This is a genomic window from Deltaproteobacteria bacterium, assembly GCA_016875395.1.
Taxonomy (GTDB): domain Bacteria; phylum Myxococcota_A; class UBA9160; order UBA9160; family UBA6930; genus VGRF01.
This window is the reverse complement of record VGRF01000031.1, coordinates 1-51,254: the sequence shown is the minus strand read 5'-3', so window position 1 is coordinate 51,254 and position 51,254 is coordinate 1. Positions and strand designations below refer to the sequence as shown.

The window sequence follows — 51,254 nt, the reverse complement described above, 5'->3', positions numbered from 1 at the left end:
CACCGTCCGTTCGCACGCGCTGAAGGTGCTCGTAGTACGCCGCGCGGTGTTTCTTCAGGTAGAGGCTGACGTAGAGAAGCGGCTCGCTGAGCACGCCGTCGTGGTGCAGGAGCAGCGTGATCAGGAGTCGCCCGACTCTGCCGTTGCCGTCGAGAAACGGGTGGATCGTCTCGAACTGCGCGTGAGCGAGCGCTGCCTTCAGCAGCACCGGCACGCGCACCGGGTCGTCGTACAGGAAGCGCTCGAGCTCCGCCATGCACGCCTCGAAACGATCGGGCGGCGGCGGCACGTAGGTCGCGTTGCCGGGCAGCGTTCCGCCGATCCAGTTCTGCGAGCGGCGGAACTCACCCGGCTGCTTGTCCGCACCTCGGCCCTTGGCGAGGAGCACGCCGTGGATTTCTCGCAGCAATCGGTTCGAGAGCGGGAAGCCCTCGCGCAGCCGCTTGATCCCGTGCTCGAGCGCGGCGACATAGCTCGAAACCTCGACCACGTCGTCGAGCGGCACGCCAGGCGCTTCATCGATCTCGAACAGAAGGAGGTCCGACAGCGACGACTGCGTGCCCTCGATCTGCGAGGAGAGCACGGCCTCCTTGCGGACGTACGCGTAGAGAAAGAGCGCGGGGTCCGGCAGCAGCGCGCTCACGCTGTCGAGGCGACCGAGCGCGACGAGTGCGCTGTCGAGGACAGCCTGGAGACTCGCGTCGACTTCGAGCGGCGGAACCGGAGGGAGCGCCCTGGGAACGAATGCGCGGACGACCTCGTCGCCAGTCCGGGTCACGGCCCATTCTCCGGTGGCGCCGCGGAGCATCCCGGCCTCCTTGTGAAGAGATCTTTCGATCGGCCCGGCGCTATTTAAGCAGGAGGTCGATCTCTTAAATAGAGCGATGCCTAATTTAACCCTGCGGGGAACGGCTTCCGCGGGAAGCCCTCACGGTGCATCCGGTCCGCCGCAGTTCGCTGAAACGCACCACTTCGGCGGATCGGGTGCACCAGCGCCGGCTTCAGCTCCTGCTTAGAACCACCCGCAGCGCCGGCCTCGCCTTCAGCGCGTCCGCGAGCCGCGCGCTCATGAGGTCCGCGGCCTCGCGCTTCGCGTCGTCGAACAGGAACGCATAGCGCTTCGTCGTCGCGGCCTGCGTGTGGCCGAGAATCTGGCCGACGGTTTCGAGGCTGAGCCCGACCGAAGCGCCCGCGCTCGCCGCCGTGCGCCTCAGATCGTGCAGGCGAACATCCTCGATCTCGGCGTGCTTGCGAATCCGCCGCCACGCCTTGTTGAGGTTCACGAGCGCCGCGCGCGGATCGCGGCCCGGAATCACCCAAGGCGAAGTCGTGCGCTCGATGTTCTTCAGCACGACCTGCGCGGCGCGACCGACCGGAATCTCCTTCGCGCCGGCCTTCGAGTCGGGCAGGCTCAGCACCCAGCGCTCACGGTCGACGTGCTCCCAACGCAGGTTGAGAATCTCGCCGCAGCGCGCGCCGGTGAGGAGCAGCAGGCGAATCGCGTCGAGCGCGGGCTTATCCGCGAGACCGAGCGCCTCGCCGTGCTCTAGCGCATGGCCGAGACGCGCGAGCTCGTCGCCCGAGAGGAAGCGGCGCCGGCGCGACTCCGGGTAGTGGCGGATGTGACGGCACGGGTTCGTGTGATCCGGCCGGATTCCCCACAGCTCGGCGAGATTCATCATCTTCGAGAGCAGCGCGACGACCCGGTTCCCGGTTGTCGGCTTGTCGCGCAGTTCGTGATGGAGGCGCGCGACATCGGGGCGCGCGATAGCCGCGAGCGGCAGCGCGCCGAGCCTCGGGAGGATGTAGAGGCGCAGCGTGAGCTCATCCGAGCGCGCGGACGACGCCTTCTTCTTCACGAGCGCGTGCTCGCTCATGTAGCGCTCAGCGAACTGCAAGAGCGTGAGGACTTCTCCTGCGCCTTCCTCTCCGCCGCGGGGTCGGCACCGCCGGCGATCTGCCCAAGCACCTGGCGCGCCAGCTTCCGTGCCGCGTCGGGCGTGAGCGCGCCGTGCCGGCCGAGCGCGTGACGCCGCGTGCGCCCGTGCGCGTTTCGGTACTGCACGATGTACGTGCACACGCCCGAGGGCTTCACGCGCACTCCGAAGCCCGCGAGCGCGTCGTCTTAGATGAACTGCTCACGCTCACTCGGCTGGATCGCATCGATCACGCGCTTCGTGAGAGTCGCCACGCGGTTCCTCGCGTTCCGGCTTCAGCAGCCGCGTTCTCCATAACAACTCTCGCGACCGCGAGCGCCGGGGAAGCACGGGGGAAGCAGTTGGAAGCGAAATCGAGGCTATCACCGCGCATGCCGTCGGAGCGGGAGATTCACGGCTTCAGCAGAGAATTCGCGCACTTGGAGCAACGGGCCGCAGTCCGTCGCAGCACATCGCAACCCGCCTAACAACTTTCGTAATCAGCAGGTCGCCGGTTCGAATCCGGCCATCGGCTCCAGGCGCACGTGAGTGGACTGGCTCTCGCTGCGCTGCTGAGCGACGGCGTCGACTTCGTGCTGCTGGGCCGCGCCGCGGGTGACCGTGCAGTGCGGCGTCCGCAACGCGCTACACAGCCCCGCGCCTGCGCGCAGGAGCAACGCAATGCCGCACGCCTTCGCCATCTCGCCCGCGCACGGCCCCCTCGCAGTCACGGGCGCGAGCGGGTACATCGGCTCGTGGATCGTGCGCGACCTCGTGGAGCAAGGCTACGCGGTGCGCGCGTGCGTGCGGGACCCGTCGAGCGCCCCGAAGACGGCGCATCTGCTCGCGCTGAACGAGATGAACCTGCGCGGCAGCGTTTCGCTCCACGCGGGCGATCTCTTCTCGCGCGGCAGCTACGACGCGGCGTTCGCCGGCTGCGGCGCCGTGATCCACGCAGGCGCCGCCGTCGGCTTCAACCGCGAGACGCCGCAACAAGTCTACGACGGCTGCTTCACCGAGAACGCGCACGTGCTCGAGTCGGTCGCGCGCGCCGGCACGGTGCGGCGCTTCGTGTTCACGAGCTCGTTCGCCGCGGTCGGGCACCCGCGACCCGAGGGCTACGTGTTCACCGAGAAGGATTGGTGCGGAGACAACCCCGACGGATATCGCGGCGCGTGGACGGCGGAGAGCATCCCGAAGAGCCGCGACATCGCGTACGCGATGGCGAAAGCAAACACCGAGCGGATGATCTACGACGCCGCGCGCGCGAGCGGGCGCTTCGAAGCGATGGCGATCCTGCCGCTGCACGTGCTCGGTCCCCTGATGAGCGCGAACCACGACCAGCCGTGGAGCTGGCAGAACTGCGTGCGCTTCATGCTGCAAGGCAGCCCGTTCAAGGCGAAGAAGGGCGGGCGCATGCTGTGGAACGTGGTGGACGTGCGCGACGTCGCACGCGCGCATCGCCTCGCCGCGGAGAGCACCGTCTCCCGCAACGGCTCGCGATACATCCTCTCCGCCGCGGATCGCTCGGGCGAGCTGTTCACGTGGCAGCTGCAAGCGAAGCTGCGCGCACTCTTCCCCGCGCTCAAGGAGATTGGCGGCGAGGAGATGACGGACGACGAGCCCACGCAAAAGACGTACGACTCGCCCCGCGCCTATTGCGTCCTCGCGAAGCAAGAGCTCGGCCTCGCGCCGCGCGGCGTCGACGAGACGCTGCGGGCGACGGGCGACTCGTACGCCGCGCTCGGGTTGCTGTGATTCCCTGCGCATCAGCGCGCGCCTCGAACCCGCGGCGCTGCGGTCGCCCGTCGAACGCAGGCTGCGCCCGCGCCGGCGCCTCGCCTTGAGCGGCGCTCGCAGGCGCCGCGCCGTCGTGGCGAAGCGCGAGACGGTTTGGGTGTTCGGCGACCAACTGAATCGCGCGATCGGCGCGCTGGCGACGGCGGCGCCCGCAACGCATCGCGTGTTGCTGGTGACCGCGGCCAGCAAGATCGCTTCTCGTCCGTGGCACCCGGCGCGCGTCGCGCTGATCACGCGCGCCATCGCGGATTTCGTCGCCGATCTGCGCGCCGATGGCTTCGAGGTCGACCACCAGTTGGCGCCCAGCTTTCGGGCCGGCGTCGAGGCGCACCGCGCCGCGCACTCCCCGAGCCGGATCGTGGTGACCGAACCGAACTCGTTGAGCGCGCGGCGGCTCGTCGCCGACCTCGGTTGCGACTCGGTGCGGAGCAACCAGTTCCTCTGCCACCCCGACGACTTCCAGAGCTGGGCGAGCACGCGCAAGTCCTTCCGGATGGAGGACTTCTATCGCTGGCAGCGACGGCGACTCGGCTACCTCATGGACGGCGACGAGCCTGCCGGCGGCGAGTGGAACTACGACGAACAGAACCGCGAGCGACCCCCCAAGGACGGTCACGGCCGCTGGCCCACGCCCGCCAATGCGTGGGCGACCACGCGCAAGGCGGCGCTGGAGCGGCTCGAGTTCTTCGTCACTCGCGCATTGCCGATGTTCGGGCCGCACGAAGACGCGATGCTCGCGAAGAACTGGCATCTCGCGCACTCGGTGCTGTCGCCGTATCTCAATCTGGGGTTGTTATTGCCCGGCGAAGTCTGCGACCGCGTGGAGAAGGAGTTCCGCGCCGGTCGCGTGCCGATCAACTCCGCAGAGGGCTTCATCCGCCAAGTGATCGGCTGGCGCGAGTACGTGTGGAATCTCTACTGGCGCTGGATGCCCGATTACGCGTCGCTCAACGCGCTCGATGCCGACCTCGACTTGCCTCCGCTCTTCACAGGCGCAGCTCAAACGTCGATGCGCTGCGTCGGCGGCGTGCTGCGCGACCTGCAGACCCGCGGCTGGGTTCATCACATTCCGCGGCTCATGGTGCTCGGCAACCTGGCGCTGATCGCGGGCGTCGACCCGCAGCAGTTCACGCGCTGGATGTGGGACTCGTTCGTCGACTCCGCGGAGTGGGTGATGGTGCCGAACGTGATCGGCATGTCCCTGCACGCCGACGGCGGCAAGATGGCCTCGAAGCCGTACGCCGCTGGCGGCGCGTACATCGATCGCATGAGCGACTACTGCGCGGGCTGCGCGTTCGATCGCAGCAAGCGAGTCGGCGAGGACGCGTGCCCGTTCACCACGCTGTACTGGGACTTCCTGCTCCGCCACGCCGATCGCTTCGTGAAGAATCCGCGCATGTCCACGCAGGTGCGCTCGGCGCAGAAGCTGCGGGATGCGAAGGCGGTGCGGGAGCGTGCCCGTGAAGTGGTCGCGAGGCTGCGGCTGGGTCAGTTGTAGGCCGCAGCCCGCGAAGCCGACGCGCGCCTGCGGAGTGAGTTTCGGGCAGACGGCTTCGGCGCGCGGGCGGGCGGCTGCGTCGCTTCAGATCGAAGGAGTCGGTACATGAGCGCTGCAGACGCACGCATCGCGATGGTTCAGGGCGCGAGCCGCGGCATCGGCCTCGCGCTCGTCGAGACGCTGCTCGAGGCGAGCGACGTCCAGCGCGTGTTCGCGACCAGCCGCAATCCGGTGCACAGCGAGGGCCTCGCTGCACTTCGCGCGCGGCACGGCGACCGCTTGGTCTGCGAGCCGCTCGACGTCACCGCCGAGGACTCGATCCGCGCGGCGGCTCGCCAGATCGGCGAGCGGACTCCGCGCCTGCATTGGCTCTTCAACTGCGCGGGCGTCCTTCACGACGCCCCCGTGCGGCCCGAGAAGCGCCTCGAGGACGTCGACCCAGCGCACCTCGCGCGCGCGTTCGCCGTGAACGCGTTCGGTCCGCTGCTGGTCGCGAAGCACTTTCTCGCGCTGCTCGCGCACGGCGAGCGGTCGGTGCTCGCCAATCTCTCTGCGCGGGTCGGAAGCATCGAGGACAATCGGCTCGGCGGCTGGTACGCGTACCGCGCTTCGAAGGCGGCGCAGAACATGTTCACGCGCACGCTCGCCATCGAGACGCGGCGCCGCGCACCTCGGCTGATCTGTGTCGCGCTGCACCCCGGAACCGTCGCGACGAATCTCTCGGCGCCGTACCGCGCCGGCATCGATCCCGATCGCGTGTTCCCGCCGCGCAAGGCGGCGTCGCAGCTCTGGAGCGTGGTGCAATCGCTCGAGCCGGAAGACAGCGGAAGATTCCTCGATTGGGCCGGCAAGCCGATCGCGTGGTGATCCTGCTGCCGGTCGAACGAGAGAGAACGGAGAGCAGCTCTTCCAGTCGCCCCGCCTACTCCAGCTTCGCCTCGAAGTCCTTCGCGTCGTGCCTCTCCGGGAGCGCGTCATTCCCCCACGAGCGATTCACGCGCTGCCCGCGCAGCACCGCGGGGCGCTTCGCGATCGCCGCGGTCCAGCGCTGCACGTGCTTGTACGACTCGACGTCGAGGAACTCGCCCGCGTTGTACAGCAAGCCCTTCGCGAGCGCGCCGTACCACGGCCAGATCGCGATGTCGGCGATCGTGTACTCGGGGCCCGCGATGTACTCGCTCTCGGCGAGGCGCCGGTCGAGCACGTCGAGCTGCCGCTTGGTCTCCATCGTGAAGCGGTCGATCGCGTACTCGATCTTCATCGGCGCGTAGGCATAGAAGTGGCCGAAGCCGCCGCCGAGATACGGCGCTGAGCCCATTTGCCAGAACAGCCACGAGTAACACTCGGCGCGCTTCGAGAGCTCGCGCGGCACGAGCGCGCCGAACTTCTCGGCGAGGTAGAGCACGATCGCGGCGGACTCGAACACGCGCACCGGCTGCGCGCCGCTGCGATCGAGCAGCGCGGGAATCTTCGAGTTCGGGTTCACCGCGACGAATCCGCTGCCGAACTGGTTGCCCTCGCCGATGTTGATCAGCCACGCGTCGTACTCGGCGCCCGCGTGCCCGAGCGCGAGCAACTCCTCGAGCATCACGGTGACCTTCACGCCGTTCGGCGTCCCCAATGAGTAGAGCTGCAGCGGGTGCTTCCCGACCGGCAACACTTTCTCGTGTGTCGCACCGGCGATCGGGCGGTTGATCTTCGCGAAGCGCCCGCCGTCCTTGTCGGTGTTCCAGGTCCAGACGCGCGGCGGGGTGTACTCGGTCATCGCCATCTCCTCGGAGTTCGCGAGACGATGCGACAGCCGCGGCGCGTTGTCCTCAGAGCTCGAGGTGCATGAAGACGTTGAACGCGCTCGCCTCGTAGTCGCCGAACTTCTCGCCGAATGCGAAGCCGCGGCGGCGGTAGAGCGCGAGCGCGGGCTCGAACGCGGGGCCGGTGCCGGTCTCGAGGCTCACGCGCCGGTAGCCGCGCTCGCGTGCGAGCGCGATCAGGTGCTCGAGGATGCGCGCGGCCACGCCGCGGCGCAGATGCGCGGGATGCGTGCGCATCGACTTCAGCTCGCCGTGCGCCGACGCCAGCTCCTTGAGCGCACCCATCCCGACCAGCGCGGCGTCTTCCCATGCCGCGAAGAAGCTCACGTCCGGCGACTTCAGCCCCGACAAGTCGAGCGCGTAGACGCTCCCGGGCGGCGAGCTCTCGTGCATGCCCGCGAGATGCAGCCGTAACAACTCGAGCACGCGCGGATCGTCGAAGTCGCCCGGTGTGATGCGCATGGGCGCGAGTCTCGCACCCGACTGCGCAGAGCGTGAGCGCGGGGTTCGGCGTGAGCGCGCCTGCGAGCGCACAGCCGGGCCTCGCACTGCGCAGTTGCCCGCGTGCGGCGTACTTCTGCATGCTCGCGCTTCCCCCGCCGAACCGAGGCCGCGCATGTGCGTCTCCCACGACGTCAGCGATCGCACGCAAACCGCAGATCCGCGGGCGGGATACCGCCTGGTGGAGGGCTGGCCGCACTACCCGCCCGGCATGCACTTCGAGATGGGCTCGGGCGTGGCCGTCGACGCGGCGGGCGTGATCTACCTCTTCACGCGCGACATCGAGCACTGGGCCGCACATCCCCTCGCGATGAAGGAAAAAATGGGGAAGAGCAGCGTCTCGATGTTCGACCGCGCGGGGAACTACCTCGGCAAGTGGGGCAAGTCCGACGAGCGCGGCTTCGCCCTCGGCGCGCACACGATCTACATCGAGCGCGACGGCAACTTCTGGACCACCGACCGCGACGGCCACTGCGTGCGCAAGTACACCCCCGCCGGCGATGTGTTGTTGGAGCTCGGCACGTTCGGGAAGTGGGGCGAGGACGACAAGCACTTCAACGGCCCCACCGCCGTGCTCGTGCAGGCGAACGGGAACATCGTCGTCGCCGATGGCTATTGGAACTCGCGGCTCGTGTGGTTCACGCCGAAGGGCGAGTTCATCAAGCAGGTGGGCGGCTGGGGTCGCGGACCGGCGCAGTTCCACACGCCCCACGCCATCACACAGGACTCGCGCGGGAACATCCTCGTCGCGGATCTCTGCGGCGGGAACTTCCACGACTACATGACGGTGAAGGGCCAGCTCGCCGAGCACCGCAGCGTGGTGCCGCCCGGCAGCAAGCACCGCATCCAGCGCCTCGATCCCGAGGGCAAGTACCTCGGCGAGTGGACGCACATCACGCCGCTCAGCCTCGCGACGTACGGGAAGCGCATCTACGCGAGCGACAAGGCGAGCCACCTCGCGATCCTCGACGAAGAGACGGGCGAGGTCGTGCAGCGCGTCGAGAATCTCGCGATCTACATCCACCAGCTCGCGATGGATGCGCATGGCGATCTCTACACCGCCACCGTCTACCCCGAGCACGCCGGCGCGAAGCGCGGACCCGAGGGCCCGTGCCATCGCCGCTGGACCCGATCCCCGTAACAACTAGGAGCACTCGTGATCATCGTCGTCGCCGCACTTCGTTTCGCCACCCAGGCCGATCGCGACCGCGCCGTCGCGCTGACCGCGCCCGTGCAGCTCGCCACGCGCCAAGAGGAGAAGGGCTGTCGCGACTACTGCTTCGCTGCCGATCCGTCGGTGCCGACGCGCATCCAGGTCTACGAGCTGTGGGACGACGGCGACAGCCTCGCCGCGCACTTCAAGCACCCGAACTACGCGAAGATGGTCGAGGTGCTCGGCAGCGCAGGCATTCTCGAGAGCATCAACCAGGCGTATCTCGTCGAGCGTGGCGAGCCGGTGTACGGCCCGAATGGCGAGAAGAAGACGAAGTTCTTCGCAGACTGAGCAGGCGAGGCGACGCGACGCCTGACAACGGAGCCTCGGCATGAGCGCACGCGACATCGTCCTCTCACACGCCAAGCTGTTCACCGCGCTGGACGAGCGCGCGATCCCGGACGGCGCGGTGTGGATCTCGGGCAACACGATCCGCTACGCGGGCGCGCAGAGCGGGCTCCCGGCCGTGCCGCCGAATGCGGAGCAGGTCGACGTGCGCGGGCAGTTCGTGATGCCCGGCATGACCGAGACGCACGCGCACCTCTCCTTCGCCGATGCGAGCCCGTTCGCGCTCGGACAGACGCCCGTGGAGGAGTCGACGATCACCGCCGTGCGCAACGCGGGCCTGATGCTCGGCGCGGGCTTCACCTCCGCGGTGAGCTTCGGCTCGACCTACGCCATCGACGTCGCTCTGCGCGACGCGATCAACGCGGGCCGCATCGAGGGCCCGCGCCTGCTCGCCGCGGGCCGCGATCTGGGCGCGACCGCGAGCAACGTCGATAACAAGGGCGGTCTCAGCCAAATCGCCGACGGCCCGTGGGCGCTGCGCCAAGCCGTCCGCGAGCAGCGCCGCGCGCGCGTCGACATCGTGAAGATCTTCATCGACGGCGAGGCGATCAATCCCACCTGCCCGCCCGGCGAGCTCTCGTTCTGCGACGAGGAAGTCGCTGCGATCGTCGACGAGGCGCACCGGCGCCGCATGCGCGTCGCGTGCCACGCGCGCTCGGCCGCGGCGGTGAAGCAAGCCGTGCGCGCTGGCGTCGACCTGATCGGCCACGCGAACTATCTCGACGACGAAGCGGTGGAGCTGCTCGCGGCGAATCGCGAGCGCGTGTTCGTGGGCCCCGCGATCGCATGGGAGGTGCAGTACCTCGCGCAGCACGAGAGCCTCGGCGTCTCGAAGGAGACGATTCGCGCGCAGGGCTACGCGGCTGAAGTCGAGGCGACGATCGCGACCGTGGCGAAGCTGCGTCGCGCCGAAGTGCGGCTCGTGGTCGGCGGTGATTATGGAATCAGCATCGCGCCGCACGGCACCTACGCCCGCGACCTCGAGTACTTCGTCGAGCTGTTCTCGATGAGACCCTCCGAGGCGCTGCTGTGCGCGACGCGCAACGGCGGCCTCGCCTTCGATCCGCGCGGCCGCGTCGGCACGCTCGCGCCCGGCTCATTCGCGGATCTCGTCGTCGTCGACGGCGATCCGCTCGCAGACGTGCGCGTCCTGCAAGAGCGCTCGCGGCTGCGCGTGATGAAGGACGGACGCTGGGCGGGAGCGCGGAACTAGCGCGCGGGCCTACGGCGCCTCACCCGGCGCGCACAGCTCGAGCGCGTGGCCGTCGGGGTCCGCGAAGTACACCGATTGCGCAGGCATCCAGGCGTGGAAGTGCGGCCCGCTCGCTGCGACGCCGCGGGTCTTCAGCTCTTGCGCGAGCGCCCCAATCACGTCGCGCGCGACCGTGAACGCGAAGTGCAGCGGCGCGAACTCCGCCGGGGTCTCCTGCAACACGATCATTCCCCCGCTGCCGCCGATGCGCAGAAACACCCAGGGCCGCCGCTCGTCGCGCAGGCCCACCTCGAAGCCGAGCACCTCGCGGTAGAACTTCTCCGCGCGCGGCAGGTCTCGCACCGGAATCGCGATCTCGTACACCCTGTCGATCTGCATGGGATTCTCCTTCGCGAGGAAGGATGTCGAGGCAGGACGAGTCGTCACCCCGAAGGTTGGTTTACCGACCAGCGGCTGTCAGAGCGTCACGCGATGCGCGTCAGTAGATCCCCGGAATCACGCGCCACGTCGCGATCTGCCCGTACTCCGTCCACAGCGCCCCGTACTTCTCGCGGCAGCGCTTGTCGTCGCGGTGCGCGCGGTGCGTGAGCAGCGCCAGCAGCGCGAGCGGCAGCAAGAACGGCCCCGGCGAGGAGAGGCCCGCGCACAGCGCGAACGAGACATACACGAGGATCTCGCCCGTGTAGTTGATCTTGCGCCCGATTCCCCAATAACCACTCGCGAGCAGCTTCCCGCCCACGACGCGCGGCGGCCTCCCCCAAATCGGCGCGCTCGGGTTCTGCTTGAAGCGCTCCTTCTGCCAGTTCGACTGGCGGAACACCATGAGCGCCGCGAAGTGGAACGCGACGAGAGCGACGAGCGCGCCGGTTCCGAACGGCGCGGTCGCGTCGACCATCCACCACGCGGGCAGCGAGTACAGGAACGGCACGTACGTGAGGTCACCCCACACGAGCATGAAGCCGAAGTTCTCGGCCATCACGTCCCAGGTGGAGAGCATGAACTCTTCTTTCACGTAGTGGCTGAACACGTAGGTGAACCAGAAGAAGCACAGGCACAGCATCTGCGGCGTGACGACGCCGTGACGCTCCCACTGCGCGAACGCGAACGACACGCTCATCGCGTACGCGCCGATCAGCGAGGGGTGATAGAAGAACATCTTCAGGTCGACGCCGAACCACTCGGGGTTGCACTCGTTGCCGAACCAGAACGTCTTCACGCTCTCGGGCAGCGGGAGCGTGGTGCTCTCGGGGCTGCGGCAGACGGGCCCCGCGCGGCGCCCCCACGCGAGCAGCGCGAGCGTGATGAGCGTCGACGACGCGAGCGCGACCACGAGCAGCGGCCAGAAGTGGCGCGCGATCGGCGCCAGCGACACGTCGAACCCGAGCACCGCGACCGCGGCGACGATGTGGCTCAGGAAGAACAGCGTCATGCCCGTCAGCGTGTAGGGCTTCCGCGTGCCGTCGGGCTGCGGGTAGCCCATGCGCTCGATGCCGGGCAAAAAGCGCGCGCCGAGGAACATCGCGAGCACGAAGCCCCAGAACATCAGTGCTGCGGTCGCGAGCGTCTCGGTTGTTATGGGGAGCGCGAGCGGTTCCATCACACCAGCCGCACGCGCATCCCGCAGATGCCGATCACGTCGCCGTCGCCGAGCACGCCGCGGTCGCGCGCCGCGACGAGCACGCGCGCGCGATCCGCGGCGATCAGGTCGATGCCGCCGAGACCCTCGCCGCGGCCATCGGCGTCGCGCACGAAGCGGATCGTGCCGTTCGCGAGCGTGAGTGTGGGCACGCCGGCCTCGCTTGTTACGGGCAGCTCGAGGATCTCGCTCCAGCGCGCCGCGAGCTTCGCGGGCTCGGGGCCCTGCACTTCCGCCCCGGCGATGCCGAACACGCGCTCGGTGCGCACCGCGTCTCGCCAGCGCTTGCCCGCCGGAGACCACGGCCCGTACGGCGGCGTGCTGCCGCGATGGCAGTCGACTTCGAGGAACGAGCCCCCGGTATCGCGCGGATGAAACTGCATGCACGAGTAGGCGTGCTCGTCGAACTCGAGCACCTTGCGAAGCGCGAGATCGGCGGCGCGCTTCTTCACGGGCGCGTGATCGCTGCACTGCAGGATCACCATGTAGCCGCCGTCGCCGCGCCGCCGCTCGAGGTAGCGGCCCGCCGTGGTGCCGTCCTTCACCGGCGCCACGATCTCGATGAACTGCCCGCCGACGGGAAGCAGCGCGTTGTGCAAGCCGAACTGGCCGACGCCGGGATCGACGAAGCCGACCTCGAGTCCGAGCACCGCGCGGAAGTCTTCCACCACCTTGTCGCGGTCGTGTGCGACGAGCGCGATCTGCCGAACCCAGAGCGTCATGACTTGCCTCCTCGCGTGAAGTCGGGCTTACGCTTCTCGAGGAACGCGCGGAACGCCTCCTTCGAGTCGGGGCCCGACATGATCTGTTGGTGCCGCCGCGATTCGAGCCGCAGATAGTCCGCGAGCCCGAGCTTCTCCGCATCGACGAAGTTCGCCTTCATGCCGCGCAGCGCCGCCGGCGACGCGCTCGCGAGCTCGCCTGCGATCGCCGCGACCTCGCTGCGGAAGCTCGCGTCGGGGAACACGCGCGCCACGAGCCCGATGCGGAGCGCTTCCGCCGCAGGGAACTTGTTGGGTAGGAAGTACAGCTCGCGCGCCTTCGCGGCGCCGACGATGCGCGGCAGCGACCACGGCCCCGCCATGTCGCCCGCGGAGGCAACCCGCAGGAACGCGCTGTTCAGCGTCGCCGACTCCGCCGCCACGCGCAGATCGCACGCGCACGCCCAGCCGAAGCCTGCCCCTGCGCAGGCGCCGTTGATCGCGGCGAGGGTCACCTGCGGCATCTCGTGCATCAGCAGCGCCGCCTCGAAGTCGGTTTCGCCGATCGCTTCGTCGTGGGCTGCCTCCCCCGACGTGAAGTGATTCAGGTCCGCGCCGGGGCAGAAGCCGCGGCCTGCGCCCGTCAGCACGAGCACGCGCACGCTCGCGTCGCGCGCGATCTCGCGCAGCGCCGCGGTCGTCTCGCGCACCATGCGATTCGTCATCGCGTTGAGGCGCTCGGGGCGATTCAGCGTGAGCGTGCCGACGCCGTCCTTCGCTTCGAAAAGAATCGTCTCGTACGCGCCCATCACTTCTTCTCCGGAATCCGCGCAAACTTTGGCGGCCGCTTCTCGAGATACGACTGCGCGCCTTCGAGCGCGTCGGGGCGATCGAGCGCACGCCACTGCGCGGCGTCCGCATCGTGCAGCGCGGGCTCGACGCCCATCCCGAGATGGTCGTACACCAGCCGCTTCGTCTCGCGCAGCGAGCCGGGCGACACGTTCGCGGCGAGCTCGCGCACGAACGCCTGCGCGCGCTCGACCAGCTCCGCGGGCGGCGTCACGAACTCGACGAGCCCGATGCGCAGCGCCTCCTCCGCACTCACCTTGCGCGAGCTCCACAGCAGCTCGAGCGCGCGGCCCGCCCCTAACAAGCGCGGCAGAATCCAACTCGTCCCGTGCTCCGAGATCAGGCCACGCTTCGAAAAAACCGTGGTGAACGACGCCTCGGTCGAGGCGAAGCGCACGTCGCTCATGCACGCGAGCACGAAGCCGCCGCCCGCGGCGGGGCCGTTCACCGCCGCGATCACCGGCTTCGGCACGCGCAGCAGGTAGCTCACGAGCCCCGGCAGCTCGCCCTCGGCGACGCTCGTGCGCGCGGCGCTGCCCTGCGACGACGTCGCCGCGAGCACGCTCGCATCGAGCCCCGCGCAGAAGCCGCGGCCGTTGCCCGTGATCACGATGCCGACCACGCGCGGGTCGGCCGCCGCGTCGTCCACCGCGGCGCGCAGCGCGCGCAGCATCGGGTAGGTGAGCGCGTTCAGCTTGTCGGGGCGATTCAGGCGAATCGTCGCGACGGGATCGGCGACTTCGTAGAGGATCTCGTCGCTCATCCGCGCCTCCTATGGTCTCGCTGCACTCGCACGCATCCGCGCGAGCGAATCGAGCGCATCCTTGGCGCGGTCGCGCTTCACGAACGGCGTGACGAGAAAGCGCTCGACGACGGCGTTGAACGTCGCGGGATCGTCGTAGGGTACGAAGTGCGTCGCGTTCGGAAGAATCGCGAGCTGCGCGTTCGGGAGATGCTGAAAAATCTCGACCGTGTGCTCGTCGCGGATCAGATCGTGGTCGCCCGCGATCACGAGCGTCGGAGCCGCGATCGCGGCGAGTGCCGCCGGCGCGATGTTCGGCTCGCGGAAGACGAGCTCGAACGTCTTGCGCTCGCGGCGCTGCGCGGGCGTCGCATCGTCGCCTTCAGGAATGCTCGCGAGCGCCGGCTCGAAAGCGGCAATCGTCTCGGGATGGACCGCTTGCGTGGTCGGGTTCAGGTTCGCAGCCATCGCGACGAGCTTCCGCACCTTCGCCGGGTGGCGAATGCCGAGCAGCAGCGCCTCGATTCCACCATCGCTCCAGCCGACGACGTCTACCGGACCTGTGCCGAGGTGATCGATCAGTGCCGCGAGGTCGTCGGCCATCCTCTCGTACGTGATCGGATCCGCGCTGTCGCTCGAGCGGCCGTGATCGCGGCTGTCCATCGCGATCACTCGGCGCGAGCGCTGGAAGTGGGCGATCTGCGCCGCGACGTCGGCGATGCTGCCGCCATTGCCGTGCACGATCAGCAGCGGCTCGCCGGATCCGTAAGTCTCGAAGTAGAGCGTCACGCCCTCGTGCACGAAGGTGGCGGCGGCAGCGGGGTTCGATCCGTACTGGGCGGGCGGCTCCGCAATGGCAGTGCTCGTAACCAGGAGTCCGCACACCAGCGCAACGAGCCCTCGCATCACCACTCCTTCGCCCTCAGTCGATCGCGACCTCGAGACTCTCCGGTCCGTACTCGAGGAACATTGGCACGAGCGCGCGCGTGAAGCCCTTTGCCATCCGCAGCGCCCTCGGCGCGAACTTCTCGATCACGAGCTCCAGCACCACGCGCGCTTCAATGCGCGCGATCTGGTTGCCGAGGCACAAATGCGGGCCGGGGCCGAACGTGAGGATCTCCGGGGCGCGCTTCCAGTCGCGCTCGAGCCAGAACTCGTCCGCGCGCTCCCACACCGTCTCGTCGCGATTGCCCGACGCGATGCCCATGATGATGCGTTCGCCCGCGCGCACCGGCACGCGGGCGATCTCGTGATCGATGCGCGCCGTGCGGAAGAGAAAGAGCACCGGCGCGTCGAAGCGCAGCGACTCTTCGACCGCGGAAGTGATTAGGCTCGGCTGCGCGCGCAAGCGGCGCTCGAGCTCGACGTCGCTCGCGAAGCGGTAGAGCAAGTTGCCCACGAGGTTCGCGGTGCTCTGGCTCGCGAGCAGGCAGTTCGCGCACAGCGTGCGGATCTGCAGCGAGGAGAGCTTGCGTCCGTCGACTTCGGCGCGCGTCATGCGGGTGATCAGATCGTCGGGTGGGTTCGAGCTCTCGCGGCGTCGCTCGATCTGCTCGTCGAGGAACTGCGCGAGCTCCGGGAACGCGCCGCCGAGGCCTTCGCCGCGCTCGGTGCGATTCAGCTGCGGCCACGTCGAGTGCAGCAGCTCGAAGCCCCACTGCCCCACGCGCTCGATGTGCTCGGTCGGGATGCCGAGCATGTGCGCCGTCACCGCGGGCGGGAGATGAATCCCGAGCTCGGAGACGAGATCGCCGCCGCCCTTCGCCGCGATCGCGTCGAGCTTGCGCGACGCCCACGCGCGCGTGAACGGCTCCGCTGCGCGCTCCATGCCAGGGCGAAACGCCTGCATCATCAGCATGCGCAGCTTCGGGTGTTCCGGCGGATCGAGCTCGCCGAGGAAGCTCTCTTCGTATGGCAGCACGACGCCAGGCCCGCGAAATCCCTCGCGCGCGGAGTACGTCACGGTGTCGCGGAACACCGCCCTCACGTCGTGGTAGCGCGCGACGAACACGAAGCCGGGAATCGGCCGCGTGACCGGCGCCTCCCGCCGCATGCGCGCGAGGCGATCCCACATGTGCTGCGTCTGCTTCGGGTCGAAGGGATCGAACGCGAAGTCGCTCACGGCTCCTTCTCCGCGAGGCCGCGCACTTCGGCGACGGTCGGGTGGTGCGCGAGCAACCCGCCGTCGACCGAGATCACTTGCCCCGTAATGAACGCGGCGTCGTCGGATGCGAGGAACACGACAGCGTTCGCGATGTCATCGGGCGAGCCGAGGCGCGGCGTCAGGTGGTGGCGCTCGTACAGCGCGATCTGCTCGGGCGCCACGTTCTGGCGCAACGCGGGCGTCTCGATCACGCCGGGCGCAATCGCGTTGCAGCGAATGCCGCGCTTGCCGTACTGCGTCGCGACCGACTGGGTGAGCACCGCGAGGCCCGCCTTCGAGACGCCGTAGGCCGTGCGCACGAGGTCCCCCGTGAGGCCCGACGCGGACGACGTGTTCACGATCGCGCCGCGGCCGCGCGCGAGCAGCGCGGGGATCGCGTGCTTGCAACCGAGAAACGGGCCACGCAGGTTCACAGCGAGCGTGCGCTCCCAGATCGCGAGGTCGAGCTGCGCGACTTCGCCGTCGCCGCCCATTACCGCCCAGTCGGTCGCAGCGGCGTTGTTGTGGAGGATGTCGAGACCGCCGAACGCCGCGACGGCTGCCGCCACCATCGCCGCGACCGAGGCTTCGTCCGCAACGTCGGCAACGCGCGCGCGCGCAGCGCCGCCCGCAGCGCGCACCTCCGCCGCGACCTCCTCCGCGCGCTCGCGCGAGATGTCGGCGACGAGCACCGCGGCGCCTTCGCGCGCGAGCGCGAGCGCAGTCGCACGCCCGATGCCCGAGCCGCCGCCCGTCACGATCGCGACGCGGTTCTCGAGTCTGCGCATGCCGCCCCCTAACGACTCACGCCCACGACGACGGGCGCATGCGCCACGCCGCGCGTCGGCACGAGCTGATTGCGCACGATGCCGCGCTCCTCGACGGCGAACTCCCCGAGCGCGCTCAGCAGTTCCTGCAGTGCCACGCGCACTTCGAGCCGCGCCGCGGAGGCGCCGAGGCAGGTGTGAATGCCGTGACCGAACGCCCAGTGGAAGCGACTCGGGCGATCGAAGTCGAGCGTGTCGGGGTTCTCGAAGACCGCCTCGTCGTGATTCGCCGAGCCATAGAGCAGCAGCACCTGATCGCCCTCTGGAATCGTCACGCCCGCGATCTCGATGTCGCGCGTCGCAGTCCGCGCGAGGCCCTGCACCGGCGAGATGAAGCGCAACAACTCGTCGACCGCGCTCGTCCAGAGAGCGGGATTCGCTGCGAGCTTGCTGAGCTGCGCGGGATTTCGCGCCAGCGCGATCACCGCGTTCGCGATCATGTTCATCGTCGTGTTCTGCGCCGCGTCGTGAAGCAGCGAACAGAACCCCCCGATCTCTGCGTCCGTGAGCGCCGCGCCGCGCACCTCGGTGTGGAGGATCTGCGAGATCAAGTCCGCGCCCGGCCGCTTCCGGCGCTCCGCAACGAGCGCGCGCCAGTAGTCGGCCATCTCGGCGTAGGCCGCGAGCGCCGCGGCGCTCGTGAAATCCGCGCCCGCGAGCGTCGCGAGGTTCCACGCGAGAAAGCGCTCGCGCTCGCTGCGCGGCAGATCCATCAGCTCGCACATCGTGATCGTCGGGATCAGCTGCGCGAACTCGGTCGCCACGTCGAAGCGCCGCTTCTCGCGCAGCTCACGCGCAAGCGTGCGCGCGTACTCGCGCACGCCCGCCTCGAGCGACGCGACGCGCGCCGGCGCGAGCACGCGCGCGAGCAGCGCGCGCAGCTCGTCGTGCCGCGGCGGATCCATGTTGAAGATGTTCGGAGGGATCAGCGTGATGTCGGTGTCGACGAGTGTGCCGCGCGCCGACGAGAACGTGCGCCAATCCTCGAGCGCCGCGTTCACGTCCGCCGCGCGCGTGAGCATCCAGTAGTGCGGCCACACGCGCGGCTGCGCGTTCGCGCGCTTGTACGCGGGCGCCTCTCTGCGCAGCGCCTGATAAGCGGGATAAGGATCCTCGAACCAACGAGGGTCGAACGGGTCGAAGTCGATGGCGGTCATGTGACGGGGCAGCTCCCGCCGTCCGCCATCAGCGTGTGGCCGGTGACGTAGCGAGCGTCGTCCGAGAGGAGGAAGCGCGCGGCGGCGCCGACGTCGGCGATCTCGTCGCCGAGGGCGCCGAGCGGGTTTCGGCCCAGAACGCGCGCCTGCATCGCGGGATCGAGCGCGAAGGCGCGCTCCATCGCGGGGCTGTTCGCGAGCGGCGCGAGGCAGTTCACGCGAATTCCGTCGGCGCCCCACTCGCGCGCGAGCGCGCGTGCGAAGCCGCGCTGTGCAGCCTTCGCGGCGGCGTAGATCGGGAGCCGCGCCTTGCCCTCGAAGCCCGCCTCCGAGGTCAACAACAAGTAGGCGCCGCGGGCCGTACGCAGATGCGGATGCGCCGCGCGCGCGAGCCAGTACGCGCCGCGCAGCGAGACGGCGAGGTGATCGCGCACGTCGGCGAGCGAGACGTCGCGCAGCGTGGTCGGCTTCGGCGAGAGCGCGCTCGTCGCGTTGTGAGCGATCGCGTCGAGGCGTCCGTCGCGCGCGACGACTTCCGCGATCGCGCGCTCCACCGAGACTTCGTCCGCGACGTCGCACGCGACGAAGCGCCCGGCTCCGCCCGCGGCGTCGACCCCGCGCGCGACCGCTTCGCCCTCGGCGGCGCGCCGAGCCGCGATCCACACGTGCCAGCCTGCAGCACCGCACGCGAGCGCGATGCCGCGGCCGACGCCGCCGCTCGCGCCCGTCACCGCGACGACTCGCGCGCTCACCAAGTTCTCCCGCAATCCGCGGCGATGACTTGGCCCGTGACTCCGCTCGCGTCGTCCGCGAGCAGCATGCGCACCGCGCCCACGACCTCGCGCTCGAGCCTGCCGGGGAAGCTCGCGAGGGGCGGCGCAGGCGCGACGGGCGTTGCGGGCGCGAGCCGCGCGCTCGTCACCACAGCGTTCACGCGCACACCGCGAGCGCCCTCGGAGCGCGCAAGGGAGCGCACCAGCGCGCACGCGGCGTCGGCAGCCGCGCTCTCGGGTGCGAAGCCGGCGCAATCGAGCGGCGCCGGGCGGTCGATCACCGCGACGATCGCGCCGTCGTCCCAGCAGCGCGCCGCGGCGACGCCGAGCGCGAACACCCAGCGCGCGATCGGGTCCTCCGCGCGCGCGAGCCAGCTCGCGGGGTCGACCCCTAACAACGCGCGTGCGGAGATCTCGCGCCCGTGCATGAGCCCGACCGCGATGCGCGCGCACTTCGCGCCACCGGCTTCGCGCTCGCGCCAGGCTTCGAGCGCGTCCACCTCATCGGGCAGCGCGAGAAGTCCGGCGCCTAGCGTGCTCGCGAGCGCGCTCGCAGCGGGGCCACGAGTGCAGGCGATGAGCAGCGATTCGTGCATGGGCGCACGGTAGTGCGGCGCGCGCGGGCCGCGCGCTCACGCGCGCTTCGCCTCCAGCGGCGCCGCCGTCTTCTCGAGCTCGCGGAACGACTCCACCAGCGCGTCGCGCAGCGTGTCGAGGTCGGGCACCGCGCGCGCGCAGGCGACGAGCCCGAAGTCGAGCGCGTCCTCGACGCCCATCACGGTGATGTTCAGCGCGGCGCCATTGGTCACGATCGACATCGGGTACTCGGCGACCATGCGCGCGCCGCGCATGTAGGCCGGGTGCGGGATGCCGGGCACGTTCGAGATCACGACGTTGCAGAACGGCGCGCGCTCGGTGACGTGCAGCGCGAAGGCGAGCTGCACGAGCGCCGGAATCAGCGCCGCCGCGCCGGGCAGCGCGATGTCCTCGGGCGCGACTGCGCGCAGATCCTCCACGAGCGCCTTGGCGTCCTTCGCCGAGGCGTGCACGGCGTGGACCCGCTCGATCGGATCGGCGACGTCGGTCGCGAGCGACGTGAGCATCCCGAACACCTGATTGTTCGCGCTCGAGTCGCCCTTCGCGCGCATCGAGACCGGCGCAAACGCGATCAGCGGCTCCTCGGGCAGCTCGCGCTTCTCCTGCAAGTAGGCGCGCAGCGCGCCGCCGCAGACCGCCATCACCACGTCGTTCACGCTGACGCGCTCCGCCCGCGCGAGCGCACGCACGCGCGCGAGCGAGAGCGACGCGACCTCGAAGCGGCGCTGGTCTGAGACCGCGACGTTGAAGCGCGTGTGCGGCGTCGCCGGCCCGCCGCGGCGCTCCCACGCGCGCGCGCTCAGCTTCCACGCCGCGCGCGCGAGGTCGGGTAGCGCGCGCAGTGAGCGGCTCGGCTGCTCGCGCAGGTGCGCGAAGGCGTCCCGTACAACTGCACCGGCCCCGGCTCGCGCTCGTGCAGCTCGTGCGCGCGCGGCGGTGGCGGGGTCTCCGGCGTGCGGCTGAACAGCGTCTCGAACACCGCCTGCGCCGCCATGCCGTCGAGGCAGGCGTGGTGCGCCTTGCCGAACACGGCGACGCGCCCGCGCTCGAGGCCCTCGATCACCGTGTAGTCCCACAGCGGGCGCGAGCGATCGAGCAGCGGCGGATACAGCGCCTCGCACAGGCGCGTCAGCTGCGTGAGCGAGCCCGGAGGCGGCAGGCGATCGAGTCGAATGTGGCGCGCGAGCTCGACGTGGGAGTCCGCCACCCACACCGGATGATCGAGCCCGAGCGGGGTCTCGTGCAGGTGCTCGTGCAGATGCGGGAGCAGCGCCAGCCGCTCCCGCAGGTGCGTGCGGAAGCCGTTGAAGAAGTCGCCGCCGGCCGCGGCGGGCTCGAAGATCTGAAGCGCGGCGGCGTGCATCGGCGCCTCCGCTGTTTCCGCGTAGAGAAACGCCGCATCGAGCGCACGCAATCGCCTCATGGTCGCCTCGCAATGCGGCCGCTCGCGGGGACTTACGCCCCCTTTGGCCGCCTGCGTCAGGGTCGCAGCATCGAGCGTGCCAGCGCCGAGGGGCGCTTTGGAGAAGCAACGCCTAAGGTGCGCCGCGCGAGAGGCGTCCGCCGGCCCGCTGGCCTTGGCAACAGCCCGACCTGTTTTCCGTCGAATTCGCTCTCGCCCGACGAGTGACTGCCAAGGCCGTCGCCGCGGACCACACAGCGACGGAACCCTCGCGCGCGGACTGTCTGGGCGCGGGCCGGAGCGAATTGCGCGCAGCTTCAAGCTCGCGCGCAAAGGAGCCCGAATGGGCAAGAAGATCTACGTAGGCAACCTCCCCTTCACTTCCACCGAGGACGAGCTGCGCGCTCTGTTCACACGCCACGGCGGCGTCGACTCGGTGGCGGTCGTGACCGACCGCGAGACCGGCCGACCGCGCGGCTTCGCGTTCGTCGAGATGGCCGACGCGAACGCTGCGGCGGACGCGATCAAGGCGCTCGACGGCACGCAGCTCGGCGGCCGCGCCCTGCGCGTGAACGAAGCCCAGGACCGCCGCGCGGGCGGCGGCGGTGACCGCGGCTTCGGCGGCGGTGGCGGCGGCTTCCGCGGCGGCCGGCGCTAGCCCGCAACAAAGAGGCGCGGGCCCGTGCGAACGGGCCTGCGCTCTCTCGCTCTCGGAGATTCCCCTTGGCGAACACCGCACGCATGTCGATGCAGAAACGCGCTCGCGAGCAGAAGAAGGCCGAGAAGGCCGCGCTGAAGCGCGAGCAGAAGCGCGAAAAGAAGGACGAGCGCGCGAGCGAGGTCGCGAGCGCGGACGACCTCGCGGCATATGGCGCCGCGCCAGCTCCCTCCGACGCGCAGAAGCGCGGCGCCTGATGCGCTCGCAGCGCGCGCGTGTGTTCGTGAGCTACGACCGCGCGCACGACGGCGACCTGCGCGAACGCCTCGCCGCCGAAGCGCGCTCGGGCACGCTCTTCACGGTCGCGGCCTGCTCCGAGCTCGCGACGGAATCCGACGACGTAACGCTTCGCGAACGCATCGGCGGCGCGGACGCGGTGATCGTGATCTGCGGCGAGCACGCCGACGAGAGCCCCGCGATGTGCGCCGAGCTGCGCGTCGCGCGCGAAGAGCAGACGCCGCACCTGTTGTTGTGGGGACGCCGCGCGGCGATGTGCAAGAAGCCGATCGGCGCGCGCGCCGACGAAGGCATGTACGGCTGGACACCGGAGATCCTGCGCTCTCAGCTACACGCGCTGATGCGCGCGAAGCTCGACGTGCCCGCGCACCTGAAGCGCGCGGCGCCGCCGCCAAAGGCGAGCGAGTAGCGCCGCGACTACTTCGGTGCTGGCCCAGTTGCGGCTTCCGGAGCTGGCTTCGGCGCCTCCTCCGCGTCCTTCACGCGCACATCGAGCTCACGCCGCTCGCGATAGATGCGCTCGAGCTCGCGACGCCGCTTCATTTCGATGCGCAGCTCGCGCAGCGCCGTCTCTTCGGGAATCTCGCGCTTCGCGACCTCCTCCTGCGAGAGCTGGCACGCGCGAGCGAGGTAAGGACCACAGGCGGGGCTGCCGCAGCAGTAGTGCCGCAGATCCTCGAAGGTCTTGATCGGCGTCGCGACGGGCGCCTCGTTCCACACGCGTACGACTTCTGGATCCAGCTTCGCGGCGCGATGGAAGTTGCGCGCGGCGGATTCGAGGTTGCCGTCGCGCCAGCGCAGCAGGCAGTAGTTGAGCTCGACGATCGCGGGGTTCACGCCCATGCGTTCGCCGCGCGCGAGCCAGGTCTCCACTTCGCGCGCGTCGCGGCCCGCGTAGATCAGCGTCTCCGCGATGTTCGTGTACGCGATGCCGTCGGACGGCGACAGCGCGCGCGCGTTGTGCATGCTGTCGAGCGCATCGTCGATGCGGCCCTGATAGGCGCTCACGATGCCCATGAAGATGTGCGGGCTCGGATTGCGCGGCTCGACTCGCAGGCTCTCGATCCACTCGTTCATCGCGAGCTCGAGGTTGCGCTCGTAGGCGGGGAACTCGCGGCGATCGAGGGCAGCGCGCGCGAAGCGGTAGTAGGCGAGCGCGAGCTCGTCCCGGCGCTCGTGGCTGTTCGGGCGCTTGTCCCGCGCGCGCTCGAGCGCGGCGATGTCCGCGGCACTCACCGTCATCGGCACCGGCTCCTGGCGGGGAGCCGCGAGCAGGCCACCGCCGCTGATGACGACGATCGCGGCGAACAGCGAGCGCAAGCGAATTCTCATGGGCGACGCCTCGCGGAGTTGCGGCAGCGTAGTCTTCACATCTGCGCTGTTAAAGGAGACTTCTGATGACGACCTCGCGAGTCAACGGATTCACTGCCCCCGGCTTCGAGCGCGTGCGCGACGCCTTCACCGCGAACTTCGAGCAAGGCCGCGAGGTCGGCGCCTCGTACGCGGTGGTGCGCGACGGCGCGCTGGTCGTCGACCTGTACGGCGGCTTCCGAGATCGCGCGCGCACGAAGCCGTGGAGCGCGGACACGCTCGTGAACGTGTGGTCCACGACGAAGGGCCTCGCCTCGCTTTGCGTCGCGCTGCTGGTCGAGCGCGGCAAGCTCTCGTACGAGCAGACCGTCGCGAGCGTGTGGCCGGAGTTCGGGGCGAGCGGCAAAGGCGCGCTCACCGTGGCGCAGCTGCTGAGTCATCAGGGTGGCCTGTCGGGGCTGCGCGAGCCGATCGTCGCTCGCGACTACGCCGATCACGACAAGATCGCGCGCCTGCTCGCCGCGCAGGCGCCGTTCTTCTCGCCAGGCCAAAGCGGCTATCACGCGATCACGCACGGCTTCCTCACCGGCGAGCTCGTTCGGCGCACGATCGGCCTGACACTCGGCGAATTCTTCCGTCGCGAGATCGCCGAGCCGCTCGGCGCGGATGCGTGGATCGGGCTGCCGGAGTCCGAGAACGCGCGCGCCGCCGAGATCGTGCCGCCGGAGGGCGGAGCCAACATGCCGCTGCCCGAGCACCCCGCGGCGAAGGCGGCGCTCGGCAATCCGCCGCTCGATCCCGCGCTGCCGAACGAGCGCTGGTGGCGCGCGTGCGAGCTGCCGGCCGCGAATGGGCATACGAACGCGAAGGCGCTCGCCCGCATCTACGGAATGCTCGCGCGCGGCGGCGAGCAGGACGGCCGCCGCTACCTGTCGGCGGCGACACTCGCCGAAGCGCGGCGCGAGCGCGTCCAGGGCACCGACCTCGTGCTGCAAGTGCCGACGCCGTGGGCCGCGGGCTGGATGCTGAACGGCCTCGGCATCTACGGACCCAATGACTCGACGTTTGCGCACGCGGGATGGGGCGGCGCGTTCGGCGCCGCGGACCCCGACGCGAAGCTCGGCATCGGCTACGCGATGAACCAGATGTTCCCGAACCTGATGGGCGACCCGCGCTCCCTCACGCTGCTCGACGCGACCTACGCGTGCCTCTGAACGCCGCGCTGCTCGACGCCTACTTCGCGCGCATCGGCTACGGCGGCGCCGCCGCGCGCGACCTCGCGACGCTCGGCGCGATTCACCGCGCGCACATCCTCGCGATCCCGTACGAGACGCTCGAGATCCAGCTGGGCCGCAGCAACGTGATCGGCGAGGACGCGTTCTTCGACAAGCTCGTGCGCCGGCGCCGGGGCGGCTGGTGTTACGAGATGAACGGCCTGATGACGCGCATGTTCCGCGAGCTCGGCTTCGCGACGACGCGCGTCGGCGGCGCCGTCGCTCGCGAGCTGATCGGGGACGCGGCGGTCGGCAACCACATGGTCGGCCTCGTCGACCTCGAGCGGCGCTATGTCGTCGACGTGGGCCTCATGGACGGCCCGCTCGAGCCGTTCCCCCTCGAAGCGCGCACGTGGCGCGAGGGCCCGCTCGAGTTTCGCCTCGAACGCCTGGATGGCGCGTGGTGGCGCTTCCACAACCACGCCCACGGTCTCGCGCGCAGCTTCGACTTCACGGAGGAGCCGCGCGACCTCGCGTGGTACGAGCCGACCTGCCGCGCGCTCCAAACGGACGCCGCCTCGTTCTTCGTGCAGCTCTGCTTCGCGAGCCGCCGCACCACGGACGGCTTCCGCGCACTGCGCGACGCCACGCACTTCGACCTCCGCGATGGCGTGATGACGAAGCGCGAGCTCACGACCGCCGCCGACTACCGCCGCGAGCTCGCGCGCATCCTCGGCCACGATCTCGGCGACGAGCTCGACGCGCTCTGGCAACGCATCGAAGCGCGCGTCGCGGAGCGGGCGCGAAACGCCGACGCGGCGAGCGAGCGCGCATGACGCGGACAGCAGCGGGCGCCGCGCGCTCACATCGCCGCGGAGAGATGCACGTACGTCCCCGTTGCACGCGCCTCCTCGAAGCGCAGTGACGCGAGGGGGCCTCAACGGCCCCCGAGCGTCACCCAACCCAAGTAGAGCGTGTCCGGCCGACTCGGGTTCCCGGATGCGCGTCCGCTGTCGGCGGAGAGCGGGCCCACGCCGAGGAGGAACAGATGGCCGCCGCAGGCGTGGGCCCGCCGGAGCCGACAGCGGGCTCGATGCAACGACGCGCCAGCAACAACCAAAACGAAACGGGCGCCTGAGCCACGAGCTCAGGCGCCCGCCCTAACAACCGAGGACTAGTTCCCGAAGTCCCAGCCCTCCCCGTCCGCGTAACGCTTCAGGACGTTCTTCGCGATCAGGATCTTGTGCACCTCGTCCGGACCGTCGGCGATGCGCAGCGTGCGCGCGCCCTGGTACATGCCCGCGAGCGGCAGGTCGCCGGACACGCCGGCGGCGCCCCAGACTTGGATCGCGCGATCGACCACGCGCGTGTAGGCCTCGGGCACGAAGATCTTGATCGCCGAGATCTCCGTGCGCGCGTCGAGGCCGACATCCATGCGCTCGGCGCAGTGGATCGTCATGAGCCGCGCGGCCTGCAGGTCGATGTACGAGTCCGCGATGAAGCCCTGCATGAACTGCTTCGTCGCGAGCTTGCCGCCGTGCACTTCGCGCGTCGCCATGCGCTGCACCATCAGATCGAACGCGCGCCACATCTGGCCGATCGAGTTCATGCAGTGGTACACGCGGCCCGCGCCGAGTCGGTCCTGCGCTGCGGCGTGACCGGAGCCCGTCTTGCCGAGCTGATTCTCGACGGGCACGCGCACGTTGTCGTAGATGATCTCGCAGTGATCGCCGTCGTGGCCCCACACGGGCACGCTGCGCACGATGTTCACGCCCGGCGTCTTCTTGGGCACGATGATCTGCGTCATCTTGCCGTTGCGATCTGCCGGGCCGTTCGGGTCGTCGGTTCGGCACATCACGATGAAGAAGTCCGCGCGCTTGCCGTTCGACGTGAACCACTTGTGGCCGTTGATCACCCACTCGTTGCCTTCGCGCCGCGCCGTCGTCTTCAGCGAGCGCGGGTCCGAGCCCGGCTGATTCGGCTCCGTCATCGAGAAGCCCGACTCCATCTTCCCCTCGGTGAGCGGGATGAGCCACTTCTCGATCTGCTCCTTCGTGCCGTACTGCGCGAGGATCTTCTGATTGCCCGAGTTCGGCGCGACCACGCCGAACAGCGCCGCGGCGCCGACGCAGTAGGCGAGCACCTCGTTCATGTAGGCGTGCTCGAGGAAGCCGAGCCCGCACCCGCCGTACTGCTCGGGGAGGTGCGGCGCCCACAGGCCCGCCTGCTTCACCTTCGACTTCACGCCCTCGCGCAGCTCGTGCGCGTGCTTGCGGTCTTCGGCGCTGGCGCCGGCGCTGCGCGCCGCCCAGATCTCGTTCTCGTGGGGGAGAATCTCCTTGTTGATGATCTGCGCGGTCAGGTGGCGGATCTGGTTGATGCGGTCGCTCACGTTCGGAATCGGCTGCACGTTCATCGCCATCGCGGCGTCTCCTGGTTGAATGGGCGCATGCTATCGCGATTCCTCGCGCCCCCGTGACGCGCGCCACGGACGCAGCTCGCGCTGACGTCGATGCTGCGCCCGCACTCGACCCCCAGCGAGGAGCCATCGCATGCTCGTTCACACGCTCGAGCTCGCAGACAAGCGGCAACTCGGCCGCGCCTTCGAGGCGCTGATCGCTTCCGAGAACGTCCGCGACTGCGCGATCGAGCTCGACGCGCTGCGGATCCGCTTCGCCGCCGAAGAGCGCGACGCCGCCGCCGTGATGCCGAGCTCGCCACGAACGGCGGCCTGCGCTCCGCCGCGCGCGAGTGGATCGACACGGGCATGGTGGCGGCGAGCGCGGTGGGGATTCGCGCGAAGGAGCGCTGAGGCTCACTTCTTCCGCAGCTTGGTGCCTTCCGCGAAGTAGCGCTGCGCCCAGATGCCGGAGTAGTCCTCGTCGCCGACGGGCATGCGCCACGTGCGCACCTTCGCGAGGGCGAGTGGCAGCGTGAAGAGCGCGCGCGTCTCGTCGAGCGTCTCCGTAATGTAGTGCTGCGCGCCGTCGGGCGGCACGTAGCGCTCGGCGATACGGCGGTAGCGCTCGCGCCACTCGGCGTCGCGGCCGAGGTCATACGCGAGCTGCGCGCGGCCCTCGATCACGACCTTGCGGTACGGCAGCGCCTGCTCGTCGATCACGAGTGCGATGCGCGGATCTCGTAACAAGTGCTGGCGCCACACGGATTCTTTGCGCGGCGTGAACCAGAGCGCGCCTTCTTCGAACGCGTACCAGATCGCCGTCGCGTAAGGCGCGCCATCCGGCTGGATCGTCGCGAAGCGCATGAGCAGACCCGGCTCGCGGAGAAATGCGTCGCGTTCCTCGTGGCTGAGAACCGGCATCAGTGCACGCTCCTGTTCTGCTGCTGCGCCTTGGTCGCGAGGCTGAAGCGCGGCTCGGTCGCCGCGCTGCCCGAGAGCACGAGGTCCGCCGCCATGCGCCCGACTTCGGGGCCGTGCTTGAAGCCGTGGCCGGAGCCCGCGCCCACGAGCCACACGTTCTGCGCGCTGGGATGGCGGTCGATCAAGAGGTCGCCGTTCGCGCTGTTCTCGTATTGGCACACGCGCGACTCGACGCACGGCGCATCCGCGAGCGCGGGGAAGCGGCGCGCGAGGTAGCCGCGCACGTCGGCGAGGCCCTCCGCGCTCGCGATGCGATCACCGCGGTCGGGATCGATCGCGGGGCCATGCTTGTCGTGCGCGATCTTGAAGCCGCGCGCTTCGAGGTCGGGGAAGCCGTAGTAGATGTCGCCGGCGTTGAAGTCGGCCCAGCCGGGGAGCTTGTTAGGAGAGAACGCGTCGCCGCCGGCGGGCGGCGCGAAGAAGAAGACTTCCTGGCGCGTGGGGAAGATGCGGCCGCCGAGCTCCGCAGGGAACAGCTTCGGGAGCCACGGACCGCACGCGAAGACGAAGCGTTCGCCGAGGAACTGGTTGCCGCCGGTCGTCCGCACTTCGCCGGGAGCCGCCGCTCCGAACACCGGCGGCGCAACTTCGGCGGCTTCGTAGTCACCGCCGTTCGCGCGGAGCTCTCGCACCAGCGTCTGCACCGCGCGCCGCGCCATCAGCGCGCCGAATTCGGGCTCGAAGATTCCGAGCGCGACGTCCTCCCAAACGGCTTGCGGGTAGCGCTCCTTCAGCTCCCGTCGCTCCATCACGCGCGTGGGCAGCTTCAGCTTCGCGTGGACGCGCAGCGTGTCGTCCACGTACTTCTCGCGCTGCCCGAAGAAGAACAGCACGCCGAGCTCGTGGAAGATCGGCAGCCCGCTGCGCTCCGAGAGCCACTTCCACTGCGCCAGCGAGTCGTGCGCCATGCGCGTGTAGATCTCGTCCGCGCCGTAGCTGCCGCGCGTCATGCGCGACTCGCCGCCGCTCGACGCGCGCGCGTGCGCGGGCCCGTGCGCGTCGAGTAGCAGCACGCGCTGGCCGCGCTGCTGGAGATGCCACGCCGTCCATGCGCCGAACACGCCGGCGCCCACGACGATCACGTCCCAGCGCCTGGGCTCGATGCTCATCGCGCGGCTCCTCGCTGGCAGCGCCGCGAGCGCAGCGGCGCCCGCAGCGGACTTCACGAGCGCGCGGCGCGTGACGCGCACCCGGTGGGCCTAATAACCGCCGAGCTTCGCGAAGCGATCGCGGTGATACCCCGCATCGCCGAGCGTCTGCTCCGCGGCGCGCGCGCGCTTCAGGAACAGGCCGATGTCCTCCTCGTCGGTCATGCCGATGCCGCCGTGCATCTGGATGCCTTCTTCGCCCGAGAGGATGAACGCGTCGCTGGCGCGCGCCTTCGCGGTGGAGACGAGGCGCGCGGCGTTCTTGTCGCCGGCGTCGATCGCGCGCAGCGCCTCGAGCACGATCGCGCGCGCGAGCTCCACCTCGCAGAACCAGTCGGCCGCGCGGTGCTTCAGCGCCTGGAACGTGCCGATCTTCACGCCGAACTGATCGCGCGCCTTCAAGTACGCGAGCGTGCGATCGAACGCCTCCTGGATGCCGCCCATCATCTCCGACGCGAGCGCCGCGGCGCCGCGATCGAACACGGTGTCGAGCACGTCCGCCGCGCCGCCGGTGGCGCCGAGCGCAGCGTCGGCGCCGATCTCGACGCCGCTCAGCGCGACCTGCGCCGCGTTGCGGCCGTCGATCAGCGTGGTGCGCGCGATCGCGACGCCCTTCTGCGCCGCGGGTACGAGAAAGAGCGCGAGGCCGTCGCGATCGCTCTCGGCGCCGCTCGTGCGCGCGACGACCACGAGCGTGTCCGCGATGTGGCCATCGAGCACGAACAGCTTCTTGCCCGTGAGCTTCCAGCCGCCAGCCGTCTTCTCGGCGCGCGTGGCGCAGCGATACGGCGCGAAGCGCGGCGACTCCTGATGCGCGAGCGCGAGCAGCCGCGATCCGTCGCAGATGCCGCGCAGGATCTCGCTCTTCTGCTTCTCGCTGCCCGCGAGCTGCACCGCGCTGCCCGCGAGCACCACCGTGCTCAGCAGCGGTGTCGGCGCGAGCGTGCGGCCCAGCTCCTCGAGCACGATGCCGAGCTCCGCGTAGCCGAGCCCCGCGCCGCCCACTTCCTCCGCGAACGGGATGCCCGCCCAGCCCAGCTCGCACGCCTCCTTCCACAGTGCGCGCGAGAAGCCATCCGCATCGCGCGAGTCGCGCATGCGCCGCGTCTCCTTCAGCGGCGCCTTCGCCTGCACCATCTCGCGCGCCGAGTCGCGCAGCAGCTCTTGTTCTTCAGACAGGATCAGCGGTGATGACATGTCTTTCCTCGTGCGAAGCGCCTGATTGAGCGCTGCGGCTAGATGTCCAAAGCGCGCGCACCTGGGACGTACGTGCACTTGATCGCGTGAAGGTGCACGTACGTCCCAGGTGCCCTTTTTGGTGCACGTGCGTCCCCAGTGCGCGTCAGTCGCCCGGTAGGCCCAGGACGCGCTTGGCGATGATGTTCCGCTGGATCTCGCTCGTGCCTCCCGCGATCGACTCGGCCTTCGACGCGAGCCAGATGCGCGTGGCTTCGAGGTCGCTCTCGTCGAAGCCCTCGCCCTCCCAGCCGAGGCCTTGCACGCCGGCGATGCGCACCCGCAGGTCCGCGCGGCGCTTGCTCATCTCCGAGACGACCATCTTGAACATCGACGTCTCGGGGCCGGGGCCCTTGCCCGCTTTCGCGGACTCCATGCTGCGGCGCAGCGACGCGCTGTACGCGAGCTGCTCCATCTCCACGCGCACGATGCGATCGCGCAGGTCTGCGTCGGGCAGCACGCCGGGGCCGGCGCCGATCGACTCGCGCGCCCACTCGGCGAGCGTGCGCTTCTTGCGCGCCTGATAGCTCCCGCCGCCTTCCGAGAGCATCTCGCGCTCGTGCTGCAGCAGGCGCTTCGCGATCGTCCAGCCCGCATTCTCCTGGCCGATGCGGTGGGAGACGGGCACGCGCACGTTGTCGAAGAACGTTTGGCAGAAGTCCGAGGCGCCGCTGATCAGGATGATCGGGCTCACCTTCACGCCGGGCTGGTCCATGTCGAACAGCAGGAAGCTGATGCCGTCGTGCTTGGGGCCGTTCTTGTTCGTGCGCACGAGGCAGAAGATCCAGTCGCTGTGGTGCGCATCGCTGGTCCAGATCTTCTGGCCGTTCACGACGTAGTCGTCGCCGTCGCGCACCGCCGCACACTGCAGGCTCGCGAGGTCCGAGCCCGAACCCGGCTCGGAGTAGCCCTGGCACCAGCGAATCTCGCCGCGCGCGATCGGCGGCAGGAACTTCGCCTTCTGCTCCGGCGTGCCGTACTCCATCACGACGGGCGCCAGCATGGTCATGCCGAACGAGGTGAGCGCGGGCCGGCAGCCGAGCGCGCGCATCTCCTGCTGCAGCACGCGCGCCTCCGCCTTCGACAGCCCCGCGCCGCCGTACTCCTTCGGCCAAGTCGGCACCGTCCAGCCCTTCGCGACCATGCGCTCGAGCCAGAGCTTCGAGCCCGGCGCGGCGAACTTCTCGCGCCGCCCGCCCCACACGAGCGACTCGCCGGGCTTCAGCGGCTGGCGCATCTCCGGCGGACAGTTGGCTTCGAGCCAGGCGCGCGCTTCGGCGCGGAAGGTTTCGAGATCGGCCACGCGAGTCTCCTTCGGGATTCGGGAAGCCGCGGAGCGTATCTCCGACGCCTGCGCCGGCTCAAGACGGGCGCGCCCAAAATACGGGCGGCGCAGGCTCCGAAGAGCCTGCGCCGCAGCTTCGCCAGGAGGCACCCCTCGCGAAGACTCTCGTCGAGGTTCCAGTTGAAGAGCGTGTAGTTCGCGTCGGGGCCGTCGGTCTGCCAGCCGTGCACGACCACGAGCACGGTCTGCGCGGCGGGGTTCACCAGGTTCACCTCTTCCGCCGACGTGCCGGAGCCGCTCGAGCCGAGCAGCGTCGTGCCCGCTGCGTTGAACACATAGAGGTCGAGGTCGTCGGCCCCGTCCGTGTTCGCGTCGAACAGCGAGATGCGCGCGAGCGTGGTCCCGGCCGGAATCACGACGGGATGCACCGTGATGCCGACCCCCGTGGCCAGTGCGGTGTCGATGTCGTTGGCCGGATCATCGACCACATTGCCCGGCGTGGTGTTCGCCGCCACGAGGCCGCGCGCCGAGGCGCCGAACACGCCGTCGTAGCCGAACACGATGGGGATGCTGATCGCGCCGCCGTTCGAGCTCGCCGCTGCCGGAGCCGAGAGCGGCACCGGGCGCACCGTGAGCGGGCTGCGCACGTTGTGCGTGCCGTCCGTCCAGGTGAGAGCGCCGAACGCGTAGCTGTTCAGCACGGCAGCCGTCGTCGAGCTGAACCTCACCTGATAAGTCGCACTCTGACCCTTCGCGAGCGTGAGCGAGGACGGCGTGACCGTCACGTTCACGCCAGCCGGCGCCTGCACGTTCGCGGTGTAGGTGCCGGCAGCGCCGACGTTGCGCACCGTGCGCTTCACCGTCTGCGAGCCCGCGAGCTCGCCCACCGTGATCGACGCGAGATTGAGGTCGCTCGGGTCGATCTTGATGAGCGGGCAGTAGCTGGCCTGCAGCTGACCCGTGCCGCACAAGAACGCGAGCCAGTCGTTGAAGGTCGTGTTGTAGACGAGGCCCGGATCCGCAGCGCTGCTGGGTGCGACGTGACCGGCGCCGAACCCGAACGGATTGCCCGGGATCGCCGCGCCGTTGTTCATCAGCTGCGACGCCGTCGTCATGATCGCCGACTTGATCATCATCGGCGTCCACGTCGGATTCGCGTGCTTGATCAGCGCCGCGATGCCCGCGATGTGCGGGCTCGACATCGAGGTGCCCGACAGGAAGTCGTGATTCGCGCCGCGCGGAGCCGGCGAGTACGACGCGAAGATGTCGACGCCGGGCGCCGTGACGTCGGGCTTCAGGATGTCGCTCGACGCGCGCGACGGGCCGCGCGACGAGAACGCCGCCACGACGGGCGCCACCGCGACGCCGGGGATCAGCGCCGAGAGCTTCGCCGTTGCGCCCAGAGTCTGCGCGTACGCGCGCACCACGGCGCCCGAGACGTGGTCGATGTGCACGGTAGGAATCACGTGCAGGTCGGCGTTCAGCGAGTTGGCGCTCGTGTTCGCGAGCACCATGCCGACGCCGCCGGCGAGCTGCACCGCGAGACTCTTGTCCACGCGCGCGATCACGCCGCGGTCGCACAGCACGATCTTGCCCGCGACGAGCGCGGGGTCGAGGCGGCCCGGGTAGCAGAGGCGAACTTCCGTCGCGTTCGCGCCGGCGAGGCCGACGCTCGACGAGAACACGAGCGGCGCCGGTCCAGCGCCCACGCCGATCGTCATGCCGGTGTGCACCGAGCCGTCGCCTAGCGTGACGGTGCCTGCGGTGCCGCGATCGTGCGTGCTCGCCGCCACCGTGGTGAGCCAAGGGCTCGGGTGGTTCGTCGTGCTCGGGCTGGGGCCCGAATTGCCCGAGGACGCTGCCACGAACACGCCTGCGTCGGCGGCGAACAGGAACGCCACCTCGACCGCGTCGAGGTAGTTCGTGCCGGTGCCGCTGATCGAGTAGTTGATCACGTCGACGCCGTCGGCCACCGCTTGATCGATCGCCGCGACGAGGTCGACGCCCGAGCAGCCGCCTTCGGGCGGACGCGCCCAGCACGCCTTGTACACCGCGATGCGTGCCCGCGGCGCCATGCCGCTGATGCGCCCGTACGACGTGCCGAATGCGACGCCGTCGACATCGTAGTTGCCGGCCGCGGTGCTCGAGGTGTGCGTGCCGTGGCCATCGGTATCGCGCGCCGAGGCGAACTCGTACGGGTAGTCGCGCTTCACGCCCGCGACGCCGCCGAAGCCTTCGGCGTAGTAGCGCGCGCCGATCAGCTTGTGGCCTCAGTGCGACGCAGCGAACGCCTCGCCCGGCTCGCACTTGCCGTTCCAGCCCGGGATCTGGCGGTACACGACGCGGTTGTCGTGCGGGTTGGTGATGTCGCGATCCGAGAAGCTCGGATTCTCGGGCCACACGCCCGAGTCGATCACGCCCACGATCACGTCCTCACCCGCGCGCTCCGGCCCGCCGAGCTGTTGCCAGATACCGCCAGGGATACCGAGGAACTGCGGCGTCGAGAACGTGTCGAGCTGCTGGATCTGGTCCTTCTCGACGCGCAGCACATCGGGGTTCGCGCGCAGCGCCGCAACCGCCGAGTCGCTCAGCTCCGCCGCGAAGCCGTTGAACACGTTGACGTAGCTGTAGACCTTGCGGCCGCCGCCTGCGCCCGCGATCGCGGCGTCGTGCTTGCCGCGCAAGTAGTTCGAGTAATCGATCACCGCACTGCTGTTCGGGTCGATCTTCTTGTTCAGGCCGGGCTTGGTCGCCTTGAGGCCCGCGACGCCGCCCGTGTACGCCACGACCGGCGCGTGTGCGAGGCGCACGATGTACAGGTTGTTGCCGCGCTTGGGCGCGTCCGTCTCGTTCACCTTCGACTGCGCGACCGCCACGCCGAGCGCGAGCGAAGTCGCCACCACTGCGAGCTGCCGAAGAGCCCGCGCAAACGCCAACGACATACGATTCCTCCATGCGAGCCCGTGCTCTGGTACAGCAGCCCGCCGTTGTGGCGCGCACCCTACGCCCGCGATTTCCCGAACTCAATCGGGACTTTGCGGTGACTCGAAGTCCCTCGGACTCGCGTTTGGGGGGCGCCGGGCGCGCGCTGCCGCCGGAAACGAAGTGTGGCGGGACGCTGCGCGGTCGGTTCAGCGCAGAATGTGGAGCGGGGCGTAGGGCGCGCCGAGGATTGCGCGCGAGTCGCCGCCGAGGTGCCGGTCGATCAGCTCGGCGTAGATCTGCTCGAACGCGATCGCGCCGCGCAGGTTGCCGTTCGCGTCGAGCTGCGCCGAATCGAACGAGGGCTGCGCGCCGACCACGCCGCCAGCGACGCGCGGCCCGAGCACGATCACGTTGTTGCAGGTGCCGTGGTCGGTGCCCGACGTGTTCGCCTGCGGCCGGCGACCGAACTCGGTCCACACCATCACCACCACCGGCGACGGATCCGCGAGCGCCGCGAAGAACGCCTCGAGCGACGCGTCGAGGTCGGGCAGCAGCTTCTGCTCGAGGTCGTAGCGCTGGTTCTCGTGCGAGTCGTAGCCGCCGTGCACCGTGCCGTAGACGCGCGTGCCGGTGAGGTTCGCGTTGATCAGCGCCGCGATGACGCGCAGGCTGCGCGTGAGCGCACTCTCGTTCGGCACCGCCGCGGGGTAGATGCCCGCGAGCTCGCGCGTCGTCTCGATCGAGAACTTCGCGCTGTGCGCGAGGCGCGCGTCGAGCGCGCTCGACGTCGCCGAGTAGTCACTCGCGAGATCCTCGAGCGCGGCGGCGAGCAGCGTCTCGTCGCGCGTGCTGCCGGCGCCGAGCGCGAAGTTCAGCGCCGCCGGCAGGCTCGTGGCCTGCGGCTTCGCGCCGCCCGAGAACATGCGCGGCAGCCCGAACGACACCGTCGAGAGCAGCAGCGGGTTGTCGGGCTGCGTGTCCGCCCAGCGCGCCCAGATGCCCGACGGTCCGCCCGGCGTGCTGCGGCCCGACATCACGTAGTCGGTCTTGTCGAAGTGGCTGAGCGGATCGAAGCCGCTCGACCCCAACAAGTCGACGCCGCGCACGAAGGCGACTTCGCCGCGCTGCGCGCGGGCGTGCAGACGCGGCATCACCGCGTTGAGGCTCGCGTCCGCGGTGAGGGGCAGGGTCGCGGCGAGGTCGACCGCGAGCGCGCCGCGCTGGCCGACGTAGTGGCCGTAGTCGTTCGCGCCGCTCGGCACCAGCATGTGCGCGCCGTCGAGCCCGCCGCCGAGGAAGAGCGAGACGAGGATCGGCTCGCCGAGCGGCAGCGGGCGCGCGAGGGCCATCAGCTCGTCGGGCAGGACGCTCGCGAGCGCGCCCGCAGCGCCGCCCGCGCCGAGCGCTTGGAGGAAGCGGCGGCGCGTCACGTCGTGGGTAAACGGGTTCATCGCACGCTCCCTAGTTGGTCTGCACTTGCGGCGTCGAAGCCACGAACTGGAACGCGCGGATCGCGGTCGTCGCGTCGTCCGCACCCGCCGCGCGCAGATCGGTCAGCAGCCGCACCGCGCGCGCGAGCACGGGCGAGCCCGCCGGCTGCGGCGCGCCGAGCGCGCTGAACATCGCGGCCGCGCCGGAGTCGGGCGCGCCGCGCACCCACGCGAGCAGCGGGTGCGCCGCGTTCTGCACCGCCACGAGCGCGAGGTAGCCGGCCGCGAGCTGCTTCGACTGAAACGCGGGCAGCGAGATCCAGCGCGTCTCGGGCCGCCGCCACCAGCCGAACACGTTCGGCTGATGGAAGAGCTGGATGCCCATGTCGCTCATCAGGTACTGCACCACGTCGAGGCGCTGCTCGGCGTCGTAGGGCGCGGCGAGGTTCAGCGCCCCTAGCAACGTCACTACGAACTCGACCGGGTTCTTCAGCTTGCCCGTGCGCGCTGCAGGGCCATAGAACTCGGCGTGCGTGAAGATCGCGCGCAGCGCCGCCGTGACGTTCACGCGCCCGCTCGCGAGTGCGGCGCTCGCGATCTGGTCGACGACGCTTTGGGCCGGCGTGAAGTGCGCGAAGTGTTGCCAGAGCAGCTTCGCGAGCGTGCGCGCGGCGACCTGCCCCTTGCCGTTCGCGGTGACGAGGTGCTCGACGAGATCGAGCGAGCTCGCGCCGCCCGCGCGCCCGACGAGGTCCCAGTTGCCCGTACGCGCGTCGAAGGTCTTGTCGCCGTAATCGTGCGCGGGCGAGTAGAAGACGTGATCGACGCCGGTGGCGGGATTGATCGTGTAGCCCGTGCCCGCCTGCGCGGCGGCCACCACGTCCGCGTGCGAGTAGCTGCCGACGCCGAGGCTGAACAGCTCGAGCAGCTCGCGCGCGTAGTTCTCGTTCGGGTTGTCCTTCGTGCTGATCCAGTTGTCGAGGTAGTAGAGCATCGCGGGGTCGACGCTGGTCGCCTCGAGCAGCGCGCCGAAGTCACCGAGCCCCTTTTCGCGGAACAACAAGTTCTGCGCGCGCAGCGTCGAGTGGTGGCAGTAGACCAAGTCCTTGTCGAGCGACGACACGAGCAGGCCGTGCCAGAACAGCACCATCTTCTCGCGCAGCGGATGCGGCCAGCTCGCGCGCGAAGCCTCTTCCGCCGCACGCTGCCTGAGCAGCTTCTTGCGCTTCTTCTTCTTGCGCACTCCGTTCGTCGTCACGAACGAGCGGACGAAGCGCGCGTCCTTCATGCGGTCGAGCACCCAGCGCCCCATCGCGAGCGTCTCGAAGTACGGCTCGACACTCGCGCACGCGGGCGGCGACATCGCGGGCGGCGGCGACGCGTACACGGGCGCCGCTGCGAGGCGAGAATCCGCGAGCAGCGCATCCACGAGCGCAGGAAGCGAGGCGTACTCCGCCGCGAGGAACGCGACCTCCTGCGCCGTCGCGCCGAAGCCCGTGCGTCTGCAGAGATGGGCGACGTCGTCGGGATTCAGCATGGGGCCTCCGGCTCAGGAGCACTCAACGCGTGAGTGGCGCGAACGTTTCGCGCGTAGCACCGAGATCTGACGAGTTGCACCGCAGTTGCCGACTCCGCGCCGGCCAATCGGGGCCTGGCACGGAATGGCGCCACTCCGTGCCAGACCCCAATTGGCCGGCGCCGGCTACAGCCGAATCTCGACGAGCGGGCTCTCCACCTCCCAGCGCGGCAGCTCGGCGGCGCGGTTCGCGGCGATGCGCGCGAGGTTGGCGCGCATCGCGGGGCGCCCGGCTTCGGGCACGCTCGGCACCCACGCATCCGGCGCGCTGCCGTCGATCAGCTCGAGGATCTTCGCGAGCACGCGGCGGCGCTCCGCGGCGCCCGTGATCACCCGCGCGTGGGCGGGGAGATCGCGCTGCGCCGTCTCCTTCAGGTGGAGCGTGAAGTGCGGGTTCGCCGCGAGGTTCGCGTGCCACTGCCGCGCGCGGCCCGGCGCACCTGTTAGGTAGAGCCGCCCGGCGACGCGCCAGAACCAGATCTCGGTGCGCCGCGCAGCGCCGCTCTTGCGCCCGCGCGTCGTGATGTCGCACACGCGATCGTGCGCGAGCGCCGCGCGCGCCTCGGCATCGAGCGCGGGCGCGAGCGGCGCGCCGTCGAAGCGCTCGCGCGTCGCGAGCTCGCTCGCGGGCTTGCGCTTCAGCTGCGTGAGCCGCTTCACCGGCACGCCCATCGGCAGCACCGCCGCGACCGCGACGTGCTGCGGAATGCCGAGCAGCTTCTGCAGCTCGGGCTCCGCGCCCACCGCGAACGTGGTGAGCGTGCCGCCGAAGCCGTCGGCGTTCGCGGCGAGCAGGAGGTTCCAGACGAAGGGATAGATCGAGGCGCCGCTGATCACGCCGACGCGCGAGAGCTGCGAGTCGAACGAGGCGACCACGGCGAGATCGACGCACACCACCAGCACGACGGGCGCCTTCGCGATCGCGTCCAGCAACCGCGCGGGCACCGGCTGCGCCTCGATCTGCGCCGGCGTGAGGCGCGTCGGATTCACCGTGTTCCAGGGCGCCTCGCCCGCCGCTACTTGCGCTGCGTAGCGCCGGATCGTGGGCCCACCGAGCTCGGCGATCGCGCGCTTCGCCCCCGGCTCGCGCACGACGATCACGCGCCAGCCCTGGCGGTTGCCGCCGCTCGGCGCAAAGCGCGCGTCGTCGACCCAGCGCGCGATCGCGTCGTCGGGCACCGCGGCGTCCGTGAACTCGCGCGCGGCGAAAGTCGTGCGCATGACTTCGAGGAGGTCCGCCATGTCAGTTCTGGACCAGCTCGAGGTACGCCTCGCGGAACATCACGTACGAGACGTCTCCCGTCGGCGGGAATGCCTGCTTGTTGTTGGCCGCGACGCGCTCCTTGTCGGGCGCGCCGAGGCGGAAGTGCGAGTAGCCCGCCTCGCCGAAGATGTCGTCGCGCCAGCGGGGCGCGATGCGCGCGCCGGGGAGCGGCGTGAGCAGCCCGATCGTGACGCCGGGCTCGCGGCGCACGAGGCGATGCAGCGTCGCGATCCCGTAATGACTCTCCGCGCCGCCCGCGGGCTCGATCGCGAACTCCTTCGCGTACGCGTCGATGGTGGCCGCAAGCTGCGCGGGATCGGTCCACGCGAACACCGCGAAGTTCTCCGCGACGCTCGGCGCGGAAGCCGTCAGCTCGTAGCGCTGCGCATCGGGGCCGCGGAACAGCAGGCCCGGCGCGTCGCCTGCGAGGAACGAGGCCTCGGCGGTCGGCCCGAGCAGCGGCGAGACGAGCCCTTCGCCGCGCCAAGTGCGCCAGAGCGCGCGCGGGTCGCGATGTGGGAAGCGGAAGATCGTCTCGCCCACGCGCGGCGCGCCGATGATCGGCGGCGGCTCGGCGGTGTACGAGGTGAAGCTGTCCTTCTCCATGTAGTCCGCGTCGGTGTGCACGCCGCGGCGATAGATGTACTGGCGGCCAGCGCCCGGATAGAGGTTGCGCCTCGCAAGCTCGAAGCCCGCGAGGCGCAGGAAGCGATCCGTGCGCGCGAGCATGCCGGTGAGGGGCACGTCCGCCTGCGCCACGCCGGGCGGCGGCGGCGACTCGATCAGCGTGGTGCCGTAGTGCGGGATCGGGAGTGTGCGCATGGCCGCGATCGTACCCCGCGGCACGAACGAGAATCGTCCCGAAAGGCATGAACCCAAAAGAGGACGATTCTCGGCGGCGAGGTCGGAGGTAGAGTCGCGCGCATGGCAAGGAGAACGCCGTGAAGAAGTCCGACCTCGTGATTCCCGCCTCGATGCATGGCATGTACGACCGCTTTCACTTCGCGCCCGCCGTGCGAGCGAACGGGTTCCTGCATTGCTCCGGCCAGATCGGCATCGGCCCCGATGGGCGCGCGCCGGCGGACCACACCGAGCAATTCACGCTCGCGTTCGAGGCCGTGAAGGCGGTGCTCGCGGAGGCGAAGCTCGACCTCTCCGACGTCGTCGAGATGACCACGTTCCACGTCGACATGCGCTCGACGCTCGGCGCGTTCATGGCGGTGAAAGACCGCTACGTGCCCGAGCCGTTCCCTGCGTGGACGGCCATCGGCATCAGCGAGCTGGCGTTCCCTGGCGGCCTCGCCGAGGTGCGCGTGACCGCGGCGCTGCGCAAGGCCGCGCCCGCGAAGCCCAAGCCGAAGCGCGCCGCGAAGAAGAAGGCCGCGCGCCGGAAGTAGGGCGTGAGCGCGAGCGAGCACGTCGACCCGCGCGTCGGCCGCCCCTTCGCGCGCAACCGCTTCCTGCAGGCGCTCGCGCTCGCCTACGCGGGCGTGTTCGTGTGGAGCGCGATCGCGCCCAAGTACCCGCGCGACTGGTGGCTCGAGATGCTGCTCGCGTTCGCGTTCATCGCGACGCTGATCGCGACGCACCGCCGGTTCGTGTTCTCGAACCTGTCCTACGCCCTAATCACTCTGTTCCTGTCGATGCACACCTACGGGGCGCACTACACCTACGCCGAGTCCGTGTTCGGCGACTGGCTGAAGCAAGCGCTCGCACTCGAGCGCAACCACTACGACCGCGTCGTGCACTTCAGCTTCGGCGCGCTGCTCGTCTACCCCACTTACGAGATCGCGCGGCGCGTCACTCACATTCGCGGAGGCTGGGCGTTCGCGGTCCCGTGGCTCGCGATCCTCGCGCTCTCGGGCGGCTACGAGATCGTCGAAGGCTGGACCGCGCGGCTCGTCTCCCCCGAGCTCGGCACCGCCTACCTCGGCACCCAAGGCGACGAGTGGGACGCGCAGAAGGACATGAGCCTCGCCAACACCGGCTCCCTCATATCTCTCGCGCTGGTGGCGCTCTACCAAAGAACGACGGGGCGCGAGCCGTGGCGGCTCGGCCAATAGCAACCACGCCCCGCGACGAGTGGCACTGCCCCGCATCCCCGCAATGGCTTACGCGCCGAGGCAGCGCCAGAACATCCTCGAAGTCGAACGCTCCAGCCGAGCGCGTCGGCCGAGGCCGCAAGCGAAGCGCGCAGCGTTCGGCGGAGTCCGCGGAGCCGAACGCGAAGTAAACAAGGAAGAACGCGAGCCCCGCTCTGCCTAATCCCTCGGAGCGGAGCCGCCCACCTCCACCCCCTCGCCCGCAGGCGGCGCCACGACCGGCGGCGGAGCGCCGCTCAGCACGGCATCAAACCTCGCCTTCATCATGTAGTTCCAGTGCGGGTGCGTGTAGATGTAGAAGCGCCCGCTCTGAATCCCGTCCGCGACGATGTCGCCCACCTTGCGCGGATCGAGCCCGTTCTTCAGCAGCGCGGCGACCGCTTCGCGCGCGGCGCCGAACTCGCTCGACGGCGGCGCGCTCGGCGCGGGCCGCGGCGTCTCGGGGCGATTGCGCTCGGACTCGAGGATGCGCGTGTTCACCCAGCCGGGGCACAGCACCGACACGCCCACGTGCGGCGCGCGCAGCTGGCACTCGCGGTAGAGCGCCTCGCTGATCGCGACGCAGGCGTGCTTCGAAACGCCGTAGATGCCGCCGCTCACCATCGTGCCCGCGAGCGACGCCGTGTTCACCACGTGCGCCTCGGGCTGTTGCGCGAGGATCGGCATGAACGCGCGCATGCCATGCACGACGCCCCAGGTGTTCACGCCTAACACCCACTCCCAGTCCGCGAGCGGCAGCTCCCAGAGCGCGCCCATGTTCGCGGCGCCCGCGACGCCCGCGTTGTTGCACACGACGTGCACCGCGCCGTACTGCGTGAGCGCGCGCTGCGCGAGCTCGTCGACCGACTTCGGGTTCGTCACGTCGCAGCGCACGCCGATCGCGTCGGCGCCGCCCGCCTTCAGCGCCGCCACCGCGGGCGCGAGCGCGCCCTCCTCGATGTCGGCGATCACGAGCTTCATCCCGTTCGCCGCGAACGCCTCGGCCATGCCTTTGCCGATGCCGCTCGCGCCTCCGGTGATGACGGCGACTCGGCTGGTGAGCTGCTTCATGGCGACTCCTTGTTAGGCGCTCGCGACGTTCTTCCGCGCGAGCCGCTCGAGGTTCTCCACATGTCCCGCCCGGTCGATGCGGTAGCGCGCGTAGCACGCGATCGCGATCGAGTAGAGCACCACCGCCGCCACCGCGTAGCCCGCGCCGAGCTGCGAAATCATCTCGGCGCGCTGCACGGGGTCGCCCTCGCCCGGCCGCCCGATCCAGCTGATCAGCAGCGCCGAGAGCATGATCCCGAGCCCCGACACCGACTTGTCGATGAAGCTCCGCGCGGCGAAGAACACGCCCTCGCTGCGGCGGCCCGTCGCGAGCTCACTCTCTTCGACGACGTCGGCGACCATCGCCGAGACGAGCGCGGCCGAGCAGATCGCGACGATCACCTCGACCGTGAAGATCACCATCAGCGTGTAGAAGAGCGCGCTCGTGCCGTTCTCGGGGAAGAGGCCCGCGAAGCGCAGCAGGATCGTGAGCGGCGCGACGGCGATCATCGCGACCGAGGCGCCGATTGCGGCGCGCTTCTTGCCGAAGCGCTGCGAGAGGCGCGGCGCGATCACGAGCGCTGCGGCGGCGGAGAAGTAGTACGGGAGGTTGAGCAGGCCGATCTGCTCGGAGCTCAGCTCCCAGAAGTAAGTCATCAGGTAGATCGAGAGCGCGGCGGAGAGGCCAGCCGCCATCGAGTAGAACACGGCGCCGAAGAGCAACGGCACGAACGACGGGCTCATCAACGACTCGCGCACTTCGCGCAGCGCGAGGGCAATGTTCGCGGCGCCGGGGCGCGCGGGCGGCTGGCGCAGGCGCGGAATCTCGCGGTGCGTGCCGAGCGCGGAGGCGAGGATCGCGGCGAGCATGATCAGCGAGCCGACGACGCCGTAGGTGCGATAGCCGGGCGCCGCGAGCTGGCCGCCGCCGGAGGGCAGCAGCACCTGATACGCGAGCACCGCGACGGTGAGGCCGCCCCACCAGCCGAAGAAGTATCGGAGCGAGAGCAGTTTCGTGCGCTCGTCGTAGTCGTCGGTGAGCTCGGCGGTGAGCGCGGTCGACGGCGTCTCGTACAGCGTGATCATCGCGCGCACGCCGATCGACACGCCGACGAGCCACGCGAACAGGCCCCAGTCGCTGAGCCCGGCGGGTGGGTTCCATAACAAGAAGTACGAGGCGGCGACCGGCAGCGCGGCGGCGTACATCAGCGGATGGCGCCGGCCCCAGCGCGAGCGCAGGTGATCGGAGAAGTAGCCGACCGTGGGATCCCACACCGAGTCGACGATGAACGCGAGCATGATCGCGAGGCCCGTCATCAAGACGGGCAAGCCGAGCACCTGGTCGTAGTAGAAGAGGAGCAAGTACTTGAAGCCGTTGTCCTTCACGCCGAACGCGATCGCGCCGAAGCCGTACGCGAAGCGCGTCGCGAACGAGACGCCGCGCGCGGGAGCTGCGGGCGCGCTCATCGCGGGATCGCGTAGCCGGGCGGTAGGCTCCCGATCTGCACCGTCTGCCGGCACACGCGCTCGGCGATGCGCCAGCCGCGCGGCGTGCGCACGAGGCGGTCCTCGTAGTAGCCCGCGTTCGTGATCACCTCTTGCGTGCCGTCCGCGCGCGCGCGGCCCATCGGCGCCTGGAAGTAACAGTGCGAGCGGCCCTCGTTCCCTGACAAGTCGAGCTGCACGTTCGAGATGAAGTGCAGGTTGATCGGCCACGGCGCGAGCGCGCGATCGAGCCAGGCGAGCGTCGCGCGGTACTCGCCCTTGATCACGCCCGTGCTCTCGTAATCGATCGTCGCGCCGGGCGCGAACACGAGGTCCATCAGCGCCCACTCGCGGCGGTCCACCATCCAGGCGTAGCGGTGCAGCAACTCCTCGATCTCGCGCCGGTCGGCCAGCGCGCGCAGCTCGGCTTCCGTCATCCCGCCTCCTCGCAGCGCGCGAGTATCGTGCGGCGCGAAGGAGAAGCGCGATGCGGGCCCGCAGAATTCTCGTGGCCGCTCTCGGCGCGCTCGTGGGCGCCTTCGCCGCGGCTTATCTGGCGGGCGCGGTCGCGCCGACGGCAGAAGGGCGACCCGGCATGAGACTCGCGGGCGAAGACGTGAGCGAGCGCGTGAGCGATTGGTCGTTCTCCGCGAGTGACGATCTCGTCGAGCTCGAGACGCGCGCACCCTGGCTGCTCGCGCACTCGGTCACCGTGGTTTGCGCGTCGCCAGATGGCGGCGCGCTGTACGTGCCCTCGGTCTACCTCGAAGGCGGAGGCTTTCCCGACGCGCGGCTCTGGAACCGCAACATCGTGCGCGACCCGAACGTGCGCATCCGCATCGCGGGCAAGCTTTACCCGCTGCGCGCCTCACTTGTTACGGACGAGGCCGAGCGTACGCGCGTGTTCGCCGCGTTCGCGCAGAAGTATCCGCGCTGGGCCGAGTGGCACGCGATGGCGCCGAGCGAGCGCCCGAACATCGCGTTCGTGCGGCTGGATGCTCGCTGAGAGGAGACCCCATGCTCGCCGTCCGCATCTTTCTCGCCTTCACCGCGCTGCTGTGGACCCCGTACGCGCTCTTCTTGCTGATCGACCCCGCCGCGCTCACCGAGGCCGCCAACGTCGCCGCGACCAGCCCCACCGGCGTCGCCGAGCTGCGCGCGATGTACGGCGGGCTGCAGGCCGCCGTCGGTCTGCTCGCACTCGCGGGCGCGCTGCGCCCCGCGGTCGCGCCGTACGCGCTCGTGATGCTCGGCGTTGCGAGCGCTGGGCTCGGCGTCGCACGGCTCGGCGCTGCCACGATCGGCAGCGCGTTCAGCCAATACACCGTGATGGCGCTCGCGCTCGAGCTCGGCTCGCTCGCGATCGTGCTCGCGCTGTGGAAGCGCGCGCAGCCCGGAACGAGCGGAGCAGCGCATGCTGCCTGAGCCGCTCTACGACCCCGCCCTCGACGCGCACCTCGCCGAGGTGCGCGCGTTCAACGCGAAGCTGCCGCGCGAAGACGCGCGCGTGCGCTGGACGCCCGCGGCGATCGCGCGCGCGCGCGACCTCACGCAGATCATGGGCGGCATCTTCGCGAGCGCGGCGATCCCCGGCTTCGAGACGCGCGAAATCCCCGGCCCGCGCGGCCCGCTTCGCCTGCGCACGTTCGTCCCGCCGGACGTGCGCGCGGTCTATTACGACGTGCACGGCGGCGGCTTCTTCATGGGCGCGCCCGAGATGGACGATCGCGACAACGCCGAGATCGCGAAGCGCGCGCGCTGCGCGATCGTGAGCGTCGACTACCGTCTTGCGCCGGAGCACGCGTACCCCGCCGGCCCCGACGACTGCGAAGCCGTCGCGCTGTGGCTACTCGCGAACGCGCAGCGCGAGTTCGGCACGCAGCGCCTCGCGATCGGCGGCGGCTCCGCCGGCGCGAACCTCGCCGCGACCACGCTCGTGCGCCTGCGTGAGCGACACCAAAGTGCGTCGCGCTTCTGCGCCGCGAACCTCGTGTTCGGCGTCTACGACGTCTCGGGCACGCCCTCGCAGCGGCGCGGCGGCGTGCAGAGTTTCCGCGATCTCTACCTGCCGAAGATCTTCGGCGACGACCGCAAGCACCCCGACATCTCGCCGCTCTACGCGGACTTATCAGGCCTCCCGCCCGCGCTCTTCACCGTCGGTACGAGCGACTACCTCTACGACGACTCGCTCTTCATGCACGCGCGCTGGCGCGCCGCGGGCAACGAGAGCGAGCTCGCGATCTACCCCGAGTGCGTACACGGCTTCACGATGTTCCCCATCGCGATGGCGCGCGCCGCGAACCAGCGCATCTACGAGTGGCTGGCGAAGCGAGTCGGCTGAACCCAAACCGGGGGAAGACATGTGCGACCAAGACCACTTCGAGCACGACCTCGCGCACTACGCCGAGCGCGCCGCGCTGACGCGCCGGCAGCTCGGCGTGCTCTCGGCGACCGCTGGCCTTTCGTTGTTATTGCCGCGCGCCGCGAACGCCGCCGAGCTGACCGAGCACGACGCCCTGATCACGACGCCCGACGGCGCCGCCGACGCATTCTTCGTACACCCCGCGAGCGGCGCGCACGCCGGCGTGCTCGTATGGCCCGACATCCTCGGCCTGCGCCCCGCGTTTCGGCAGATGGGGCGCCGCCTCGCGGAATCCGGCTACGCGGTGCTCGTGGTCAATCCGTTCTATCGCATGAAGCGCGCGCCGATCGCGCCCGCGGGCGCGAGCTTCGCCGATCAAGCCACGCGCGATCTCGTGATGCCGCTCGCGCGTTCGCTCAACGCGACGACACACGTCACCGACGCGAAGGCGTTCGTCGCGTGGCTCGACGCGCAGCCCGCCGTCGACAAGACGCGCAAGCTCGGCACCACCGGCTACTGCATGGGCGGCCCGATCACGATGCGCACCGCCGCCGCGCTGCCGGCGCGCATCGGCGCTGCCGCCTCCTTCCACGGCGGCGGACTTGTTACGGCCGCGCCCGACAGCCCGCATCTGCTCGTGCCGCAGATGAAGGCGCAATACCTGTTCGCCGTGGCCGAGAACGACGACGCACGCGAGCCCGAGGCGAAGAACGCGCTGCGCGACGCCTTCGCGAAGGCCGGCCTCGCCGCCGAGATCGAGGTCTACCCCGCCGCGCACGGCTGGTGCCCGCCGGATTCACCGGTGTACGACGAGGCACAGGCGGAGAGAGCGTGGGAGAGGATGTTGGCGCTGTTTCAACGGGCTCTGCGCTAGCGACGCTCGGCGCTGGCACGAATCAGAGTGCGAGCGCGTCGCGCTTCGACAGCCTCGTGTACGTGGCCCTTCCGTTGGCGAAGGTCGCCCTCATGATCTGTCCGCGCGTCCGAGCCTCGTCGAACGACACGTGCACACAGGTTCCTTCGAAGATCAGCTGGTCGAACGGCAGACCTAGCTCGATGATGCGCTTGAAGAGCGCCTTCGTTCCGACTCGCGGGTACGTGATGTCTGCGGCTTTGCCTTCGACGTGCTGGCTCGTCGGACTGCCGCCCACCGCCGCGTTGACGGCGGCAGATCGGTAACCGGAGGAGACCACGATGGGACCCACGTCGTCGCGTATTCTTTGGAGGATCTTCTCGCAGAGCAGTCTCAGGTTCTCGATCTCGCGTGGCCCCGGTCTGTTGGCGAGGTTCCCCCTCGTTGCCGCCTGCGAGAGGACCATCTCTTCGAGCGTGAAGTTGTCGCTGAGCCGCGCCACATCGACCTCCTGTTGGCACGGGCGAGTTTTCGCCGGCGGTGAGCTCTCACGCTGTTAGCGATCTCACAGCAAAAGCGAGTGGCCGCGGGAGGCTCAGACCTCACTTCCCGCCTTCCACCCGTCATGCACCGCGCCTTCGATGTATCCGACGCCCGTCGCGTCTCCGATCTCGATCACCGGCACGCCCGCTTCCCGTAACAACTGTGCGGGCTCGGGATTCGCCTCGAGGCCGCTTGCGAGGATCACGGTGTCGGCCGGCGCGGCGTCGCGCACCGGCGGCGCGCCCTGCTTGCCGGGGCGCTCGAAGAACACGCTCTGCTCGGCGATCTCGAGGATGCGCGCGTTCGCGACGAGGCGGACGCCGTGCTCGCTCAGGTCGTGGAGCGCGCGCCAGCGGCGCGGGTGCGCCATCTCCTTCGCGAGCGTCGGGCCCTCCTCGAGCACCGTCACCTCGCGCCCCCGCTCGCACAGGAACTCCGCGAGCTCCGCACCGACCAGGCCGCCCCCGATCACCACGACGCGTTGGCCCACGGGCATGTAGGCGCGCGAGGCCTCGCGCAGCTTCGCGGGATCGGCGCTGATGCCGGTCAGGCGTCCCGCGGTCGCGGCGAGGCGGCCGAACAGCGAGAGCTTGCCGCTCGCCTCGCGCGCGTCTTCGCCCGTGAGTAGCGCGCGCAGGTCGTCACCGTCGAAGACGTGCTCTTGGTCGGCGCCAGGGATCGCGGCGCGCTCGCGGCGCGCGCCGACCGCGGCGATCACGACGTCGGGACGCAGCTCGCGCACGAGCGCGGGCGTTGCCTCGACGCCGAGGCGCAGCGTGAGCGGCGCGCTGCGAATCGTCTCTTCGTAGTACCGGAGCAGCCGCTCGTTCGGCTCGTACGGCAGCGCCGCGAAGCGCAGCGTACCGCCGAGCTGCTCGCTCTTCTCCACGAGCGTCACGTCGTGCCCGCGCAGCGCTGCGACGCGCGCGGCCTCCATGCCCGCGGGCCCTGCGCCCACCACGAGCACGCGCTTCCTCTGCGCCGCGGGAGTTGTTACGGCCGCGCTGCGCTCGCTCTCACTGCCCGCTTCGGGGTTCACCGCGCAGCGCACGGGCTTGTCGAAGAAGGCCTGCGCGACGCACGTGTAGCAGTAGACGCACGGCCGCACGGACTCGCGCTTGCCGGCGGCAAGCTTGTTAGGCATGTCGGGATCCGCCAGCAACTTGCGCCCGAACGAGACGAGGTCTGCCTTGCCGTCGCGGATCAGTCGGTTCGCGGTCTCGGGCTCGATGCGGCCCACCGCGATCACCGGCACGCGCACGGCGGCCTTCACCGCGCTCGCGAAGTCGACGTACGCGTTCTCGGCGTGCGGCAACGGGGCGTCGAGGAAGTGCGTGCCGAGGTTGTTCGCGGCGTAGGCGCTCACGTGAATCGCGTCGGCGCCGGCAAGCGCCGCGAGCTGCGCGGCGCGCACGGCGTCCGGCAGCGTGATGCCGCCGGGCTCGCCGTACTCGTGCGCATCGAGCCGCGCCCAGATCGGGAAGTCCGCGCCCGCGCGCTGCTTGCACGCGCGGATCACCTCGCACAACAGGCGCGCGCGATTCTCGATCGAGCCGCCGTACTCGTCGTCGCGGAAGTTCCAGCCCGCCGAGAGGAAGCTCGAGAAGAGGTAGCCGTGCGAGGCGTGCAGCTCGACCGCGTCGATGCCCGCGCGTCTCGCGCGCAGCGCGGCGTCCGCGAAGTCGTGGGTGATCTGCGCGATGTCCGCCTTCGTCGCCGCTTGGTACTTGCCGCCGGTGCCCGTGTTCGCGGACATCATCCAACCGAGCTCTTGTTGGGTGAGCTCGCCGAGGCCGCGCAGGTCCATGTGAAAGCGCGGCTCGCTCGGCACGATCATCGGGCGTCCCTGCGCGACATCGAGCCGCGCGATCTTGCCGTGGAAGGCGAGCTGGATCGCGAGCTTCGCGCCGTGCCTGTGCACCGCGTCGGCGAGAGCTGTTAGGCCGGGCAGATACTGGTCGTGCGAGACCGCGATCTCGTGCGCGCTGTTAGCGCCGCGCGGATAGGCCGCGCTCGTGTTCTCCGTGATCAGCAGCCCCGCGCCGCCGCGCGCGCGCGCCTCGTAGTAGGCGATGGTCGGCGCGCGAACCGCGCCGTCGGCCTCGACCAGCTCGACGCCCATCGGCGCCATCGCGATGCGGTTCTTCAGCGCGAGCGTCCCGATGCGCGTGGGGGAGAGGAGGTGCTCGTACATGCGCGGACTCCGAGGTGAGGGCCGGCACCGTAACGCGACGACCGAGGCCCACAGACCGGGGACGTTCCGCAAGAAAGTAAAGCTGAGTTTCTTTACTTACTTGCGGAACGTCCCCGTTCCCTCCTCCCTGTCTTCGACCCGCATCGCGCGGCTCGCCCGCGGCGGCGCGCTGCCGCACTCTCGCGCGTGGAGGCCGCCATGCAGCTCTTGCCCGTGCAGCTCGCGTATCACGTGCCCGATCCCGCGGCGGCGGCGCGCGAGCTCGCGGCGGCGCGCGGCTGGGGGCCGTTCTTCCTGATCGAGCACATCCCGCTCGCGCGCTGCCTGTATCGCGGCGCGCCGGCGGTGTTCGATCACAGCTCCGCCTACGGCCAGGCGGGCGACGTGATGATCGAGCTGATCACGCAGCACAACGACGCGCCCTCGGCGCTGCGCGACTTGTTCGCGCCGCACGAGCGCGGCCTGCACCACGTCGCGTGCTTCGTCGACGATCTCGCGGCTGCGCTCGCCGAGCAGCGCGCGCGCGGGCTCGCGATCGCGCTCGAGGCCGAGACCGCGAACGGCACCGGCTTCGCGATGGTCGACACCAGCGCTGCGCTCGGGCACATGACCGAGCTGTACGAGCGCGAGAAGCTCGCCCCGTTCTACGCGATGGTGCGCGAGGCCGCGCGCGGCTGGGATGGCAGGGAGCCGGTGCGGGTGGTGGGGCGTTAGCTCGGGGAACCGCGAACACAGGCCGGGGACGTTCCGCAACAAAGGCGACCCGCAGCCGAAGGCGATGTGCGGGCTCTTCTCGCGCGCCGGGTCGAACGTCTCGGAATTCTCGAACACGCGCGGGTCGCGATTCGCCGAGCCGATCCAGCACAGCACGAAGTCATTCGGCTCGATCGCAACGCCGTGGAGCGTCGTGCTCACGAGCGAGCGGCGCGGCACGAACTGCACGGGCGACGAGTGCCGCAGCGTCTCTTCGATCACGCCGGGCACGAGCGCGCGATCGGCGCGCACGCGCTCCATCCAAGCGGGATGCGCGAGCAGCTCCAGCACGATGTTCTGGATCAGCGTCGTGGTGGTCTCGTTCCCCGCGACGAGCAGCAGGATCAGCATCTGCAGCATCTCGTCGTGCGAGAGGCGCGAGCCATCCACCTCCGCCTGCACGAGGCCAGTCATCAGGTCCTCGCGCGGCGCGCGCTTGCGCTCCTCGGCGAGCGGAATCAGGTACTCGCGCATCTCCTGGCGCAGCGCGATCTGCGCCTTCACGCGCTCCGCGTCGAAGCCGCCGAGGAACGCGACGCCGAGGCTCGCCACCGCGCGATCCGACCACGTCTTGAACTGCGCTCGGTCTTGCGCGGGGATGCCGATGATCTCGGCGATCACGGTGACGGGCAGCGGATACGTGAGCGACTGCACGAGGTCGCTCTCCCCCTGCGCGACCGCCGCTTCCACCAGCTCTCCCGCGAGCGCGTGCATGCGCGATTCGAGGCGCGAGACGATGCGCGGCGTGAACGCTTTGTTCACGAGCCCGCGCAGGCGCGTGTGCTCCTCGCCGTCCGTCACGAGCATCGACGGCGGAATCACCTCCTGCAGCTCCGGCGCGATCGCCGCGCGCAGCACTTGGTTCGGCGCATTCGAGAAGCGCGCGTCGTCGCGCAGCGTCGCCTGCACGTCCTCGTAACGAAAGATCGAGACGACGCGCAGCGGCAGCCCCGCATGAAACAACGCCGGCGCCTCATCCCGCGCGCGCGCATACAACGCGAAGGGATCGCGGCGAACCGCGGGATCGAGCGGATTGAACGAGAACATGGGGAGACCTCGCGGCGCGTCCTCAGTGTTTAG

At 70.0% G+C, this 51,254-nt stretch carries 52 protein-coding genes; 18 read left to right on the top strand and 34 right to left on the bottom strand.

Annotated elements, in window-relative coordinates; all coding sequences use genetic code 11:
* The 3 genes from FJ091_18870 to FJ091_18860 all read right to left on the bottom strand — a co-directional run.
* Positions 1-808: Fic family protein (locus FJ091_18870; protein MBM4385422.1), on the bottom strand; the 808-nt coding region annotated here is incomplete at its 3' end.
* 193 nt (positions 809-1,001) lie between these two features.
* Positions 1,002-1,877, bottom strand: coding sequence for a site-specific integrase (locus FJ091_18865; GenBank protein ID MBM4385421.1), 876 nt, complete (start codon positions 1,875-1,877; stop codon positions 1,002-1,004).
* On the bottom strand, positions 1,874-2,095 hold the full coding sequence (locus FJ091_18860; GenBank protein ID MBM4385420.1) for a DUF4102 domain-containing protein: 222 nt from the start codon (positions 2,093-2,095) through the stop codon (positions 1,874-1,876). The genes FJ091_18865 and FJ091_18860 overlap by 4 nt, the downstream gene beginning before the upstream one ends.
* Positions 2,096-2,597: 502 nt before the next feature.
* Between FJ091_18860 and FJ091_18855 the strand changes: the two genes are divergently transcribed.
* From FJ091_18855 to FJ091_18845, 3 genes are all read left to right on the top strand, one after another.
* Entirely contained in the window at positions 2,598-3,674 is a 1,077-nt protein-coding gene (locus FJ091_18855; GenBank protein ID MBM4385419.1) for an NAD-dependent epimerase/dehydratase family protein, read from the top strand.
* 115 nt (positions 3,675-3,789) lie between these two features.
* Entirely contained in the window at positions 3,790-5,214 is a 1,425-nt protein-coding gene (locus FJ091_18850; protein MBM4385418.1) for a cryptochrome/photolyase family protein, read from the top strand.
* 105 nt (positions 5,215-5,319) lie between these two features.
* Positions 5,320-6,081, top strand: coding sequence for an SDR family oxidoreductase (locus FJ091_18845; protein ID MBM4385417.1), 762 nt, complete (start codon positions 5,320-5,322; stop codon positions 6,079-6,081).
* A gap of 55 nt (positions 6,082-6,136) precedes the next feature.
* On the opposite strand, the gene yghU is transcribed toward FJ091_18845, so the two are convergent.
* Complete coding sequence (gene yghU / locus FJ091_18840) at positions 6,137-6,979, bottom strand: glutathione-dependent disulfide-bond oxidoreductase (protein MBM4385416.1); 843 nt, start codon at positions 6,977-6,979, stop codon at positions 6,137-6,139.
* A 52-nt stretch (positions 6,980-7,031) separates the two neighbouring features.
* Positions 7,032-7,487 (bottom strand): GNAT family N-acetyltransferase, encoded by a 456-nt coding sequence (locus FJ091_18835; GenBank protein MBM4385415.1) that lies wholly within the window; start codon positions 7,485-7,487, stop codon positions 7,032-7,034.
* Between the two features lie 154 nt (positions 7,488-7,641).
* Here FJ091_18835 and FJ091_18830 point away from each other — a divergent pair, with 154 nt between their 5' ends.
* Genes FJ091_18830 through FJ091_18820 form a run of 3 tightly spaced genes read left to right on the top strand, consistent with a single transcriptional unit; the run spans position 7,642 to position 10,300 of the window.
* The gene (locus FJ091_18830; protein ID MBM4385414.1) at positions 7,642-8,667 is read left to right on the top strand and encodes a hypothetical protein; all 1,026 of its coding nucleotides are present in this window, start codon (positions 7,642-7,644) and stop codon (positions 8,665-8,667) included.
* A gap of 15 nt (positions 8,668-8,682) precedes the next feature.
* Positions 8,683-9,030, top strand: a complete 348-nt coding sequence (locus FJ091_18825; GenBank protein ID MBM4385413.1) for an antibiotic biosynthesis monooxygenase — start codon at positions 8,683-8,685, stop codon at positions 9,028-9,030.
* Positions 9,031-9,070: 40 nt separating this feature from the next.
* On the top strand, positions 9,071-10,300 hold the full coding sequence (locus FJ091_18820; GenBank protein MBM4385412.1) for an amidohydrolase family protein: 1,230 nt from the start codon (positions 9,071-9,073) through the stop codon (positions 10,298-10,300).
* A 9-nt stretch (positions 10,301-10,309) separates the two neighbouring features.
* Here FJ091_18820 and FJ091_18815 read toward each other — a convergent pair whose 3' ends face one another.
* The 12 genes from FJ091_18815 to FJ091_18760 all read right to left on the bottom strand — a co-directional run bounded on the left by FJ091_18815 (position 10,310) and on the right by FJ091_18760 (position 20,801).
* On the bottom strand, positions 10,310-10,678 hold the full coding sequence (locus FJ091_18815) for a VOC family protein (protein MBM4385411.1): 369 nt from the start codon (positions 10,676-10,678) through the stop codon (positions 10,310-10,312).
* A gap of 100 nt (positions 10,679-10,778) precedes the next feature.
* Complete coding sequence (locus FJ091_18810) at positions 10,779-11,897, bottom strand: DUF1295 domain-containing protein (GenBank protein MBM4385410.1); 1,119 nt, start codon at positions 11,895-11,897, stop codon at positions 10,779-10,781.
* Positions 11,897-12,658, bottom strand: a complete 762-nt coding sequence (locus FJ091_18805) for a VOC family protein (GenBank protein MBM4385409.1) — start codon at positions 12,656-12,658, stop codon at positions 11,897-11,899. The genes FJ091_18810 and FJ091_18805 overlap by 1 nt, the downstream gene beginning before the upstream one ends.
* Positions 12,655-13,446, bottom strand: coding sequence for an enoyl-CoA hydratase/isomerase family protein (locus FJ091_18800; protein ID MBM4385408.1), 792 nt, complete (start codon positions 13,444-13,446; stop codon positions 12,655-12,657). Before FJ091_18800 ends, FJ091_18805 begins: the two co-directional genes overlap by 4 nt.
* A complete protein-coding gene (locus FJ091_18795; GenBank protein ID MBM4385407.1) occupies positions 13,446-14,249 on the bottom strand; it encodes an enoyl-CoA hydratase/isomerase family protein in 804 nt (267 codons plus the stop codon). Before FJ091_18795 ends, FJ091_18800 begins: the two co-directional genes overlap by 1 nt.
* Before the next feature lie 9 nt (positions 14,250-14,258).
* Complete coding sequence (locus tag FJ091_18790) at positions 14,259-15,134, bottom strand: alpha/beta hydrolase (GenBank protein ID MBM4385406.1); 876 nt, start codon at positions 15,132-15,134, stop codon at positions 14,259-14,261.
* A gap of 16 nt (positions 15,135-15,150) precedes the next feature.
* The gene (locus FJ091_18785) at positions 15,151-16,350 is read right to left on the bottom strand and encodes a cytochrome P450 (GenBank protein MBM4385405.1); all 1,200 of its coding nucleotides are present in this window, start codon (positions 16,348-16,350) and stop codon (positions 15,151-15,153) included.
* Positions 16,347-17,159: an SDR family oxidoreductase gene (locus FJ091_18780; GenBank protein MBM4385404.1), complete on the bottom strand. Its 813-nt coding sequence runs from the start codon at positions 17,157-17,159 to the stop codon at positions 16,347-16,349. The genes FJ091_18785 and FJ091_18780 overlap by 4 nt, the downstream gene beginning before the upstream one ends.
* Positions 17,160-17,167: 8 nt before the next feature.
* Positions 17,168-18,355, bottom strand: a complete 1,188-nt coding sequence (locus FJ091_18775; GenBank protein MBM4385403.1) for a cytochrome P450 — start codon at positions 18,353-18,355, stop codon at positions 17,168-17,170.
* A complete protein-coding gene (locus tag FJ091_18770) occupies positions 18,352-19,086 on the bottom strand; it encodes an SDR family oxidoreductase (protein MBM4385402.1) in 735 nt (244 codons plus the stop codon). Before FJ091_18770 ends, FJ091_18775 begins: the two co-directional genes overlap by 4 nt.
* A 17-nt stretch (positions 19,087-19,103) precedes the next feature.
* Positions 19,104-19,724: an SDR family oxidoreductase gene (locus tag FJ091_18765; protein MBM4385401.1), complete on the bottom strand. Its 621-nt coding sequence runs from the start codon at positions 19,722-19,724 to the stop codon at positions 19,104-19,106.
* A gap of 36 nt (positions 19,725-19,760) precedes the next feature.
* Positions 19,761-20,801, bottom strand: a complete 1,041-nt coding sequence (locus FJ091_18760) for a DUF1298 domain-containing protein (GenBank protein ID MBM4385400.1) — start codon at positions 20,799-20,801, stop codon at positions 19,761-19,763.
* Between the two features lie 669 nt (positions 20,802-21,470).
* Between FJ091_18760 and FJ091_18755 the strand changes: the two genes are divergently transcribed.
* The 3 genes from FJ091_18755 (at position 21,471) to FJ091_18745 (ending at position 22,491) form a co-directional block, all read left to right on the top strand.
* Positions 21,471-21,785: an RNA-binding protein gene (locus FJ091_18755; GenBank protein ID MBM4385399.1), complete on the top strand. Its 315-nt coding sequence runs from the start codon at positions 21,471-21,473 to the stop codon at positions 21,783-21,785.
* A 65-nt stretch (positions 21,786-21,850) separates the two neighbouring features.
* Positions 21,851-22,042 carry a hypothetical protein gene (locus tag FJ091_18750; protein ID MBM4385398.1) on the top strand — a complete coding sequence of 64 codons (192 nt, stop codon included), beginning with the start codon at positions 21,851-21,853 and terminating at the stop codon, positions 22,040-22,042.
* Complete coding sequence (locus tag FJ091_18745; protein MBM4385397.1) at positions 22,042-22,491, top strand: hypothetical protein; 450 nt, start codon at positions 22,042-22,044, stop codon at positions 22,489-22,491. The genes FJ091_18750 and FJ091_18745 overlap by 1 nt, the downstream gene beginning before the upstream one ends.
* A gap of 8 nt (positions 22,492-22,499) precedes the next feature.
* Here FJ091_18745 and FJ091_18740 read toward each other — a convergent pair whose 3' ends face one another.
* Positions 22,500-23,414 (bottom strand): hypothetical protein, encoded by a 915-nt coding sequence (locus tag FJ091_18740; GenBank protein ID MBM4385396.1) that lies wholly within the window; start codon positions 23,412-23,414, stop codon positions 22,500-22,502.
* 65 nt (positions 23,415-23,479) lie between these two features.
* Here FJ091_18740 and FJ091_18735 point away from each other — a divergent pair, with 65 nt between their 5' ends.
* A complete protein-coding gene (locus FJ091_18735) occupies positions 23,480-24,607 on the top strand; it encodes a beta-lactamase family protein (GenBank protein ID MBM4385395.1) in 1,128 nt (375 codons plus the stop codon).
* Positions 24,598-25,443 (top strand): arylamine N-acetyltransferase, encoded by an 846-nt coding sequence (locus FJ091_18730; protein MBM4385394.1) that lies wholly within the window; start codon positions 24,598-24,600, stop codon positions 25,441-25,443. The genes FJ091_18735 and FJ091_18730 overlap by 10 nt, the downstream gene beginning before the upstream one ends.
* 338 nt (positions 25,444-25,781) lie before the next feature.
* Here FJ091_18730 and FJ091_18725 read toward each other — a convergent pair whose 3' ends face one another.
* The 11 genes from FJ091_18725 to FJ091_18675 all read right to left on the bottom strand — a co-directional run bounded on the left by FJ091_18725 (position 25,782) and on the right by FJ091_18675 (position 39,675).
* Positions 25,782-27,023, bottom strand: a complete 1,242-nt coding sequence (locus FJ091_18725; protein ID MBM4385393.1) for an acyl-CoA dehydrogenase family protein — start codon at positions 27,021-27,023, stop codon at positions 25,782-25,784.
* A gap of 399 nt (positions 27,024-27,422) precedes the next feature.
* Positions 27,423-27,929 carry a pyridoxamine 5'-phosphate oxidase family protein gene (locus FJ091_18720; protein MBM4385392.1) on the bottom strand — a complete coding sequence of 169 codons (507 nt, stop codon included), beginning with the start codon at positions 27,927-27,929 and terminating at the stop codon, positions 27,423-27,425.
* The gene (locus FJ091_18715; protein ID MBM4385391.1) at positions 27,929-29,098 is read right to left on the bottom strand and encodes an FAD-dependent oxidoreductase; all 1,170 of its coding nucleotides are present in this window, start codon (positions 29,096-29,098) and stop codon (positions 27,929-27,931) included. The genes FJ091_18720 and FJ091_18715 overlap by 1 nt, the downstream gene beginning before the upstream one ends.
* A 90-nt stretch (positions 29,099-29,188) precedes the next feature.
* Complete coding sequence (locus tag FJ091_18710; GenBank protein MBM4385390.1) at positions 29,189-30,334, bottom strand: acyl-CoA dehydrogenase family protein; 1,146 nt, start codon at positions 30,332-30,334, stop codon at positions 29,189-29,191.
* A gap of 145 nt (positions 30,335-30,479) precedes the next feature.
* On the bottom strand, positions 30,480-31,676 hold the full coding sequence (locus tag FJ091_18705; GenBank protein ID MBM4385389.1) for an acyl-CoA dehydrogenase family protein: 1,197 nt from the start codon (positions 31,674-31,676) through the stop codon (positions 30,480-30,482).
* Entirely contained in the window at positions 31,595-33,871 is a 2,277-nt protein-coding gene (locus FJ091_18700; protein MBM4385388.1) for a S8 family serine peptidase, read from the bottom strand. Before FJ091_18700 ends, FJ091_18705 begins: the two co-directional genes overlap by 82 nt.
* 57 nt (positions 33,872-33,928) lie before the next feature.
* Entirely contained in the window at positions 33,929-34,558 is a 630-nt protein-coding gene (locus FJ091_18695) for a protease inhibitor I9 family protein (protein MBM4385387.1), read from the bottom strand.
* A gap of 231 nt (positions 34,559-34,789) precedes the next feature.
* Entirely contained in the window at positions 34,790-36,034 is a 1,245-nt protein-coding gene (locus tag FJ091_18690; GenBank protein MBM4385386.1) for a DUF1501 domain-containing protein, read from the bottom strand.
* Positions 36,035-36,044: 10 nt separating this feature from the next.
* A complete protein-coding gene (locus FJ091_18685; protein MBM4385385.1) occupies positions 36,045-37,550 on the bottom strand; it encodes a DUF1800 family protein in 1,506 nt (501 codons plus the stop codon).
* A gap of 165 nt (positions 37,551-37,715) precedes the next feature.
* On the bottom strand, positions 37,716-38,831 hold the full coding sequence (locus tag FJ091_18680; protein MBM4385384.1) for a nitroreductase family deazaflavin-dependent oxidoreductase: 1,116 nt from the start codon (positions 38,829-38,831) through the stop codon (positions 37,716-37,718).
* Between the two features lies 1 nt (position 38,832).
* Positions 38,833-39,675, bottom strand: a complete 843-nt coding sequence (locus FJ091_18675) for a hypothetical protein (protein ID MBM4385383.1) — start codon at positions 39,673-39,675, stop codon at positions 38,833-38,835.
* Between the two features lie 152 nt (positions 39,676-39,827).
* Between FJ091_18675 and FJ091_18670 the strand changes: the two genes are divergently transcribed.
* Positions 39,828-40,250 carry a RidA family protein gene (locus FJ091_18670; protein MBM4385382.1) on the top strand — a complete coding sequence of 141 codons (423 nt, stop codon included), beginning with the start codon at positions 39,828-39,830 and terminating at the stop codon, positions 40,248-40,250.
* A 3-nt stretch (positions 40,251-40,253) separates the two neighbouring features.
* On the top strand, positions 40,254-40,916 hold the full coding sequence (locus FJ091_18665) for a DUF2238 domain-containing protein (GenBank protein MBM4385381.1): 663 nt from the start codon (positions 40,254-40,256) through the stop codon (positions 40,914-40,916).
* A gap of 198 nt (positions 40,917-41,114) precedes the next feature.
* Here the strand turns inward: FJ091_18665 and FJ091_18660 are convergent, their stop codons facing one another.
* The 3 genes from FJ091_18660 to FJ091_18650 are packed head-to-tail and all read right to left on the bottom strand — an operon-like array spanning position 41,115 to position 43,906.
* Positions 41,115-42,005 carry an SDR family NAD(P)-dependent oxidoreductase gene (locus tag FJ091_18660; GenBank protein MBM4385380.1) on the bottom strand — a complete coding sequence of 297 codons (891 nt, stop codon included), beginning with the start codon at positions 42,003-42,005 and terminating at the stop codon, positions 41,115-41,117.
* Between the two features lie 12 nt (positions 42,006-42,017).
* Positions 42,018-43,451 carry an MFS transporter gene (locus tag FJ091_18655; protein MBM4385379.1) on the bottom strand — a complete coding sequence of 478 codons (1,434 nt, stop codon included), beginning with the start codon at positions 43,449-43,451 and terminating at the stop codon, positions 42,018-42,020.
* Entirely contained in the window at positions 43,448-43,906 is a 459-nt protein-coding gene (locus tag FJ091_18650; protein MBM4385378.1) for a nuclear transport factor 2 family protein, read from the bottom strand. Before FJ091_18650 ends, FJ091_18655 begins: the two co-directional genes overlap by 4 nt.
* Before the next feature lie 50 nt (positions 43,907-43,956).
* Here FJ091_18650 and FJ091_18645 point away from each other — a divergent pair, with 50 nt between their 5' ends.
* The 4 genes from FJ091_18645 to FJ091_18630 are packed head-to-tail and all read left to right on the top strand — an operon-like array spanning position 43,957 to position 46,705.
* Positions 43,957-44,475 (top strand): nitroreductase family deazaflavin-dependent oxidoreductase, encoded by a 519-nt coding sequence (locus FJ091_18645; protein MBM4385377.1) that lies wholly within the window; start codon positions 43,957-43,959, stop codon positions 44,473-44,475.
* 11 nt (positions 44,476-44,486) lie between these two features.
* Positions 44,487-44,894 carry a DUF4345 family protein gene (locus FJ091_18640; GenBank protein MBM4385376.1) on the top strand — a complete coding sequence of 136 codons (408 nt, stop codon included), beginning with the start codon at positions 44,487-44,489 and terminating at the stop codon, positions 44,892-44,894.
* Positions 44,884-45,810, top strand: coding sequence for an alpha/beta hydrolase (locus FJ091_18635; protein ID MBM4385375.1), 927 nt, complete (start codon positions 44,884-44,886; stop codon positions 45,808-45,810). Before FJ091_18640 ends, FJ091_18635 begins: the two co-directional genes overlap by 11 nt.
* 19 nt (positions 45,811-45,829) lie before the next feature.
* Positions 45,830-46,705: a dienelactone hydrolase family protein gene (locus tag FJ091_18630; protein ID MBM4385374.1), complete on the top strand. Its 876-nt coding sequence runs from the start codon at positions 45,830-45,832 to the stop codon at positions 46,703-46,705.
* Between the two features lie 22 nt (positions 46,706-46,727).
* On the opposite strand, the gene FJ091_18625 is transcribed toward FJ091_18630, so the two are convergent.
* Positions 46,728-47,186 (bottom strand): peptidase M15, encoded by a 459-nt coding sequence (locus FJ091_18625; GenBank protein MBM4385373.1) that lies wholly within the window; start codon positions 47,184-47,186, stop codon positions 46,728-46,730.
* Positions 47,187-47,279: 93 nt separating this feature from the next.
* Positions 47,280-49,421 (bottom strand): FAD-dependent oxidoreductase, encoded by a 2,142-nt coding sequence (locus FJ091_18620; GenBank protein ID MBM4385372.1) that lies wholly within the window; start codon positions 49,419-49,421, stop codon positions 47,280-47,282.
* Positions 49,422-49,619: 198 nt separating this feature from the next.
* On the opposite strand from FJ091_18620, the gene FJ091_18615 reads away from it, so the two are divergent.
* Positions 49,620-50,135 (top strand): VOC family protein, encoded by a 516-nt coding sequence (locus FJ091_18615; protein ID MBM4385371.1) that lies wholly within the window; start codon positions 49,620-49,622, stop codon positions 50,133-50,135.
* Positions 50,136-51,254 lie beyond the last annotated feature (1,119 nt).

What these genes read in the sequence shown, in the direction of transcription:
- FJ091_18865 (MBM4385421.1), bottom strand. Translation starts at nt 1,877, where the DNA reads ATGAGCGAGCACGCGCTCGTGAAGAAGAAGGCGTCGTCCGCGCGCTCG.
- FJ091_18855 (MBM4385419.1), top strand. Translation starts at nt 2,598, where the DNA reads ATGCCGCACGCCTTCGCCATCTCGCCCGCGCACGGCCCCCTCGCAGTC.
- FJ091_18845 (MBM4385417.1), top strand. Translation starts at nt 5,320, where the DNA reads ATGAGCGCTGCAGACGCACGCATCGCGATGGTTCAGGGCGCGAGCCGC.
- yghU (MBM4385416.1), bottom strand. Translation starts at nt 6,979, where the DNA reads ATGACCGAGTACACCCCGCCGCGCGTCTGGACCTGGAACACCGACAAG.
- FJ091_18835 (MBM4385415.1), bottom strand. Translation starts at nt 7,487, where the DNA reads ATGCGCATCACACCGGGCGACTTCGACGATCCGCGCGTGCTCGAGTTG.
- FJ091_18830 (MBM4385414.1), top strand. Translation starts at nt 7,642, where the DNA reads ATGTGCGTCTCCCACGACGTCAGCGATCGCACGCAAACCGCAGATCCG.
- FJ091_18820 (MBM4385412.1), top strand. Translation starts at nt 9,071, where the DNA reads ATGAGCGCACGCGACATCGTCCTCTCACACGCCAAGCTGTTCACCGCG.
- FJ091_18815 (MBM4385411.1), bottom strand. Translation starts at nt 10,678, where the DNA reads ATGCAGATCGACAGGGTGTACGAGATCGCGATTCCGGTGCGAGACCTG.
- FJ091_18810 (MBM4385410.1), bottom strand. Translation starts at nt 11,897, where the DNA reads ATGGAACCGCTCGCGCTCCCCATAACAACCGAGACGCTCGCGACCGCA.
- FJ091_18805 (MBM4385409.1), bottom strand. Translation starts at nt 12,658, where the DNA reads ATGACGCTCTGGGTTCGGCAGATCGCGCTCGTCGCACACGACCGCGAC.
- FJ091_18800 (MBM4385408.1), bottom strand. Translation starts at nt 13,446, where the DNA reads ATGGGCGCGTACGAGACGATTCTTTTCGAAGCGAAGGACGGCGTCGGC.
- FJ091_18795 (MBM4385407.1), bottom strand. Translation starts at nt 14,249, where the DNA reads ATGAGCGACGAGATCCTCTACGAAGTCGCCGATCCCGTCGCGACGATT.
- FJ091_18790 (MBM4385406.1), bottom strand. Translation starts at nt 15,134, where the DNA reads ATGCGAGGGCTCGTTGCGCTGGTGTGCGGACTCCTGGTTACGAGCACT.
- FJ091_18780 (MBM4385404.1), bottom strand. Translation starts at nt 17,159, where the DNA reads ATGCGCAGACTCGAGAACCGCGTCGCGATCGTGACGGGCGGCGGCTCG.
- FJ091_18775 (MBM4385403.1), bottom strand. Translation starts at nt 18,355, where the DNA reads ATGACCGCCATCGACTTCGACCCGTTCGACCCTCGTTGGTTCGAGGAT.
- FJ091_18765 (MBM4385401.1), bottom strand. Translation starts at nt 19,724, where the DNA reads ATGCACGAATCGCTGCTCATCGCCTGCACTCGTGGCCCCGCTGCGAGC.
- FJ091_18755 (MBM4385399.1), top strand. Translation starts at nt 21,471, where the DNA reads ATGGGCAAGAAGATCTACGTAGGCAACCTCCCCTTCACTTCCACCGAG.
- FJ091_18745 (MBM4385397.1), top strand. Translation starts at nt 22,042, where the DNA reads ATGCGCTCGCAGCGCGCGCGTGTGTTCGTGAGCTACGACCGCGCGCAC.
- FJ091_18740 (MBM4385396.1), bottom strand. Translation starts at nt 23,414, where the DNA reads ATGAGAATTCGCTTGCGCTCGCTGTTCGCCGCGATCGTCGTCATCAGC.
- FJ091_18735 (MBM4385395.1), top strand. Translation starts at nt 23,480, where the DNA reads ATGACGACCTCGCGAGTCAACGGATTCACTGCCCCCGGCTTCGAGCGC.
- FJ091_18725 (MBM4385393.1), bottom strand. Translation starts at nt 27,023, where the DNA reads ATGAACGTGCAGCCGATTCCGAACGTGAGCGACCGCATCAACCAGATC.
- FJ091_18720 (MBM4385392.1), bottom strand. Translation starts at nt 27,929, where the DNA reads ATGCCGGTTCTCAGCCACGAGGAACGCGACGCATTTCTCCGCGAGCCG.
- FJ091_18715 (MBM4385391.1), bottom strand. Translation starts at nt 29,098, where the DNA reads ATGAGCATCGAGCCCAGGCGCTGGGACGTGATCGTCGTGGGCGCCGGC.
- FJ091_18710 (MBM4385390.1), bottom strand. Translation starts at nt 30,334, where the DNA reads ATGTCATCACCGCTGATCCTGTCTGAAGAACAAGAGCTGCTGCGCGAC.
- FJ091_18690 (MBM4385386.1), bottom strand. Translation starts at nt 36,034, where the DNA reads ATGAACCCGTTTACCCACGACGTGACGCGCCGCCGCTTCCTCCAAGCG.
- FJ091_18685 (MBM4385385.1), bottom strand. Translation starts at nt 37,550, where the DNA reads ATGCTGAATCCCGACGACGTCGCCCATCTCTGCAGACGCACGGGCTTC.
- FJ091_18680 (MBM4385384.1), bottom strand. Translation starts at nt 38,831, where the DNA reads ATGGCGGACCTCCTCGAAGTCATGCGCACGACTTTCGCCGCGCGCGAG.
- FJ091_18675 (MBM4385383.1), bottom strand. Translation starts at nt 39,675, where the DNA reads ATGCGCACACTCCCGATCCCGCACTACGGCACCACGCTGATCGAGTCG.
- FJ091_18670 (MBM4385382.1), top strand. Translation starts at nt 39,828, where the DNA reads ATGCATGGCATGTACGACCGCTTTCACTTCGCGCCCGCCGTGCGAGCG.
- FJ091_18660 (MBM4385380.1), bottom strand. Translation starts at nt 42,005, where the DNA reads ATGAAGCAGCTCACCAGCCGAGTCGCCGTCATCACCGGAGGCGCGAGC.
- FJ091_18655 (MBM4385379.1), bottom strand. Translation starts at nt 43,451, where the DNA reads ATGAGCGCGCCCGCAGCTCCCGCGCGCGGCGTCTCGTTCGCGACGCGC.
- FJ091_18650 (MBM4385378.1), bottom strand. Translation starts at nt 43,906, where the DNA reads ATGACGGAAGCCGAGCTGCGCGCGCTGGCCGACCGGCGCGAGATCGAG.
- FJ091_18645 (MBM4385377.1), top strand. Translation starts at nt 43,957, where the DNA reads ATGCGGGCCCGCAGAATTCTCGTGGCCGCTCTCGGCGCGCTCGTGGGC.
- FJ091_18640 (MBM4385376.1), top strand. Translation starts at nt 44,487, where the DNA reads ATGCTCGCCGTCCGCATCTTTCTCGCCTTCACCGCGCTGCTGTGGACC.
- FJ091_18635 (MBM4385375.1), top strand. Translation starts at nt 44,884, where the DNA reads ATGCTGCCTGAGCCGCTCTACGACCCCGCCCTCGACGCGCACCTCGCC.
- FJ091_18630 (MBM4385374.1), top strand. Translation starts at nt 45,830, where the DNA reads ATGTGCGACCAAGACCACTTCGAGCACGACCTCGCGCACTACGCCGAG.
- FJ091_18620 (MBM4385372.1), bottom strand. Translation starts at nt 49,421, where the DNA reads ATGTACGAGCACCTCCTCTCCCCCACGCGCATCGGGACGCTCGCGCTG.
- FJ091_18615 (MBM4385371.1), top strand. Translation starts at nt 49,620, where the DNA reads ATGCAGCTCTTGCCCGTGCAGCTCGCGTATCACGTGCCCGATCCCGCG.